38 protein-coding genes and 1 pseudogene are annotated in these 41,840 nt (G+C 72.2%); 23 read left to right on the forward strand and 16 right to left on the reverse strand.

Translation table 11 applies throughout. The annotated features are described in order from the left end of the window. Positions 1 to 27: 27 nt before the first annotated feature. On the forward strand, positions 28 to 663 hold the full coding sequence (locus G3I53_RS20635; RefSeq protein ID WP_164336387.1) for a TetR family transcriptional regulator: 636 nt from the start codon (positions 28 to 30) through the stop codon (positions 661 to 663). A gap of 80 nt (positions 664 to 743) precedes the next feature. Then, entirely contained in the window at positions 744 to 983 is a 240-nt protein-coding gene (locus tag G3I53_RS20640; protein ID WP_164336385.1) for a heavy-metal-associated domain-containing protein, read from the forward strand. Positions 984 to 1,718: 735 nt separating this feature from the next. Here G3I53_RS20640 and G3I53_RS20645 read toward each other — a convergent pair. Both G3I53_RS20645 and G3I53_RS20650 read right to left on the reverse strand, forming a co-directional pair. Continuing rightward, entirely contained in the window at positions 1,719 to 3,008 is a 1,290-nt protein-coding gene (locus G3I53_RS20645; protein ID WP_164336383.1) for a citrate synthase, read from the reverse strand. Between the two features lie 337 nt (positions 3,009 to 3,345). After that, complete coding sequence (locus G3I53_RS20650) at positions 3,346 to 5,616, reverse strand: ATP-dependent RecD-like DNA helicase (RefSeq protein WP_164336381.1); 2,271 nt, start codon at positions 5,614 to 5,616, stop codon at positions 3,346 to 3,348. 439 nt (positions 5,617 to 6,055) lie between these two features. On the opposite strand from G3I53_RS20650, the gene G3I53_RS20655 reads away from it, so the two are divergent. After that, the gene (locus G3I53_RS20655) at positions 6,056 to 6,637 is read left to right on the forward strand and encodes a lamin tail domain-containing protein (protein WP_164336379.1); all 582 of its coding nucleotides are present in this window, start codon (positions 6,056 to 6,058) and stop codon (positions 6,635 to 6,637) included. A 253-nt stretch (positions 6,638 to 6,890) separates the two neighbouring features. On the opposite strand, the gene G3I53_RS20660 is transcribed toward G3I53_RS20655, so the two are convergent. The 3 genes from G3I53_RS20660 to G3I53_RS20670 all read right to left on the reverse strand — a co-directional run bounded on the left by G3I53_RS20660 (position 6,891) and on the right by G3I53_RS20670 (position 8,581). Further along, on the reverse strand, positions 6,891 to 7,433 hold the full coding sequence (locus G3I53_RS20660; protein ID WP_164336377.1) for a DapH/DapD/GlmU-related protein: 543 nt from the start codon (positions 7,431 to 7,433) through the stop codon (positions 6,891 to 6,893). 92 nt (positions 7,434 to 7,525) lie between these two features. Continuing rightward, on the reverse strand, positions 7,526 to 7,723 hold the full coding sequence (locus tag G3I53_RS20665; RefSeq protein WP_164336375.1) for a DUF397 domain-containing protein: 198 nt from the start codon (positions 7,721 to 7,723) through the stop codon (positions 7,526 to 7,528). A 6-nt stretch (positions 7,724 to 7,729) separates the two neighbouring features. Continuing rightward, on the reverse strand, positions 7,730 to 8,581 hold the full coding sequence (locus G3I53_RS20670) for a helix-turn-helix transcriptional regulator (protein ID WP_164336373.1): 852 nt from the start codon (positions 8,579 to 8,581) through the stop codon (positions 7,730 to 7,732). Positions 8,582 to 8,802: 221 nt separating this feature from the next. Between G3I53_RS20670 and G3I53_RS20675 the strand changes: the two genes are divergently transcribed. From G3I53_RS20675 to G3I53_RS20715, 9 genes are all read left to right on the forward strand, one after another. Further along, positions 8,803 to 9,213, forward strand: a complete 411-nt coding sequence (locus G3I53_RS20675; protein WP_164336371.1) for an ATP-binding protein — start codon at positions 8,803 to 8,805, stop codon at positions 9,211 to 9,213. A gap of 111 nt (positions 9,214 to 9,324) precedes the next feature. Further along, the gene (locus G3I53_RS20680) at positions 9,325 to 10,011 is read left to right on the forward strand and encodes an N-acyl homoserine lactonase family protein (RefSeq protein WP_164336369.1); all 687 of its coding nucleotides are present in this window, start codon (positions 9,325 to 9,327) and stop codon (positions 10,009 to 10,011) included. 114 nt (positions 10,012 to 10,125) lie between these two features. Further along, a complete protein-coding gene (locus tag G3I53_RS20685) occupies positions 10,126 to 10,557 on the forward strand; it encodes an ankyrin repeat domain-containing protein (protein ID WP_164438635.1) in 432 nt (143 codons plus the stop codon). A 160-nt stretch (positions 10,558 to 10,717) separates the two neighbouring features. Next, entirely contained in the window at positions 10,718 to 11,833 is a 1,116-nt protein-coding gene (locus G3I53_RS20690) for a LacI family DNA-binding transcriptional regulator (RefSeq protein WP_164333424.1), read from the forward strand. Beyond that, positions 11,830 to 13,428 carry a sugar ABC transporter ATP-binding protein gene (locus G3I53_RS20695; RefSeq protein WP_164438636.1) on the forward strand — a complete coding sequence of 533 codons (1,599 nt, stop codon included), beginning with the start codon at positions 11,830 to 11,832 and terminating at the stop codon, positions 13,426 to 13,428. The genes G3I53_RS20690 and G3I53_RS20695 overlap by 4 nt, the downstream gene beginning before the upstream one ends. Beyond that, positions 13,418 to 15,376, forward strand: coding sequence for a substrate-binding domain-containing protein (locus G3I53_RS20700; protein WP_164334736.1), 1,959 nt, complete (start codon positions 13,418 to 13,420; stop codon positions 15,374 to 15,376). The genes G3I53_RS20695 and G3I53_RS20700 overlap by 11 nt, the downstream gene beginning before the upstream one ends. 74 nt (positions 15,377 to 15,450) lie before the next feature. Beyond that, positions 15,451 to 16,356: a ribokinase gene (locus G3I53_RS20705; protein WP_164334739.1), complete on the forward strand. Its 906-nt coding sequence runs from the start codon at positions 15,451 to 15,453 to the stop codon at positions 16,354 to 16,356. Further along, a complete protein-coding gene (gene rbsD, locus G3I53_RS20710) occupies positions 16,353 to 16,742 on the forward strand; it encodes a D-ribose pyranase (RefSeq protein ID WP_164334741.1) in 390 nt (129 codons plus the stop codon). The genes G3I53_RS20705 and rbsD overlap by 4 nt, the downstream gene beginning before the upstream one ends. A 477-nt stretch (positions 16,743 to 17,219) precedes the next feature. Further along, a complete protein-coding gene (locus G3I53_RS20715; protein WP_164334743.1) occupies positions 17,220 to 17,552 on the forward strand; it encodes a hypothetical protein in 333 nt (110 codons plus the stop codon). 174 nt (positions 17,553 to 17,726) lie between these two features. Here the strand turns inward: G3I53_RS20715 and G3I53_RS20720 are convergent. Beyond that, a pseudogene (locus G3I53_RS20720) lies at positions 17,727 to 18,185 on the reverse strand (Gfo/Idh/MocA family oxidoreductase); the annotation flags it as partial. 314 nt (positions 18,186 to 18,499) lie between these two features. On the opposite strand from G3I53_RS20720, the gene G3I53_RS20725 reads away from it, so the two are divergent. From G3I53_RS20725 to G3I53_RS20735, 3 genes are all read left to right on the forward strand, one after another. Further along, positions 18,500 to 19,603 (forward strand): LacI family DNA-binding transcriptional regulator, encoded by a 1,104-nt coding sequence (locus G3I53_RS20725; RefSeq protein ID WP_164334745.1) that lies wholly within the window; start codon positions 18,500 to 18,502, stop codon positions 19,601 to 19,603. Between the two features lie 348 nt (positions 19,604 to 19,951). Next, complete coding sequence (locus G3I53_RS20730; protein WP_164334747.1) at positions 19,952 to 20,557, forward strand: dihydrofolate reductase family protein; 606 nt, start codon at positions 19,952 to 19,954, stop codon at positions 20,555 to 20,557. Positions 20,558 to 20,642: 85 nt separating this feature from the next. Next, a complete protein-coding gene (locus G3I53_RS20735) occupies positions 20,643 to 21,443 on the forward strand; it encodes a sugar phosphate isomerase/epimerase family protein (RefSeq protein ID WP_164334749.1) in 801 nt (266 codons plus the stop codon). Positions 21,444 to 21,626: 183 nt separating this feature from the next. Here the strand turns inward: G3I53_RS20735 and G3I53_RS20740 are convergent, their stop codons facing one another. After that, entirely contained in the window at positions 21,627 to 22,556 is a 930-nt protein-coding gene (locus G3I53_RS20740; protein WP_164438637.1) for an EamA family transporter, read from the reverse strand. A 90-nt stretch (positions 22,557 to 22,646) separates the two neighbouring features. On the opposite strand from G3I53_RS20740, the gene G3I53_RS20745 reads away from it, so the two are divergent. From G3I53_RS20745 to G3I53_RS20755, 3 genes are all read left to right on the forward strand, one after another. Next, positions 22,647 to 23,564, forward strand: coding sequence for a LysR family transcriptional regulator (locus tag G3I53_RS20745; protein WP_164438638.1), 918 nt, complete (start codon positions 22,647 to 22,649; stop codon positions 23,562 to 23,564). Positions 23,565 to 23,896: 332 nt separating this feature from the next. After that, positions 23,897 to 25,759, forward strand: coding sequence for a glycoside hydrolase family 3 protein (locus G3I53_RS20750; protein ID WP_164438639.1), 1,863 nt, complete (start codon positions 23,897 to 23,899; stop codon positions 25,757 to 25,759). 188 nt (positions 25,760 to 25,947) lie between these two features. Next, complete coding sequence (locus G3I53_RS20755; RefSeq protein ID WP_164438641.1) at positions 25,948 to 26,592, forward strand: hypothetical protein; 645 nt, start codon at positions 25,948 to 25,950, stop codon at positions 26,590 to 26,592. Between the two features lie 76 nt (positions 26,593 to 26,668). Here the strand turns inward: G3I53_RS20755 and G3I53_RS20760 are convergent, their stop codons facing one another. The 3 genes from G3I53_RS20760 to G3I53_RS20770 form a co-directional block, all read right to left on the reverse strand. Beyond that, a complete protein-coding gene (locus G3I53_RS20760; protein ID WP_164336467.1) occupies positions 26,669 to 28,102 on the reverse strand; it encodes a S28 family serine protease in 1,434 nt (477 codons plus the stop codon). 121 nt (positions 28,103 to 28,223) lie between these two features. Continuing rightward, complete coding sequence (locus tag G3I53_RS20765; RefSeq protein WP_164336469.1) at positions 28,224 to 28,610, reverse strand: hypothetical protein; 387 nt, start codon at positions 28,608 to 28,610, stop codon at positions 28,224 to 28,226. Positions 28,611 to 28,765: 155 nt separating this feature from the next. After that, a complete protein-coding gene (locus G3I53_RS20770) occupies positions 28,766 to 32,473 on the reverse strand; it encodes an ABC transporter ATP-binding protein (protein WP_164336471.1) in 3,708 nt (1,235 codons plus the stop codon). Between the two features lie 235 nt (positions 32,474 to 32,708). Here G3I53_RS20770 and G3I53_RS20775 point away from each other — a divergent pair, with 235 nt between their 5' ends. Further along, on the forward strand, positions 32,709 to 33,533 hold the full coding sequence (locus G3I53_RS20775) for an endonuclease (RefSeq protein WP_164336472.1): 825 nt from the start codon (positions 32,709 to 32,711) through the stop codon (positions 33,531 to 33,533). On the opposite strand, the gene G3I53_RS20780 is transcribed toward G3I53_RS20775, so the two are convergent. Together G3I53_RS20780 and G3I53_RS20785 are read right to left on the reverse strand one after the other, a co-directional pair. Continuing rightward, positions 33,496 to 33,819, reverse strand: coding sequence for a hypothetical protein (locus G3I53_RS20780; RefSeq protein ID WP_164336473.1), 324 nt, complete (start codon positions 33,817 to 33,819; stop codon positions 33,496 to 33,498). The genes G3I53_RS20775 and G3I53_RS20780 overlap by 38 nt on opposite strands. Beyond that, positions 33,816 to 34,124 carry a hypothetical protein gene (locus G3I53_RS20785; protein WP_164438640.1) on the reverse strand — a complete coding sequence of 103 codons (309 nt, stop codon included), beginning with the start codon at positions 34,122 to 34,124 and terminating at the stop codon, positions 33,816 to 33,818. The genes G3I53_RS20780 and G3I53_RS20785 overlap by 4 nt, the downstream gene beginning before the upstream one ends. A 168-nt stretch (positions 34,125 to 34,292) precedes the next feature. On the opposite strand from G3I53_RS20785, the gene G3I53_RS20790 reads away from it, so the two are divergent. Next, on the forward strand, positions 34,293 to 35,087 hold the full coding sequence (locus tag G3I53_RS20790; protein ID WP_164334624.1) for a helix-turn-helix transcriptional regulator: 795 nt from the start codon (positions 34,293 to 34,295) through the stop codon (positions 35,085 to 35,087). Beyond that, entirely contained in the window at positions 35,080 to 35,286 is a 207-nt protein-coding gene (locus tag G3I53_RS20795) for a DUF397 domain-containing protein (protein ID WP_164334625.1), read from the forward strand. Before G3I53_RS20790 ends, G3I53_RS20795 begins: the two co-directional genes overlap by 8 nt. 54 nt (positions 35,287 to 35,340) lie before the next feature. On the opposite strand, the gene G3I53_RS20800 is transcribed toward G3I53_RS20795, so the two are convergent. Continuing rightward, the gene (locus G3I53_RS20800) at positions 35,341 to 35,940 is read right to left on the reverse strand and encodes an NAD(P)H-dependent oxidoreductase (RefSeq protein WP_164334626.1); all 600 of its coding nucleotides are present in this window, start codon (positions 35,938 to 35,940) and stop codon (positions 35,341 to 35,343) included. Positions 35,941 to 36,054: 114 nt separating this feature from the next. Between G3I53_RS20800 and G3I53_RS20805 the strand changes: the two genes are divergently transcribed. Further along, entirely contained in the window at positions 36,055 to 36,894 is an 840-nt protein-coding gene (locus G3I53_RS20805; RefSeq protein WP_164334627.1) for a helix-turn-helix transcriptional regulator, read from the forward strand. Between the two features lie 97 nt (positions 36,895 to 36,991). Here G3I53_RS20805 and G3I53_RS20810 read toward each other — a convergent pair whose 3' ends face one another. From G3I53_RS20810 to G3I53_RS20820, 3 genes are read right to left on the reverse strand one after another with little or no spacing between them, the layout of a single operon-like run. Beyond that, positions 36,992 to 38,677: a thiamine pyrophosphate-binding protein gene (locus G3I53_RS20810; protein WP_164334628.1), complete on the reverse strand. Its 1,686-nt coding sequence runs from the start codon at positions 38,675 to 38,677 to the stop codon at positions 36,992 to 36,994. Then, entirely contained in the window at positions 38,674 to 39,642 is a 969-nt protein-coding gene (speB, locus tag G3I53_RS20815; RefSeq protein WP_164334629.1) for an agmatinase, read from the reverse strand. Before speB ends, G3I53_RS20810 begins: the two co-directional genes overlap by 4 nt. 55 nt (positions 39,643 to 39,697) lie before the next feature. Then, on the reverse strand, positions 39,698 to 41,167 hold the full coding sequence (locus G3I53_RS20820; RefSeq protein WP_164334630.1) for a sodium:solute symporter: 1,470 nt from the start codon (positions 41,165 to 41,167) through the stop codon (positions 39,698 to 39,700). 189 nt (positions 41,168 to 41,356) lie between these two features. On the opposite strand from G3I53_RS20820, the gene G3I53_RS20825 reads away from it, so the two are divergent. Beyond that, a partial coding sequence (locus G3I53_RS20825) for a PucR family transcriptional regulator ligand-binding domain-containing protein (protein ID WP_203617280.1) occupies positions 41,357 to 41,840 on the forward strand: 484 nt, incomplete at its 3' end.

The following is a 41,840-nucleotide window of genomic DNA, read 5'->3' on the forward strand; positions in this document are numbered from 1 at the left end:
GGGGCCGAGGCGGCGTCGGCCGGGGCGGTGACGGCCGAGGGCGGGCAGGCGGCGCCCCAGGAGCGGCCCCGCCGCCGTCAGGCGCGCGGCGAGCGGCGGATCGCCCAGTTGCTCGAGGCCGCCGCGTCCGTCTTCACCACCACCGGCTACACCGCCGCCAGCACCAACGCCATCGCCCGCGAGGCCGGGGTCTCACCGGGGACGCTCTACCAGTTCTTCCCGAACAAGGAAGCGATCGCGATCGAGCTGGGCAGCCGCCTGATGCACGAGATGCGGGAGACCTACGGCGAGGTGCTGGCCCCCGTCGACCCGGCCACCCCGCTGGAGCAGGTGGTCGGCGCGGCCGTGGACCGGTTCATCGACTTCAACTGCCGCCACCCCGTCTTCTTCGCCCTCATGCACGGCCCGGACATCCCCGGCCGTATCGCCGAGGAGCACGACGCGCTGCACGCCACCCTGGTCACCCGCGTGGAGTCGATGCTCACGCCGCTGCTGCCGGACACGCCCGCCCCCGAGGTGAGCCGCACCGCCCAGATGTGCGTGGGCCTGTACAAGGCCGGCCTGGAACTCGTCCTGGCCCACGAGGGCGCCGAGCGCGAGGCGTATGTCCGGGAACTGAAGAACGTCCTGCACCGCTACCTCGACCCCCTGGTCGTGGATTAGTACCCCCGGGGGGTATAAGGTGGAGTGACGGGGTCCTCCCGTGGGCCCCGCCGACCCCGTACGCCCCGAGGAGTAACGACATGAGCACCCAGGCCGACACCCAGGGTTCCGTCACCGCCGTCTACAAGGTGAGCGGCATGAGCTGCGGACACTGCGAGGGCGCCGTCTCCGGCGAGATCTCGAAGATCGCCGGCGTCGGCTCGGTGCAGGCGAGCGCCGCCACCGGCGAGGTCACCGTCACCTCCGCCGCCCCGCTCGACGAGGAAGCGGTGCGCGCGGCCGTCGACGAGGCGGGCTTCGAGCTGGCCGGTTCCGCCTGATCCAGATTCCATTGAGATCTCAAGTGCGGATACTCGGCAGTACCCCTGGAGTCCGGTAGGACCTTTCACATAAGCTCTTCACAAGGCTCGCGCATCATCCTTACGCTCGAGCCGCGCCAGCACCAACCGGTCTCCTGCGCACCTAACGGACATATGCAAGAGACGCAGATCACAGTGATGTGAACGTAACCATCGAAGGGGTTCGAAGGTCTAAGTTGGCGATGTCAGGCAGCGTCTTGGGGGGCGCCTCCTGACATCTGGGGATGTCTTGGGGGACGTTCCCAGAAGTAGGGATACCTCCCTGCTCGCACCTAGTGGAGAGCTCGGAGAGCGTTGCCGGGGCACGTACACGGGGAGCTTTGAGCGGCCCTCCCGACCGTGCGTTGTCCCGGCAGACCGCACACCGCATGAGTGCGGCGGGTTCGCTCGCCGCACTCGCACAGCGATTCAGGCGCTGTCCTCACAGACGCCCGGCCGGATCCCGTGGGGGGAATCCGCACCGGGACATGGGAAGGCGCCCTGGTTCGTCGGCCCGTGGGGGGACTGGCGCCAGGGCGCCTTCTCCCATGCCCGCACAGTGCCGGAGGCAGCACGTGGCGGCGCACAGGTCCTAGCCGTGCCGCACGATTCCGGGGGCGCCGCACAGCCCTAGCCGCACAGCCCACATGGTCCGGGCCCCGTACACGGTCGACGTGTACGGGGCCCGGCGTCTGCGGTGCGGCGGGGAGGCGCGGGTCAGCGCTCCTCGACCGGCACGAAGTCCCGCTCCACCACGCCGGTGTAGATCTGGCGCGGACGGCCGATGCGGGAACCCGGCTCCTTGATCATCTCGTGCCACTGGGCGATCCAGCCCGGCAGGCGGCCGAGGGCGAAGAGCACCGTGAACATCTCGCTCGGGAAGCCCATGGCCCGGTAGATCAGGCCGGTGTAGAAGTCCACGTTCGGGTAGAGGCTGCGCGAGACGAAGTAGTCGTCGGAGAGCGCGTGCTCCTCCAGCTTCAGCGCGATGTCCAGCAGCTCGTCGGACTTGCCGAGAGCGGACAGGACGTCGTGCGCGGCAGCCTTGATGATCTTGGCGCGGGGGTCGAAGTTCTTGTAGACCCGGTGGCCGAAGCCCATCAGGCGGACGCCGTCCTCCTTGTTCTTCACCTTGCGGATGAAGGAGTCGACGTCGCCGCCCGCGTCGCGGATGCCCTCCAGCATCTCCAGCACCGACTGGTTGGCACCGCCGTGCAGCGGGCCCCAGAGGGCGGAGATGCCCGCGGAGATCGAGGCGAACATGTTCGCCTGCGAGGAGCCCACCAGGCGCACGGTGGAGGTGGAGCAGTTCTGCTCGTGGTCCGCGTGCAGGATGAGCAGCTTGTCGAGGGCGGACACCACGACCGGGTCGAGCTCGTAGTCCTGGGCGGGGACCGAGAAGGTCATGCGCAGGAAGTTCTCGACGTAGTTCAGGTCGTTGCGCGGGAAGACGAACGGGTGGCCGACCGACTTCTTGTAGGCGCAGGCGGCGATCGTCGGCAGCTTGGCGAGCAGGCGGATGGTGGAGAGGTTGCGCTGCTGCTCGTCGAAGGGGTTGTGGCTGTCCTGGTAGAACGTGGACAGCGCCGAGACGACCGACGACAGCATGGCCATCGGGTGGGCGTCGCGCGGGAAGCCCTTGTAGAAGTTCTTGACGTCCTCGTGCAGCAGGGTGTGCTGCGTGATGTTGTGCTGGAACGTGTGGAGCTCGTCGACGGTCGGCAGCTCGCCATTGATCAGCAGGTAGGCGACCTCCAGGAAGGTGGAGCGCTCCGCCAGCTGCTCGATGGGGTAGCCGCGGTACCGGAGGATGCCGGCCTCGCCGTCCAGATAGGTGATCCCGGATTTGTACGCGGCGGTGTTGCCGTAGCCGCTGTCCAGCGTCACCAGTCCGGTCTGGGCGCGGAGCTTTCCGATGTCGAAGCCCTTGTCACCGACAGTGCTGTCGATCACCGGGTAGGTGTACTCGCTGCCGTCGTACCGCAGTACTACAGAGTTGTCGCTCACGTCTTCCCTCACCGACGTTGTGCCTCATCTTCGAGGTGCCCTGACTGTCTCTACCATCCCCCACTTGGCCCAGGAGAGTGCACTCGGGGTCGACCATCGGGCCTATTGACGGCACTCAGTGCCGCCAACTTGCCCATCCTGCCTCCTGAGTACCCCTTCCGGAAGTGCTCTGTGACCTTCACGACTCATTTGATCGATCATTTTTCGCGGAGAGCCTCTCGCGGCCTCTCGCCGAGCCCGTTTCGTCGGCTTTGCCGACGTCCGGGAGGGACGCCGGTGGCACCCCGGCGGCGGGCACCTCGGCGGCGGGCCGTCGAGGTGCCCGCGGCCCGCGGCCTCAGAGGACGGCCGGGCCGCGGGAGCCCGAGAGGCGGAAGTCGAGCGCCGTGCAGCGCCGGCCGGCCGAGACCGTGCGCACCGCCTGTCCGATCGCCTTGCGTGAGCCGACGAGGACCACGAGCCGCTTGGCGCGGGTGACCGCTGTGTACAGCAGATTGCGCTGGAGCATCATCCACGCCCCGGTGGTCACCGGGATGACGACCGCCGGGTACTCGCTGCCCTGGGAGCGGTGGATGGTCACCGCGTAGGCGTGGGCCAGCTCGTCCAGCTCGTCGAAGTCGTACGGCACCTCCTCGTCCTCGTCGGTCAGCACCGTCAGGCGCTGCTCGACCGGGTCGAGCGAGGTGACCACGCCCACGGTGCCGTTGAACACACCGTTGCTTCCCTTGTCGTAATTGTTGCGGATCTGGGTCACCTTGTCGCCGACCCGGAAGACCCGGCCGCCGAACCGCTTCTCCGGGACGTCGGGCCGGCCGGGGGTGACGACCTGCTGGAGCAGGCCGTTCAGCGTGCCCGCGCCAGCCGGGCCGCGGTGCATCGGGGCCAGGACCTGGACGTCCCGGCGCGGGTCGAGGCCGAAGCGCGCCGGGATGCGGCGGGCGGCGACGTCCACGGTGAGGCGGCCGGCCTCCTCGGTGTCGTCCTCGACGAAGAGGAAGAAGTCCTTCAGGCCGTCGGTGAGGGGGTGCTGCCCGGCGTTGATCCGGTGCGCGTTGGTGACCACGCCGGACTGCTGCGCCTGGCGGAAGACCCGGGTCAGCCGGACGGCCGGGACGGGGCCGCCCTCCGCGAGCAGATCCCGCAGCACCTCCCCCGCGCCGACGCTGGGCAGCTGGTCGACGTCCCCGACGAGGAGGAGGTGCGCACCCGGCGGCACCGCCTTGACCAGCTTGTTCGCCAGCAGCAGGTCCAGCATGGACGCCTCGTCGACGACCACCAGGTCGGCGTCCAGCGGGCGGTCCCGGTCGTAGGCCGCGTCGCCGCCCGGCTTCAGCTCCAGCAGGCGGTGCACGGTGGACGCCTCGGCGCCGGTCAGCTCCGACAGACGCTTGGCGGCCCGGCCGGTGGGCGCGGCGAGCACCACCTTGGCCTTCTTGGCGCGGGCCAGCTCCACGATCGACCGGACCGTGAAGGACTTGCCGCAGCCCGGGCCGCCCGTCAGCACGGCGACCTTCCGCGTCAGCGCCAGCCTGACGGCGGCCTCCTGCTCGGGGGCGAGATCGGTGCCGGTGCGGCCCTTCAGCCAGCCGAGCGCCTTGTCCCAGTCCACGTCGCGGAAGCCCGGCATGCGGTCCTCGTCGGTGCGGAGCAGGCGCAGCAGCTGGGCGGAGAGGGAGAGTTCGGCGCGGTGGAAGGGCACCAGGTAGACCGCGGTCACCGGCTCGCCGCCGTCCGGCCCGGGCACCTTCTCCCGCACCACCCCGGGGTCCTCGCCGTCCTCCGGCCCGGCGGCCAGCTCGGCCAGGCACTCGATGACCAGGCCCGTGTCCACCTGGAGCAGCTTCACCGCGTCGGCGATGAGCCTCTCCTCCGGGAGGTAGCAGTGGCCCTGGTCGGCGGACTGGGACAGGGCGTACTGCAGGCCCGCCTTCACCCGCTCCGGGCTGTCGTGCGGGATGCCGACGGACTGGGCGATCTTGTCGGCGGTGAGGAAGCCGATGCCCCAGACGTCGGCGGCCAGGCGGTACGGCTGGTTCTTCACCACGGAGATGGAGGCGTCGCCGTACTTCTTGTAGATGCGCACGGCGATCGACGTCGACACCTCGACCGTCTGGAGGAAGAGCATGACCTCCTTGATCGCCTTCTGCTCCTCCCAGGCGTCGGCGATCTTCCTGGTCCGCTTCGGTCCGAGCCCCGGCACCTCGACGAGCCGCTTCGGCTCCTCCTCGATGATCCTCAGGGTGTCCAGCCCGAAGTGCTGCGTGATCCGGTCGGCGAACACCGGCCCGATGCCCTTGACCAGCCCCGAACCGAGATAGCGCCGGATGCCCTGCACGGTGGCCGGGAGCAGCGTCGTGTAGTTCTCCACGTGGAACTGCTTGCCGTACTGCGGGTGCGACCCCCAACGGCCCTCCATCCGCAGGGACTCCCCCACCTGGGCACCGAGCAGCGCCCCGACGACGGTGAGCAGATCCCCGGCACCCCGGCCGGTGTCGACGCGGGCGACGGTGTAGCCGTTCTCCTCGTTGGCGTAGGTGATGCGCTCCAGGACGCCTTCGAGAACGGCGAGGCGAGGCCCCCCGGAGGGCGCCGCGGACTGGTTGGACATGATCCGACGGTACCGGTGGGGTGTGACAGGGGGCAGGGCCCCGAGCTCACGGGAGGCGCTCGGGGCCCTGCCGCGCCGCGGGGTGCGGGCCGTCGGTGAATGACCGGGGGCGGGGCGCTGTTACCCACTTTCGGGTGACGTCGCCGCGAGGGCCGGGGTGGCGTGGCGTGGCGCGATCGGGTTCGGGGCCGGTGCCCACAGGGCCCCGATGTCCCATTAGTCGTCAACCTGATGCATTTGCGCGGTAAATGGTTATTACAGGCGACATTCACAGCGATGTGGCCAGATCGTAACGACCCTTCACGCCTCCTCCACCGACCGGACTCGGGTGGGCAGGGTGTGCGTGGGCAGCCGACCGGCCGCCCTTCGCACCAGGCACAGCCCCCATCGCCGGCACGCCGGACCGGGCGGCTGCGCCCGCACCGAGCAGGGGGATCCTATGTCCAAGTCCACGTCAGTCAACGCTCGCCGCCTCACCGCCGCCGCGCTGAGCGTCGGTGCCCTGACGGCAGTCCTGACGGCGCCGGCCTCGGCGGCCGAGCACCGGCCGCACCGGCCGGCCGTGCAGATCACCGACGTGCAGTACAACGCCCCGGGTCCCGACACCCGTGACAACCGCTCCGTGAACGGTGAGTGGGTGCGGATCACCAACACCACCCGCCACGCGGTCAACCTGAGGGGATGGACGCTGCGCAACGAGGCGGGCCAGCGCTACCGCTTCAACAACGTCCGCCTCGCCGGCCGCAGCTCCATCCACGTTCACACCGGCATCGGCCGCGACACCAGGACCCGGGTGTTCCAGGACCGCCGCAACCACATCTGGGACAACCGCTCCGACACGGCCACCCTGCGCAACGACCGCGGCCGCGTCGTCGACACCGAGTCGTGGGGGCGCGGCCGCTTCGACCGTGACGACCGCCGTGACGACCGCCGTGACGACCGCCGGGACGACCGCCGGGACGACCGCCGGGACGACCGCCGTGACCGTGACGACCGCCGCGACAACCGCGGCCGCCGCTGACCCGGGGTGCTGAGGCCGCCGGACGCCCACGTCATCGGCAGCCTCGGCACTCCTGGAGACGACCGCGTGTGCCGGGCAGCCCTGCGCTGCCCGGCACACGCGCGTGTACGCGGCCCGAAGCGGCCACCGGACCCGGCTGGCCCTCGCGACAGGGCTGTGCAGCATCGCCCCGGGGCTTTAACGCGTCCGCGCCGGCTCCTTCAGTTCAGTTCCCCACCGGGTCCTACGGCTCCTTCGTCAGGCTGCTGAGACGTCACCACGTCCGGTGCACGGTCGCCTTGCCCCCGGTCACCAGGCTTGCCGGCGGAACGTCGTCGGCGACGACCGCACCGGCGGCGATCACGGCGTCCCGGCCGATGCTGACGCCGGGCAGGATCGTGGCACCGGCGCCGATCCACACGTTCTCCGCCACGTCGATGGGTGCGCCGGTGAGGTACAGCCGCCGCTCCTCGGGATCGACCGGGTGGCCGCTGGTGATGAACGTGACCTTCGGGCCGATCATCACGCGCTCGCCGAGCCGGATACCGGCGTAGTCCAGGAACGTGCAGTTCTGGTTGATGAAGACACGCTCGGCGAGGTCGAGGTTCAGGCCGTGGTCCGTGTAGAAGGGCGGGTAGATGGTGACCCCCGGCGGCAGCGGCTTGCCGAGGATCCGCTCGAACAGTTCCGCCTTGCCCGCCTCGTCCTCGAAGGGCAGCACGTTCAGGCGGGAGGTCAGCTCGGTGACCCGCAGGACCCTCTCGGCCATGGCCTGGAACTCGGCACTGTGAATGCGCATGAGACGGTCACTGGACATGCCGCGATTCTTTCCGCGCACCGGTGGAGGGGCAAGACGCACCGGCCGGGAGGACGGCTCACGTCAGTGGTCAGGGGCGGGAGCGGTGTGCGTCACGATCCGCGCGTCGGCCTCTTCAGCTCCTCGACGAACACCGCGAAGGCGGAGACGGTAAGCGTGAGGGTGGCCCGGGTGGGGGCCTTGGAGTCGCGGACGGATATGCGGGTGGGTGCGTTTGCGATCTCGACGCAGTTGTTGCCGTCGCCGCCGCCGGAGTAGGACGACCTGCGCCAGTTGTCAGGGGTGGACACGGAGCCTCACAGTTCCTTGGCCAGTCTCTGGATGAAGTCACGCGACCGGCTGGGGTCGAGTGACACATCCTTCACTCTACGGAAGACCGTTCGGAAAACGCCGAGTTGGGCCTCGGAATCGATGAAACCGGTGCCATGCGGTGCATCGCGAACCGCCGTGTCCAACTTGGGCACCCTCCCGCCCGCCAGCATCATGGGGCTCCAGGTGCCACCGAAACCATCCAGGTCGAAGGGAATGACGCGTACCTCGACGTGATCGGCTTCGGACAGTTCAAGAAGGCGGGTGAGCTGCGCTCGTGCCGTGGCCCGGGTCCCCACTCTGATACGCAATGCCGCTTCATGGATGACAGCCTCATACGGTACGCGGACCGGGGTGCCGAGGATCACCTTGCGTTGCATCCGGTGGCGAACTCGCAGCTCCAGCTCTTCGTGGGGCAGCTCAGGGACCCTGGAGGAGAATGCCGCCCGGGCGTAATCCTCCGTCTGAAGCAGGCCGGGGATGAACAGGAACTCCACATCGCGCCGGTAGGTGGAGTGATGCTCCAACTCGGCCAGATCCAAGAAGGGCGTAGGCAGCAGGCCTCGGTACTCTTCCCACCAACCGCGTTCTCGATCAGTCGCCAGAGCAACGAGGGCCTCGATGAACTCCTCATCCGTGCTCGAGTAATGGGCAGCCAGACGGCGCAGACGCTCCTCGCTCACGCCCGCCAGCCCTGACTCGATGTGACTGATCTGAACTCGGTTCACCCCGAGCAACTCCGCCGCCTCGATGGCGGAAAGCCCTGCCGCGTCGCGCAACCTGCGCAGTTCGACCGCCAGGCGCTTCTGCCGTGCAGTGCATGCGCGCCTCAAGACCATGGACGGCTCCCTCGGTTCAACGGGCCTGCCGGTGCGACTCGTTCGGAGTCAGATTAGGCGATCGACTTGCTCCGTATGACATGTTAGCCCTACCGTCAGTGACGCGACGCACACCGTGCGACACCGGACACCGGAAGCGCACCGCTCCGTCCTGCCTTGGCGGCTGCGGCAATGACACCGGCCCCCTCTCCCCCCTCCTCCAGCACACGACGGAGTTCCGCATGCCCGAAAACGCACCCTGGGAGTACTCCCTCCACCTCCCCAACGACGTCCGCGCCGTCACCGTCAGCCGCCGCACCCTGCGCCTGATCCTGACGATGCACGGGCTCATCGGCCTGGTCGATGTCGCCGAACTGCTGGCCACGGAGCTAGTGTCCAACGCCGTACGCCACACCAAGGGCCCGGCCGCACTGCGCGTGCACTGGTCGCCGCCGGGCACGTTGCGCATCGGAGCCTGGGACGCGGACCCCCGGCCGCCGGAGCCTCCCCAGCCGTTCGCGCAGGCGGCCGGGCGGGAGGACGGGCGAGGGCTGGCGCTGGTGCGGGCCTGTGCCGACGTATGGGGGTGGCAGCCGCTGGCCAGGGACGGCAGCCGCGGCAAGTACGTGTGGTGTGAGCTGGCTGCTGCGTGAGTGCCGGGATCCGCTCACGGAGGGAGCCGGTGGCGTGGCGCGCCCCCGTCCGGCCCGGGGTCCGGCAGAGTGCGGCACGATCACCCCTGCCACCCCTCCGGGAGGAGCCCCGTGGCCGTCATCGAGCACGCACGGCACGGGCTGATCCTCTTCGACACCGGGATCAACCACCACGTGGCCGACCCGGAGGCCGCCGAGGCGTACTGGGGTCCGGGGCTGCGGGAGGCGTACGGCGCGCAGGGGTTCACCCGGGAGCACGCCGTCGACGCGCAGCTGCGGCGGCTCGGGCACCGCCCCGAGGACGTCCGGTACGTCATCTACTCCCACCTGCACCTCGACCACGCCGGCGGCATGAGCTACTTCCCCGGCGCCGTGCACGTCGTCCAGCACGACGAGTTGCGCCACGCCTGGTGGCCGGACCGCTGGACCGCCCGGGGCTACGCGTTCGACGACTACCGGGCGTGCCGGGACTACGAGTTCCTCGAACTCACCGGTGACACCGACCTGTTCCTGGACGGCAGCGTGACCGTGCTGCGGACCACCGGTCACACGCCCGGCCATCAGGGCATCGTCCTCGACCTGGACCACCACGGCCCGGTCGGGTTCCTGGGCGACGCCGCCCATCTGCGGGAGGGGCTGGCGAAGGACGTGCCGATGCTCAGCGACTGGAACGTCCAGCAGAAGCTGCTCACCTACGGGCGACTCCGCGCGCTGCAACGGGCCGGGGTGCCGGTCTTCCTGTCCCACGACCCCGACGACTTCGCCGCCCTGCCGAAGGACGGGGAGTTCTGGGACTGAGCGGACGGGGACCGGGGCGGGCGAGTGCACAGGCCAGGAGCCCAGGGGTCCGGCCGGGAGCGGCGGCGGAAGTGGCTCGCGGCACCGGCCCGGCGGTCCGTAGGCTCGGCGCCCATGAAGCAGCGGCAGCAGAAGAAGCAGTTCCGGCGTCTCTTCGTGGCGGCCCTCGTGGGGGACGTGCACGGAGCGCGGGCCGCTCTGCGGGCCGGTGCCGACCCGGAGGGCAGGGACCGCGACGGCACCACCCCGCTCTACGTGGCCGCCGTGCACGGGGACGCCGCGACGGTCCGCCTGCTCCTGGCGGCCGGGGCCCGCCCCGACACCGAGAGCCGCGGCGCCGGGTCCGAGGGCACACCGCTGTGCGCGGCCGCGTGCTGGGGGCACACCGAGGCGGTGCGCGAGCTGCTGGCGCACGGTGCCGACCCGAACCTGCGCGAGGACCACGGCACCGGACGCACTCCGCTGGAGTGGGCGGACACCGGTCCCCACCCGGAGACGGCCCGCGTGCTCGCCGCGGCGGGCGCGGTCCGGCGGACGGCCGAGTAGGGCACTGCCCGCAGCCTGCGCGTGGAGGCGAGTCCGGGGCAACCCGGGCCCCGCCCCGTCGGTCACGATTCAGTTTCGGCCACCCCCACCCCCTTGCCCGCCGCCGTGTAATCGATTCCAATCCCTCGTGTAATCGATTCCACGAGGAGGTGGAACGGCGATGGCGAGCATCAAGGACGTCGCTGCCGAGGCGGGGCTGTCCGTGGCCACGGTGTCGCGGGTGCTGAACGGGCACCCCTCGGTCAGCGAGGAGGCACGCCGGCGGGTCACGGCCGCCGTCGAGCGGCTCGGCTACCGTCCGAACGCCGTCGCCCGGTCGCTGCGCACCCACCAGACCCGCACCCTCGGGCTGGTCATCAGCGACGTGATGAACCCGTACTTCACCGAGCTGGCCCGCTCCGTCGAGGAGGAGGCCCGCGCCCTCGGCTACAGCGTGATCATCGGCAACGCCGACGAGCGGCCGGACCTCCAGGACCACCACGTCACGACGCTGCTGGACCGGCGGATCGACGGGCTGCTCGTCTCCCCCACCGACGGCGGGTCGCCCCGCATGCTGGACGCCGCCCGCACGGGCACCCCCATGGTGTTCGTCGACCGGTGGATCCCGGGCGTCGACGTGCCCGTCGTCCGGTCGGACGGGCGCGACGCCGTCCGGGACCTCGTCGCCCACCTGTACGGGCTCGGTCACCGCCGGCTCGCGATCATCGCCGGGCCCGCGGCCACCACCACCGGCCGGGAGCGCGTGGCCGCCTTCCGGGAGGCACTCGGCGCCTACGGGCTGGACCTCCCCGACGCCCACATCGGCCAGGGCGACTTCCAGGCCGAGAGCGGTCGGCGGGTCACCGAGGGCTTCCTCGCGCTGGCCGAACCGCCCGACGTGCTGTTCGCCGCCGACAACCTGATGGCGCTCGGCGCGCTGGACGCGATCCGGGAGCGCGGACTGCGCGTGCCCGACGACATCGCGCTGGCCGCGTTCGACGACATCCCCTGGTTCGTGCACACCGATCCGCCGGTCACCGCCATCGCCCAGCCGACCCGCGAGCTGGGCCGCGCGGCCGTGCGGGCGCTGGTCGACCGGATCGAGGGGCGGCCCGGCGAGTCCGTCACCCTCCCCGCCCGGCTGGTCGTGCGCCGCTCGTGCGGCGAGCCGGCACCCGCGACGGATCCGCGGTCCCCGTCCTTCTCACCGTCGCCGTCGCCGTCTCCGGCCCAGTCCCCCCAGTCCGCCCAGTCCCCTTCCCCGTCCCCCTCCCCCGTACGAAGGAGTACGCCGTGAGCAGCCGCAGTCCGGACGAGTTGCTGCGCATCGAGGGCATCCGCAAGACCTTCCCCGGCGTGGTCGCGCTCGACAACGTCGACTTCGACCTGCGCCGGGGCGAGGTGCATGTGCTCCTCGGCGAGAACGGCGCCGGCAAGAGCACGCTGATCAAGATGCTCTCCGGTGCCTACACGCCCGACGCCGGGCGGATCGTGGTCGACGGCGAGGAGGTGCGCATCCACGGTGCGCAGGACTCCGAGCGGCTCGGGATCGCCACCATCTACCAGGAGTTCAACCTGGTGCCCGACCTGACGGTGGCCGAGAACATCTTCCTCGGCAGGCAGCCGCGCCGCTTCGGGATGATCGACCGGAAGACGATGGAGGCCGACGCCGAGGTGCTGCTGAAGCGGGTCGGCGTCGACGTGCCGCCCCGCGCGCGGGTGCGTGAACTCGGCATCGCCCGGCTCCAGATGGTCGAGATCGCCAAGGCGCTCAGCCTGGACGCCCGGGTGCTGATCATGGACGAGCCGACCGCCGTGCTGACCTCGGAGGAGGTCGACAGGCTGTTCGCGATCGTGCGGCGGCTGCGCGAGGACGGCGTCGGCATCGTCTTCATCACCCACCACCTGGAGGAGATCGCCGCCCTCGGCGACCGCGTCACCGTCATCCGGGACGGCCGCAGCGTCGGGCAGGTGCCCGCGTCGACCCCCGAGGACGAGCTGGTGCAGCTCATGGTGGGGCGGTCCATCGACCAGCAGTACCCGCGCGAGCCCGCGGACGCCGGCGACGCCCTGCTGAAGGTCGAGGGACTCACCCGGGACGGTGTGTTCCACGACGTGAGCTTCGAGGTGCGGGCCGGTGAGGTCGTCGGCATCGCGGGGCTCGTCGGCGCCGGGCGCACCGAGGTGGCCCGGGCGGTGTTCGGCGCGGACCCGTACGACGCCGGGACCGTGCACGTCGGCGGCGCGCCACTGCGCGGGCACGACGTGAACGCCGCGATGGCGGCCGGGGTCGGGCTGGTGCCGGAGGACCGCAAGGGGCAGGGCCTGGTGCTCGACGCGTCCGTCGAGGAGAACCTCGGCCTGGTCACCCTGCGGTCCGCCTCCCGCGCGGGCCTCGTCGACCTCAGGGGACAGCACGAGGCGGCGGACCGCATCGCGCGGCAGCTCGGGGTGCGCATGGCGGGCCTCGGGCAGCACGTGCGGACGCTGTCCGGCGGCAACCAGCAGAAGGTCGTCATCGGCAAGTGGCTGCTGGCGAACACCAAGGTGCTGATCCTCGACGAGCCGACGCGCGGCATCGACGTCGGCGCGAAGGTCGAGATCTACCAGCTGATCAACGAACTGACGGCCGCGGGCGCCGCGGTGCTCATGATCTCCAGTGATCTGCCCGAGGTGCTCGGCATGAGCGACCGGGTCGTCGTCATGGCGCAGGGCCGGGTCGCCGGCGAACTGGCCGCCGAGGACGCCACCCAGGACGCCGTGATGGCCCTCGCCGTCAGCACCTCGCCCGGCACCGCAGGCACCGCCTTCGGCACCGCGGACACCGCCGGCACCGCCGGCCCGGACGACAGCCCCCACAGCAACGGAACGGAGGCCACCGGTGGCCACTGACACGCTCAAGAGCAAGCCGGGCGCGCAGGGTGGCGCCCCGGGCGGCCTGCGCCGCCTGCTCCTCGACAACGGCGCGCTCACCGCGCTCATCGTCCTGGTCATCGCCATGTCGGCGCTGTCCGGTGACTTCCTGACCGCCGACAACCTGCTCAACATCGGCGTCCAGGCGGCGGTCGTCGCGATCCTCGCCTTCGGTGTCACCTTCGTCATCGTCTCCGCGGGCATCGACCTGTCGGTCGGCTCGGTCGCCGCCCTGTCGGCCACCGTGCTCGCCTGGAGCGCCACCTCCGCGGGCGTCCCCGTGGTCCTGGCGGTGCTGCTGGCCATCGCCACCGGCATCGCCTGCGGCCTGGTCAACGGCATCCTCGTGTCGTACGGGAAACTCCCGTCGTTCATCGCCACGCTGGCCATGCTGTCGGTGGCCCGCGGCCTGTCCCTGGTGATCTCCCAGGGCTCCCCGATCGCCTTCCCCGACTCCGTGTCCCACCTCGGCGACACCCTCGGCGGCTGGCTGCCGGTGCCGGTGCTCGTGATGATCGGCATGGGCCTGATCACGGCGTTCATCCTCGGCCGCACCTACATCGGCCGCTCCATGTACGCGATCGGCGGCAACGAGGAGGCGGCCCGCCTGTCCGGGCTGCGGGTGAAGAAGCAGAAGCTGGCCATCTACGCGCTGTCCGGCCTGTTCGCCGCCGCCGCGGGCATCGTGCTCGCCTCCCGCCTGGCCTCCGCGCAGCCGCAGGCCGCGCAGGGCTACGAACTGGACGCGATCGCCGCGGTCGTCATCGGCGGCGCCTCGCTGGCCGGCGGCACCGGCAAGGCGTCCGGCACGCTGATCGGCGCGCTGATCCTGGCGGTGCTGCGCAACGGCCTCAACCTGCTGTCCGTGTCGGCGTTCTGGCAGCAGGTCGTGATCGGTGTCGTGATCGCGCTGGCCGTGCTCCTGGACACGCTGCGGCGCAAGGCGGGCGCCACCCCGGTGGCCGCCGGGACGTCCGGCGGCGGCAACCGGAAGAAGCAGGCCGCGACCTACGTCCTCGCCGCGGTGGTGGCGGCGGCGATCGTCGGCGCCATGTCCTTCCTGCACAACGGCTCCTCCACCGCGAAGACCGAGAAGGTCGGGCTGTCCCTGTCGACGCTCAACAACCCGTTCTTCGTGCAGATCCAGGCCGGTGCGAAGGAGGAGGCGAAGAAGCGGGGCGTGGACCTGACCGTCACCGACGCCCAGAACGACGCCTCCCAGCAGGCCAACCAGCTGCAGAACTTCACCAGCGGCAGCCTCGGCGCGATCATCGTCAACCCGGTGGACTCCGACGCGGCCGGTCCGGCCGTGCGCTCCGCCAACCAGGCCGACATCCCGGTGATCGCCGTGGACCGGGGCGTCAACAAGGCCGAGACGGACGCGCTGGTCGCCTCCGACAACGTGGCCGGCGGCCGCCAGGGCGCCAAGGCGCTCGCCGAGAAGCTGGGCGGCGAGGGCACCATCGTGATCCTCCAGGGCCAGGCCGGCACGTCCGCCAGCCGCGAGCGGGGCGCGGGCTTCGCCGAGGGCCTGAAGGACTACCCGGGCATCAAGGTCGTCGCCAAGCAGCCCGCGGACTTCGACCGCACCAAGGGCCTCGACGTGATGACCAACCTGCTCCAGGCGCACCCCGGCATCGACGGAGTGTTCGCCGAGAACGACGAGATGGCGCTCGGCGCGATCAAGGCACTCGGCGCGAAGGCCGGCACGTCCGTCCAGGTCGTCGGCTTCGACGGCACGCCCGACGGGCTCAAGGCGGTCGAGGCGGGCACTCTGTACGCGTCCGTCGCGCAGCAGCCGAAGGAACTGGGCAGGATCGCGGTGGACAATGCGCTGCGCGCGGTCGACGGCAAGAAGGTGAGCGGGACGGTCAAGGTGCCGGTGAAGGTGGTCACGAAGGACAACGTGGCCGGCTTCGGCGGCTGACCACCGCCGACAGGACCCTGGGGCGGGCGGCCACGACGGCCGCCCGCCCCGCACACGCACGTGGGGAGCACGTCATGAACGACTACGACCTCCTGGTCGTGGGGTCGGCCAACGCCGACCTGGTGATCGGTGTCGAACGCCGCCCGGCCGCCGGGGAGACGGTGCTCGGCTCCGACCTCGCCGTCCATCCGGGCGGCAAGGGAGCCAACCAGGCGGTCGCGGCCGCCCGGCTCGGGGCCCGCACGGCCCTGCTGGCCCGGGTCGGCGACGACGCGCACGGGCGGCTGCTGCTGGACTCGCAGCGGTCGGCCGGCGTCGACACGGTGGGCGTGCTGGTCGGCGGCGCCCCGACCGGGGTCGCGCTGATCACCGTGGACCCGTCCGGCGACAACAGCATCGTCGTCTCGCCGGGCGCCAACGGGCGGCTCGCGCCGCAGGACGTACGGGCCGCCGGCAGCCTCTTCCACGCCTCCCGGGTGGTGTCCGCCCAGTTGGAGATCCCGCTGGAGACGGTGGTGGAGGTGGTGCGCTGCCTCGCGCCCGGCAGCCGGTTCGTCCTCAACCCGTCGCCCCCGCAGCCCCTGCCCACCGAGGTGCTGGCCGCCTGTGATCCGCTGATCGTCAACGAGCACGAGGCGAAGGTCATCCTGGGCGACGCGGGCGGCCTCAGCGACGAGCCGGAGGACTGGGCCCGGCTGCTGCTGGCGAAGGGCCCGCGGTCGGTGGTGGTCACGCTGGGCGGCGAGGGCGCGCTGGTCGCCTCCGCGGAGGGCACCGTCCGGGTGCCGTCGGTCGCGGTGCGTGCCGTCGACACCACCGGCGCGGGCGACGCGTTCACCGCCGCGCTCGCCTGGCGCCTCGGCGCGGGCGAGTCCCTCGCCGAGGCGGCGGCGTACGCGGCCCGGGTGGGCGCGGCGACGGTGACGAAGCAGGGCGCGCAGGTGTCCTTCCCGACCGCGGCGGAGGTCGCGGCCCTGTGAAGAAGCACGGGATCCTCAACCGCCATCTCTCCGGTGCCCTGGCCGAACTCGGCCACGGCGACGGCGTGCTGGTGTGCGACGTCGGCATGCCCATCCCCGACGGGCCGCGCGTCGTCGACCTCGCCTTCCGGGCCGGGGTGCCGTCGTTCGCGGAGGTCCTGGACGGGCTGCTGGCGGAGCTGGTCGTGGAGAGCGCGACGGCCGCCGCCGAGATCCACGACGCCAACCCGCCCGCCGCCGGCCTGCTGACCGGCCACTTCCCCGGGCTTCACCTGGTCCCCCACGAGCGGCTCAAGGAACTGACGGCGGGCGCCCGTCTCGTCGTCCGCACGGGCGAGGCCCGGCCGTACGCGAACGTTCTGCTGCGGTGCGGGGTGTTCTTCTAGCCGGGGTTCCTCTCCGCGCACGCCCGCCCGGCGGGGCGCGTGCACGTACTTCGAAGGGGCCCGGTCCGTCGACCGGGCCCCTTCGCTTCCCTCCCCCGTCAGAACCTCTCGATCCCCCCCGGGTCCCCTCCCAGAAGTCCTGACAGCACGTATGACCCGCCGGGCGGAGGGAGGGTTGTACGGGCGACGGAAGATTTTCGGCGTGCCCTCGGCGGCCTCTCGGCGCATGCCGGCACGTCGCCCCCGGCCGGCCCGACCGGGACGGGCGGACGGCAGATCGCACAACCTCAAACGTTGCTCAATGTTCTTGTCGCTGTCCGTCCCCCACTGCCAGGATCTGACCGACCATTTGGCGCCGACAAAGGGGGAACTTTGCACGCCAGAATGAAGCGTTTCGCGACCGCCGGAGTGGTAGCGCTCGGAGTACTCGCACTGGCCACGCCGAATGCACAGGCGGCGTCCAAGAAGACCGGGCCCGTGAAGCTCGACATCAACAAGTACTGCAAGGCGACGATTTCCGTCGACGACCACACCAAAAAGGGGAAGATCCGCGGGCTGGCCCGCGTCAGCTGCACCAAGGGCGATGCCATCGTCACACCGACCATCAACTTCTACCGCGATGGCAAGCACGTCAGGGGCGGCAGCATCGGCCCGCGCATCATCAACAAGAAAAAGGGGTTCACTTTCTCCAAGTACACGTCGGACAAGGGCGGCAAGCAGTGCTACCGGGCCAGCCTTCTGATCGTGTATCCCGACCCTGCCGACGTCAATAAGGCACAGCTCATCAAGACTCCCTGCCTCAACACCTGATTCCGGCAGTAGCGTGTCGCGGTGGCCGGTGGCCGTCTCGCACGACGGCCACCGGCCACCGCGAACGCGTATGCACGCGCAGCTCATTCAGCACACGGACGCCGATACCAGCACCCGTCCGGCGTACTACCCGATGCCCAAGGTGGCGCAGGCGTCGACGAGTTGCGGGAGCTAGAGCTGCCTGACCATCAGGCCGGGCAGGAACAGCTTGTCGTGGACGACACCGTGCTTCACGTCGGCCGCGTGCGCCCGGCGGGCCAGGTCGAGGGCGCCGTCGAGGCCGGTGGCCGTCGGCTTCTCGGTGTAGACGTGCTCGCCCGCGGCGATCGCCTTCCTCAGGCCTCCTCGCGCGCGGGGGTCACCTGGGCGTCGAAGTAGACGTCCACGCTGTCGTCGGCGAGGACGGCGTCCAGGTCGGTGGAGACGTGGTCCGGGCCGTGGCGTTCGGCCAGCGCCCGCAGCGCGGGCTCGCGGCGGCCGACGAGGACCGGCTCCGGCCACAGCACGGTGCCCTCCCCGAGATCGGGCTCGCCCTGCTCGCGCAGGGCCGGGACGGAGCGGACGAGGTGCTGGCGGTGGCCCATAACGGCCGGTCACACCGTTCATGGCGATACGCACGGTCTTGCGGGTCAGGACGTTCCCTTCGTACGCGGTCCGCGCGCCGCGCACTCCCCACCCGTCCCGCGCCGACCAGCTGACCAGCTCACCCACTGCGGCGGACGTGGGCCGATCGACGTGGCAGCAAGCGCTTTCCGGGCGGGGAGCATCCTGCCGCCTCGCGGCACCGGGGACAAGAGCGCCGCGAGCCCGGCTTGTTCGAGGGGGCGAACAACGCGGCGTATGGCCCTATCGTCTGGTCGCAGCCGGGGCCCGGGGGGCCCGGAGACCCGGTGGGGACGACGGCGTACGGCGGCGTACGACGAGGCGCACGAGGCGGAGGACGAGACATGACGGTGACCCTGGCGGACGTGGCGGCCCGTGCGCAGGTCTCCCCCGCGACGGTGTCGCGCGTATTGAACGGCAACTATCCGGTGGCCGCGTCCACCCGGGAGCGCGTCCTCAAAGCGGTCGACGAACTCGACTACGTCCTCAACGGTCCCGCCAGCGCCCTGGCCGCCGCCACGTCCGACCTCGTCGGCATCCTCGTCCACGACATCGCCGACCCGTTCTTCGGGATCATGGCCGGCGCCGTCCAGGCGGAGATCGGCGGGCCGGGCGGGCGCGCGGGCGGGGAACGGCTCGCCGTCGTCTGCAACACCGGCGGCTCCCCCGAGCGGGAGCTGACCTACCTCACGCTGCTCCAGCGGCAGCGGGCCGCGGCGGTCGTCCTGACCGGCGGCGCGAGCGAGGACCCGGACCACGCGGTGGCGATGAACACGAAGCTGGGCAAGCTGGTGGCGGCGGGGACGCGGGTGGTGCTGTGCGGGCGTCCGCCCGCGCCGGGCACGGGGGCCGTCGCGCTGCCTTTCGACAACCGCGGGGGCGCGCGGGAACTCACCGCGCACCTGCTCGGTCTCGGCCACCGCCGCCTCGGTTACCTCGCCGGGCCGCCCGAGCGCACCACCACGCGGGAGCGGCTTCAGGGCCACCGGGACGCGCTGGCCGCGCACGGGGTGGCGGAGGATCCCCGCTGGACCGTGCACGGGCAGTACGACCGGCGGTCCGGGTACGAGGGGACGCTGGAACTGCTGCGGGCGGACCCGTCGCTGACCGCCGTCGTGGCCGCGAACGACTCCGTCGCGCTGGGGGCGTGCGCGGCGCTGCGGGACGCAGGGCGGCGCATCCCGGAGGACGTGTCGGTCGCCGGGTTCGACGATCTGCCGTTCAGCGTCGATGCGGTGCCGGGGCTGACGACGGTGCGGTTGCCGTTGGCGGAGGCGGGGGGTTGGGCGGGGCGGATCGCCATGGGGCGGGGGGAAGGAGGCGTGGACGGTGGGGTGGGGGTGGACGGTGGGGTGGGGGTGGACGGTGGGGTGGGGGTGGTGCGGGGGGAGTTGGTGGTGCGGGGGTCTGTGGGGCGGCCGGGGCGGGCGCGGCCTGCGGGGGTGTAGGGGGTTGCGGGGTTGCGCAGTTCCCCGCGCCCCTGGAGAGGTCGGGTGTTGTCTGCGGGTGGTGGGGGTTCTCGCGCAGTTCCCCGCGCCCCTGGTGGGAGCCCCGGCTTCGAGTGGGCATGTGCGGGTTCGTCGTGGGGATTTGCGCAGTTCCCCGCGCCCCTGAAGAGGTCGGGTGCTGTCTGCGGGTGGTGGGGGTTCTCGCGCAGTTCCCCGCGCCCCTGGTGGGAACCGTCGGCTTTCGGTGGGGGCCGTTGTGGTGGGCGGGTGGGTGTGGCGATGAGTTTTGGGGGTGGGGTTGGTCTGTAGGTTCGTCAGTCGTTGTTCTCGGTTGTGGGAGTGGGCGTCATGCGGATTGTCGTAACGGAGTTCATCAGCCTCGACGGTGTGTCCCAGGCTCCGGGTGGGCCTCAGGAGGACACCGACGGGGGGTTCGCGCACGGTGGGTGGTCGCACCCGTACTTCGACCCGGAGGTGCTCGGCGGGGCCTTCGACGCGGGGCTGCGGAAGGCGGACGCGCTGCTGTTCGGGCGACGCACGTGGCAGACGATGGCGGCGGCGTGGCCGGAGCGGGCCGGTGATCCGTTCGCCGACCGGATGAACAGCCTGACCAAGTACGTCGTCTCGGGCACCCTGGGCGAGGAGGACCTGACGTGGAACAACTCGCGGCTGATCCCGGCCGGTGAGGCGCTCGCCCGGATCCGTGAGCTGCGGGCCACCGAGGGCGGTGACCTGGCGATGATGGGGAGCCCCACGCTGGTGCGGACCCTGCTGGGCGAGGACCTGGTGGACGAGCTCCAGCTGATCGTCATGCCGGTGATGCTCGGCGGCGGCAAGTCGGTCTTCCCCACCGACGGCGCGAAGCGGCCCTTCGAGCTGGTGTCCACCACGGCCGCGAAGACCGGCGCCCAGGTGTGCGTGTACCGGCCGGCGCAGGCATCCGCCGGGGGCTGACGGTCCGGGCGCGGCGGCGCGCGCGGGCGACACCGGGGTGTCAGGGGGGAGTTGCCGGCGGGGTCCGCGGGTAGGGTCCGTTTCCATGAAGCTGGCGTTCTCCACCCTCGGCGTCCCCGGCCTGCCCGTCACCGACGTGCTGGAGCTGGCGACCGCGCACGGTTATCACGGCGTCGAGCTGCGCGCCCACCCGGAGGAACCGGTCCACCCGGGTCTCACCCCGGCCGAACGGGCCGGTGTCGCCGCCGCGTTCAAGGCGGCCGGTGTCGAGGTCCTGAGCGCCGCCGGGTACGTGCGGGTGGCGGCGCCCGGTGACGACGCGCCCGTGCTGGCCGAGATCCGCGCCCTGCTCGAACTGGCCCGTGACCTCGGCGCTCCCTACGTCCGTGTCTTCCCCGGCGGCACGCCCGGGCAGAGCGCGCGGGAGGCCGACGCGACGGCCGCCCGCCGGCTCGGCACGGCCGCCGAGTACGCCGGTGACCTGGGGGTGCGGATCCTGCTGGAGACGCACGACTCGCACCGTACGGCGGCCGACGCGATGCGGATCCTGGGCCTGGTCGGGCACGGCCGGGTCGGGGCGCTCTGGGACGTGATGCACACCTGGCTCGGCGGTGAGCAGCCCGCGGACAGCTTCGCCGCCCTGTCCCCGCACCTCGGCTACGTCCAGGTCAAGGACATCGCCTCGGCCGACGACACCACCCCGCTGGCGCTGGGCGAGGGCATCCTGCCGCTGGCGGACTGCGTGGAGGTCCTCTCCCGGCACGGGTGGGACGGCTGGCTGTGCTGGGAGTACGAGAAGCGGTGGTACCCGGACGTGCCGGAGCTGAGCGGTCTGCTCGCTCCCGGGCGGGAGCATCTGGCCCGGCTGCTGAACGAGTCGGCGTGACCGTCCCGGGGCCGGTGCCGGTCGGCGTCTGACGCCGCCGGGTGACGGTCGGCGTCTGACGCCGCCGGGTGACGGGGCGCCCGTCCCAGGGCATCCTCCGACGAGGCGGACACGACACGGTGCCGACGCCTCACCGCCCACCGGTCGCCTTCGCCGGGGCGGCCCGGCCCGCGCTGCCCGTCCTCAGCCGCCGACCCGGGAGCCCTCCGCACCGGTAGCCGCCGGCGGCGCGGGCCGGGTGGCCGGTGTCGCCGCCGGGCGGCGTCGGGTCAGCGTGGCCAGGGCCACGCCGCCCACCAGCAGCACGCCCGCGCACCACCGCAGCGGGGTCATCGACTCGCCGAGGAACAGGGCGGCCGACGACATCCCGAAGACCGGTACCAGCAGGGAGAACGGCGCGACCGTGGAGGCGGGGTGACGGCGCAGCAGCCAGCCCCAGGCGCCGAAGCCGAGGACGGTGGCGACCCAGGCGACGAACAACACGGTGCCCGCGCCCTGCCAGTCGAGGCCGGCGAGGGCGTCCCGGTCCCGCCGGGGGCCCTCCAGGAGGAGTGACAGGGCCAGCAGCGGCAGGACCGGCACGGTGCTCACCCACACCATGAAGTTGAGGGCGTCCGGAGGCGCCGCCCTGCGGGTGAGGATGTTCGAGGCGCCCCAGCAGGCGGCCGCCGCGACGACCAGGGCGAAGCCGGTGAGCGGCCCGGAGGTGCCCTCGTCGACCGCTGCGACGCCGATGCCCGCGAGGGCCACCGCCATGCCGGCCAGGCGTCTGGCGGAGGGGCGTTCGCCGAGCAGGGCGAAGGCGAACAGGGCGGTGAACACCGCCTGGATCTGGAGCACCAGGGAGGACAGCCCGCCCGGCATGCCCGCGTCCATGCCGACGAAGAGCAGCCCGAACTTGGCGACCCCGAGGGTCAGGCCCACGCCGACGATCCATTTCCAGGCCACCGTGGGGCGTCCCACCAGGAACACCGCGGGGAGCGCCGCCACGAGGAAGCGCAGGGCGGAGAACAGCAGGGGCGGGAAGTGGTCGAGGCCGACCTCGATGACGGTGAAGTTGACGCCCCAGACGGCGGCGACGCAGACGGCGAGCAGGACGTGGGAGGGTCGCATGGATCGAGGATCGCCGCACCGCACACTTCAGCACCAGCGAAGGTTTCTGCATGGTTGGATGAAGCATCGCTAACTGATCGGGGGGCTGTGATGCTCGACCTCCAGCGGCTGCGCGCCCTGCACGCGGTCTCCGTCCACGGCACCGTCGGGGCCGCCGCCGTGGCTCTCGGCTACACCTCCTCCGCCGTCTCGCAGCAGATCGCGAAGCTGGAGCGGGAGACCCGGACCGTGCTCCTGGAACGCCGGGGGCGCGGGGTGCGGCTCACCGACGAGGCCCGGCAACTCGTAGCGGCCGCGCAGGAGTTGATGGCGATCGTGGAGCGGGCGGAGACCGAGCTGGAGGAGCGGCGGGGGCGGCCGTCGGGGCGGCTGACCATCGCCGCGTTCGCGTCGGCGGCGCGCGGGCTGATGCCGTCGGTGCTGGCGGACCTGGCCCGGCGGCACCCCGCGCTCGACACCCGGCTCACGGAGATCGACCCGCACCTGTCCGTGGACCTGGTGGCCCGTGGCGCCGTCGATCTCGTGGTGGCGCACGACTGGGACATCGCGCCGCTGCCCGCCCCGGCGGGGGTGGAGCAGGCGGTGATCGGTGACGACCTGTGCGATCTGCTCGTGCCCCGCGACCACCCCTTCGCCGCCCGGAGCGCGGTGCGGCGGGAGGAGCTGGGCGGGGAGCGGTGGATCTGCCCGCCGCCGGGGCGGGTCTGCCACGAGTGGCTGGTGCGCACGCTGCGGGCCGACGGGCACGAGCCGGACATCGTGCACCAGGCCGACGAGAACCCGACCCTGGTGGCCCTGGTGGCGGCCGGGCTCGGCATCGCGCTGATCCCCCGGCTGGGCCGCGGCCCGCTGCCCGAGGAGGTGGTCGAGGTGCCGCTGGACCCGCTGCCCGCCCGCCGCCTGTACGCCCTGTGGCGCTCGGGTGCGGCGCGGCGGCCGGCGATCGCGGAGACGGTGCGGGCGCTGCGGGAGCACTGGCCGCGGGTGTCGGCGCACACGCCCCGCTGAACGCACGCGGCCCGCCCGTACCGGATTCGGGGCATTCCTCCCGGCTCGGGAACCTGCGGCCCGCGCCGTCCGTCCCATGGGCACGCTGCCGGGGAAGTCTGGCGTGGCACGGTGTCGGCCCTCGCTGCCGGCGGCGATCGCTGACCCACCCTCTCCGCCGTGCCGCGGCCGGCAGCACGCCGTCATCGGCGCGCCCCCTCCGACTGCGCCGATGGCGGCCCTTCGTTGGTTACTGTGCTCTCCCTTGACTGGCAGAAACTTCCCGGATATTGGTGACCTCCTGGAAGTTTCCTTCAGCGGATCCTCGCGGATCACCTCCGGAAGGAGCGCACGTGCCCGACAGCAGCACGGCAAGCACGGGAAGCACGGGAAGCACGGGAAGTACCGCACGGCCGTCCAGACGCACCGTCCTCGCCGCGACGGCGGGGGTCGGCACCGCCCTCGCCGCCGGAGGTGCCGCACACGCGGTCCCCGGCCGCTCCGCCGCCGAGGAGCGCAGGCTGCGTGCCCTCGTCTCGCGCATGACGCTGGAGGAAAAGGTCGGCCAGCTCTTCGTGATGCGGGTCTACGGCCACTCCGCGACCGAGCCCGACCAGGCCGACATCGACGCCAACCTCGAGGAGATCGGCGTCCGCACCGCCGCCGAACTGCTCGAGCGGTACCGGGTCGGCGGCATCATCTACTTCGCCTGGGCGCACAACACCCGCGACCCGCACCAGATCGCGGACCTGTCCAACGGCATCCAGAAGGCGTCCCTGGGCCTGCAGCGCGGGCTGCCGGTGCTGGTCTCCACCGACCAGGAGCACGGCATCGTCGCGCGGGTGGGCGAGCCGGCCACCCTCTTCCCGGGGGCGATGGCCGTCGGGGCGGGCGGCTCCCGCTCCGACGCCCGCACCCTCGGCCGGATCGCCGGACGCGAACTGCGCGCCCTGGGCATCCGCCAGGACTACGCCCCGGTGGCCGACGTGAACGTCAACCCGGCCAACCCGGTCATCGGCGTGCGGTCCTTCGGCTCCTCGCCCGACGCGGTGGCGCGGCTGGTGGCCGCCGAGGTGTCCGGGTTCCAGCACTCGGGGGTGGCGGCGACCGCCAAGCACTTCCCCGGGCACGGCGACACCGTCGACGACAGCCACGCCAAGCTGCCCTACATCCACCACACGCTGGAGGAGTGGGAGCGGCTCGACGCCCCGCCGTTCCGGGCCGCGATCGCCGCGGGCATCGACTCGATCATGACCGCGCACATCGTCGTCCCCGCGCTCGACCCCGCCGAGGACCCGGCCACCCTCTCCCGCCCGATCCTCACCGGCATCCTGCGCGAGGAACTGGGCTACGACGGGGTCGTGGTGACCGACTCCCTCGGCATGGAGGGCGTCCGCACGAAGTACGGCGACGACCGGGTGCCGGTGCTCGCCCTGAAGGCGGGTGTGGACCAGCTGCTCAACCCGCCGGACCTGGACCTCGCCTGGAACGCCGTGCTGCGGGCCGTGCGGGACGGCGAACTCACCGAGGAACGCCTCGACGAATCGATCCTGCGCATCCTGCGGCTGAAGACGAAGCTGGGCCTGTTCAAGGACCCCTTCGTCTCCCACAGCGGCGTGGACCGCACCGTCGGCACGCGGGCGCACCTCGCCGCCGCCGACCGGATCGCCGAGCGGACCACCACGCTGCTGGTCAACGAGGGCGGACTGCTGCCGCTGTCCCGGCGCAGGCATCCGAAGCTGCTGGTCGTCGGCGCCGACCCGGCCTCCCCGTCCGGCACGACGGGACCGCCGACCGGGGTGCTCGCGGACGCGCTGACCGAACTGGGCTTCACGGCCACCGCGCTGTCCACCGGGACGGCACCCTTGGCGGCCGCCATCGACCGGGCCGTCGCCGCGGCCGGGGACGCGGACGCGGTGGTCGTCGGCACGTACAACGTGTCGGCGGGCAGCAGCCAGCGGACGCTGGTGGAGCGGCTGCTGGCCACCGGGCGGCCGGTGGTCGCGGTCGCGATCCGCAACCCCTACGACGTGGCCCACCTGCCGGACGTGCCGGCGTATCTGGCGGCCTACTCCTGGACGGACGTCGAACTGCGGGCCGCGGCCCGGGTCGTCGCCGGCCGGGTGAAGCCCCGCGGGACGCTGCCCGTGCCGGTGCAGCGGGCCGACGACCCGGCGACGGTGCTGTACCCGGTCGGGCACGGGCTGAGGTACTGACGCGCGCTCCGGCCCGGCGCCCCGCGGAGGCGTGCCGGGCCGGGTGCGCAGCGGAGTAGCACATCGGGCGTAGGCCCCCTACGCCGACGATGCGGCGCACTTCCCCCCATATGCGCAAAGCACCCCAGTTGTCTGGCGTGGTCCGCCGCGGCGGGTCACGCTGGACCGGGGTGTTCGGGGGGATGACGATGCACGTGAGAAGTTCTCTGGCCGGGCTGTGCGCGCTGGCGGCGCTCGGCGCGGCGCTGCTGGCCGGCTGCCAGAACCCGCCGGGCGGCGGGGAGGCGGACCGTCCCGGCGAGCCGCGCACGGCGACGTCCTCGCCGGGGCCGGCCCGCACGTCCGGGTACGGGGCGGTGTTCCTCGCGGTCGACGAGTGCAGCTCCTTCGGGCGGACCAGCTTCACCGAGGTGTCCTGCACGGGTGAACGGGCCGCCGCCCGGGTGGTGGCCCGCCACGACGGCACCGTCCGCGACGGGCCGCGCTGCCCCGGCACGACCGACTTCGTGCTGCACATCAGCGAACAGCGGCCCGTCGCCGACGAGGACGGCGACGGGGCCGTGCCGCAGGGCTACGCCTGCATGCGCAACCTCCAGCCGCCGCACCCCGGCGACCCGGGCGGCGGGGGCGGGCCGCGCACCATCGTCGGCGACTGCGTCTACGACCTGGGCGACGGCAAGGTCCGCGAGACCCGCTGCGACGGCGAGGGCGAGCACGCCCCGCAGTACAGGGTGACGAAGGCCGTGGACACCCGGTCGAAGTGCCCGGCGTCCACGGCCCTCTACGTCCGGCTCGGCGGCACCTCACCGGTGGGCTGCGCCCGCCCGGTGTAGGGGGTGTTTCGAGAGTCCTGTGCGGTGGGTGCTGTGCGGGACTTTCGAAACACCCCCCAGGTCCGCGCCGGTCCGGCTACGGACGCAGGGTCCGCTCCTGCTCGATGTCCCGCCGGTCGAGGCCGGAGTGGAACGCGGCCAGCGGCTCGGCCGCCGCCGGGTCCTTGCGCACCGCGCTCGGCGTGACGTCGGCCCAGTCGAGGATGCGGGCCGTGGCGAGGGCCCGCTCCTTGTCCTTCAGCCCGGCCACGTTCGCGCCGTGGTTCATGCCGGGCGCCGTCATCACGTAGGAGTCCCGTGCGCCGCGTCCCAGCCGGAACGGCTCGGCGCCCCACGGGTCGTTCTCGCCGTAGACGAACAGCATGTTGCGGGCGTTGTGCCGCACCCAGGTGTCGATGTCGCGCATCGCCTGCGGCTGGAAGCGCATCGGGATGGAACGGGGCACGAAGTTGCGCGGCGGCTGGTAGCCGTAGCGGACGTACTTCTTCTCGATGTGCGGGAAGTGGATGGTGGGCGCGCCCAGCTGCGTGCCGGCCTGGTAGTAGTACGGCGTGTAGGGGCTGAGGCCCTGGTCGGTGTAGAACGAGAACCCGGAGATCGTGTCGACGGACGTCCAGATCTCGTCGTCGGTGGCGTTCTCGGCGTCCGCGGGGATCTGCTCGCAGTCCTTCACGGTGCTGTACTGCCAGAAGCCCCACACGTAGTCGAGGACGACGGCCTCGTAGGCCCGGTCCAGGCTGCCGATGGTGTCGAAGGTGTAGCCGTTCTCGGCGGCGAGGGCGCGGTACTTCTTCTGCAGCGGGGCCCGGCGGACCAGCGCCTCGCGCTGCACGCCGTTCAGCCGGTCGCGGCACTCCTTGGTGCCCACCGTGCGGAAGAACCGGTCGTAGGCCGAATCCTCCTTGTTCACCACGTCGTTGGGGGCGACGTAGGCGACCACGCCGTCCATGTCGCGCGGGTAGAAGCGCTCGTAGTAGGTGGCGGTCATGCCGCCCTTGGAGCCGCCGGTGGAGATCCAGTTCTTGCGGTAGATCTTCTTCAGCGCCTTGAAGATCCGGTGCTGGTCGCTGGCGGCCTGCCAGATGTCCAGCTTGGACCAGTCGGCCGGGTCGGGCCGGGACGGGCTGAAGAAGCGGTACTCCATGGAGACCTGGTTGCCGTCCACGATCTGGGCCGGCTCGCTGCGGCGGGGGGTGGTGGAGACGTTGTACCCGCCGGTGTGGAAGACGGTCGGCCGCGCGGTGTCCTTGTGCAGCACGGTGATGCGCTGCTGGAAGGTGCCCTTGCCGGGCCTGCGGTGGTCGACCGGCTGGGTGTAGTTCAGGACGAAGAAGCGGTACCCGGCGTACGGCTTCTCCTCGATCAGGCTCATGCCCGGGATGGACAGCAGCCGTTCCTCGATGTCGGTGACGCCGTCGGCCTCCGGCTCGGCGGCGGTGGCCGCGCTCGCCGCGCTCACCGTGCCTATGAGCATCGTGAGCGTCAGCAGCCATCTGAGCGCTTTGCGCATGCGCACTCCCCTGTGTGACAGATGTGCGCCGGAAGCTAGCGGACCAACTCCCCACAGCACCAGGGGACATAGGGAAAACCCTCCCTGCACGAGGGGGTACGCGTCCGCGTGGGCGGCGGGTTCAGCACAGGATCCAGCCGGAGTCGGCGGAGCCGCCGCCCACCCTGCCCTTCACCCACACGCAGCGCTGCCCCGCGTGCACGGTGACCGGGCCGGCGTGCCGGCGGAAGAGCCCCTTGTCGACGACCGGCCGGCCGCCGCGCGCCCGGATGCTGACCGACATCGTCCGCCGCTTGCCGGCCTTCTTGGCGACGGTGACGGCGCACCGGTAGCCGCCGCGCTTGTACACGACGACCGCGCCGGTGGAGAACGTCAGGGTGCGGGCCTTGCGCCCCGGGCAGGGCGCCGCCGCCAGGGCGTCACCGGGCGCGGCGACGACGAGCAGCCCCGCGGCAGTCAACAGGGCGAGGCAGAGCGCGAGTCGCCGGCGTATCGGTCCACTGTCCACAGTCGTTCCTCCCCGTGCCGCGCCTGCCGCGACCAACGGCGTACGGGTGTACGGACGCCTGACGTACGCGGGTTGGTTGCCAGGGCGCGCACGCGCGGGCGGGCGGGCGGGGTGCGCGCGGGCCGGAACGGGTGCGCACACGCGGGCCAGGCGGGTCAGGCGACGGCGGGGAGGTCCTCTCCTATGAAGGTGCGCCACAGGGCCGCGTACTTTCCGTCCAGGCGCAGGAGTTCGTCGTGGGTGCCGTCCTCGGCGACGCGCCCGTGGTCCATCACGATCACCCGGTCGGCGCGGGCGGCCGTGGTCAGCCGGTGGGCGACGACGAGGGTGGTGCGGCGGCCGGCGAGCCGGTCCGTGGCCTGGTTGACCTGGGCCTCGGTGGCCAGGTCGAGCGCGGCCGTCGCCTCGTCGAGCAGCAGGACGTCGGGGTCGACGAGTTCGGCGCGGGCCAGCGCGATCAGCTGGCGCTGCCCGGCGGAGAGGTTGCGGCCCCGTTCGGCGACCTCGTGGAGGTAGCCGCCCTCCAGGGTGGCGATCATCTCGTGCGCGCCGACCGCCCGGGCGGCGGCCTCGACCTCCGCGTCGGTGGCGTCCGGGCGGCCGTAGGCGATCGCGTCGCGGACGGTGCCCGGGAAGAGGTACGCCTCCTGCGGTACGACGCCGAGCCGGTGCCGGTAGGCGGTGAGGTCGAGGTCCCTCAGGTCGGTGCCGTCGGCGGTGACCCGCCCGCTCGTCGGGTCGTAGAAGCGGGCGACCAGCTTGACCAGGGTGGACTTGCCCGCGCCGGTCTCGCCGACGAAGGCGACGGTCTGGCCGGCGGGGATGGTGAGGTCGATGCCCTCCAGGGCCTCCTCGCCGTCGCCGTAGGCGAAGTGCACGTCCTCGAAGGCGATCTCGCCGCGCAGGGACGGCACGTCGAGCGGCTTGTCGGCCTGCCGCGTGGAGGCCGGCTCCCGCAGCAGTTCCTGGATGCGGCCCAGCGAGACGGTCGCCTGCTGGTAGCCGTCGAAGACCTGGGACAGCTGCTGCACCGGCGCGAAGAACAGGTCGATGTACAGCAGGTACGCCACCAGCGAGCCGATCGCGAGCGTCCCGGCGTCGACCCGGGCGCCGCCCACGACGAGGACGGCCGCGGCGGCGATCGAGGACAGGAACTGCACGAACGGGAAGTACACCGAGATCAGCCACTGGCCGCGGATGCGCGCGCTGCGGTAGGCGGCGCTGCGTTCGGTGAAGCGGCGCTCGCCCTCCCGCTCGCGGCGGAACGCCTGCACGATCCGCAGGCCGGACACCGACTCCTGGAGGTCGGCGTTGACCGCCGACACCCGCTCGCGGGCCAGTTCGTAGGCCTTGACGCTGGCCCGGCGGAAGAAGAACGTGGCGATGATCAGCGGGGGCAGCGTGGCGAAGACGACCAGGGCGAGCCCGACGTCGATCACCAGCAGGGCGACCATGATGCCGAAGAAGGTGACCACCGAGACGAACGCCGTGACCAGGCCGGTCTGGAGGAACGTGGACAGGGCGTCCACGTCGGTCGTCATCCGGGTCATGATCCGGCCGGTCAGCTCGCGCTCGTAGTAGTCCAGGCCGAGGCGCTGGAGCTGGGCGAAGATCTTCAGGCGCAGCGTGTACAGGACGCGTTCGCCGGTGCGGCCGGTCATCCGGATCTCGCCGGTCTGCGCCGCCCACTGGGCGAGCACGGTGATCAGGCCCAGCAGCGCCGCCGCCCACACCGCGCCGAGGGCGGCCTGGGTGACGCCCTGGTCGATGCCGTGCCGGATCAGCACGGGCAGCAGCAGGCCCGTCCCGGCGTCCACGGCGACCAGGCCGAGGCTGATGAGCAGGGGGGTGCGGAAGCCGCGCAGCAGCCGGCGCAGGCCGTAGGAGTCCTCGGGGCGGACGGCGCGTTCCTCGTCGATGTCGGGGACGTCGTCGGCCGGGGGCAGGGCCTCCACCTGGGCGAGGAGTTCGGGGGTGGCCGGGGCGTCGGCCAGGGCGGTGTCGCGGGGTTCGCGGTCGCCGGTCCACAGGCGGGGGGTGACCCCGCGTTCGGCGTCGAACTCGGCGTCCAGCTCGGCGCGGACGGAGGTGTCCTCCTCCGGGGTCAGCGCGGGCGGGGTGTGGCCCGGGGAGACGGCGCCCAGTTCGTCGGGGTCGGTGAGGAGCCTGCGGTAGAGGGCGGAGCGCCGCTGGAGTTCGTCGTGGGTGCCGATGTCGGCGAGCCGGCCGTCCTCCAGGACGGCGATGCGGTCGGCGAGGTTGAGGGTGGAGCGGCGGTGGGCGATGAGCAGGGTGGTGCGGCCCTCCATGACGCTGCTCAGCGCCTCGTGGATCTCGTGCTCGACGCGGGCGTCCACGGCGGAGGTCGCGTCGTCCAGGACCAGCAGGCGCGGGTCGGTGAGGATCGCGCGGGCCAGGGCGACGCGCTGGCGCTGGCCGCCGGAGAGGGTCAGTCCGTGCTCGCCGACGGTGGTGTCGTAGCCGTCGGGCAGTTCGCTGATGAAGCCGTGGGCCTGGGCGGCGCGGGCGGCGGCGGTGATCTGTTCGTCGGTGGCGTCGGGCCGGCCGTACGCGATGTTGTTGCGGACGGTGTCGGAGAAGAGGAAGGAGTCCTCGGGGACCAGCCCGATCGCGGCGCGCAGGGACGCGGTGGTCAGTTCCCGCACGTCGTGGCCGCCGACGAGGACGGCACCCCGGGTGACGTCGTAGAAGCGCGGCAGGAGCAGGGAGACGGTGGACTTGCCGGAGCCGGAGGCGCCGACGACGGCGAGGGTCTCGCCGGGGCGGATCTCGAAGGACAGGCCGTCCAGGACCGGCCGGTCGGGGTCGTAGCCGAAGGAGACGTCGTCGAACTCGACGGTGGCGGGCGCGTCGGCGGGCAGGTCCTTGGTGCCGTCGGTGAGCGACGGCTCGGTGTCGATCAGGTCCAGGACGCGTTCGGTGCCGGCCCGGGCCTGCTGGCCGACGGTGAGGACCACGGCGAGCATCCGGACCGGGCCGACGAGCTGGGCGAGGTAGGTGGAGAAGGCGACGAAGGTGCCGAGGGTGATGTCGCCGCGCACGGCCAGCCAGCCGCCGAGGGCCAGCATCGCCACCTGGCCGAGGGCGGGCACGGCCTGGAGAGCGGGGGTGTAGAGGGAGTTCAGCCGGACGGTGCGCATGCGTCCGGCGAACAGCCGCCGGCCGACCTGGCGCAGCTTGCCGGTCTCCTGCTCCTCCTGCCCGAAGCCCTTCACCACGCGGACGCCGCTGACGGCGCCGTCGACCACCCCGGCGACCGCGCCGGCCTGGGCCTGCGCGTACCAGGTGGAGGGGTGGAGCCGGGTGCGGCTGCGTTTGGCGATCCACCACAGGGCGGGGGCGACGGCGAGGGCGACGGCCGTCAGCGGCAGCGACAGCGCCGACATGATGACCAGGGAGATCGCGAACAGCAGGAGGTTGCCGATGGTCATCGGCAGCATGAAGAGCAGGCCCTGGATCAGCTGGAGGTCGCTGGTGGCGCGGCCGACGACCTGCCCGGTGGACAGCTCGTCCTGGCGTCTGCCATCGAGCCGGGTGATCGTCCCGTACATGTCGGTGCGCAGGTCGTGCTGGACGTCGAGGGCGAGCCGGCCGCCGTAGTAGCGGCGGATGTAGGTCAGGACGTAGACGACGGACGCGGCGCCGACGAGCAGTCCGGCCCAGGTGGCCATGTCCCTGGTCTTGTCGCCGATGACGTCGTCGATGATCACTTTGGTGATCAGCGGGACCAGCGCCATCACGGCCATGCCGCCGAGGGAGGCGCCGAGGGCGAGGACGACGTCCTTGCGGTGACGCCAGGCGTACCCGGTCAGTCGTCGTGCCCATCCCCGTTGCGGTGTCACGCGGGTGCCCTCCGATCGTCCCTGATCTTCCGCACAGCACCAACGCGGGCGCCGGCGGATTTCATCCCTCCGTGACAGCCGGGCGCGCCCGGGTCACCGTCCGGGGCCGGCGGGCGGGACGGAGCGTCGGCTTCCCGTCACGCAATCGCCACGTTCCCTCCACTCGCCGTCTCGCATGTGCATGTCACTCTCTCGGGTATCCCCACAGTGCAACCCGCGTAGATGGGACCCCCACATGCTCGCGATACGCAACCGCCGCCGGAAGGCGGTGGCCCTCGCCACGGCCGCCGTGCTGGCCGGCCTGACCGCCCCCGCCCTGACGGCCGGCACCGCCACGGCCACCACGACGACGGCCGCCCCCCACGCCGCCGCCTACGACGACGCGTACTACGACGACGCCGCCGGCAAGACCGGTGACGCCCTCAAGGACGCCCTGCACACGATCATCAGCGACCAGACCAAGCTGTCGTACTCGGCGGTCTGGGACGCCCTGAAGGTCACCGACCAGGACCCGGGCAACAGCAACAACGTGATCCTGCTGTACTCGGGCATCTCCCGCAGCAAGTCCCTCAACGGCGGGGACACCGGCGACTGGAACCGCGAGCACGTGTGGGCCAAGTCCCACGGCGGCTTCGGCACCTCCACCGGCCCCGGCACCGACATCCACCACCTGCGCCCCTCCGACGTCCGCGTCAACAGCGTGCGGGGCAACAAGGACTTCGACAACGGCGGCAGCGCCTTCACCGACAGCGGCGGCAGCCTCACCGACTCCGACTCCTTCGAGCCCCGCGACGCCGTCAAGGGCGACGTGGCCCGCATGATCTTCTACATGGCGGTCCGCTACGAGGGCACCGACGGCTGGCCCGACCTGGAGGTCAACGGCCAGGTGAACAACGGCAGCAACCCCTACATGGGCAAGCTCTCCGTGCTGAAGGCCTGGCACCAGGAGGACCCGCCGGACGCCTTCGAGAAGCGCCGCAACGACGTCATCCACGACTCCTTCCAGCACAACCGCAACCCGTTCATCGACCACCCGGAGTGGGTCGAGTCGATCTGGTAGCCGCCCGCCCGCCCCTGCTCTCCGCGACCCGGCACACGCCGGCCAGCGCCTCGCGCATCCGGGCGAGCAGGAACCGCAGCTGCTCCGGGGTCGTGCGGCGGTCCGCCAGCAGGTCCGCCGCATGGCCGAGCAGGTCCGCGGCCATCGCGAGCAGGGTCTCCTCGACCGTGTCGGCGTGACGGGACACCCTCCCCGTACCGTCGGTGATCAGATAGCACGGCTTGCCCTCCTCCCCGGTCCACGGCAGCAGCCGCACCTCGTCCGCGTCGCGCCCGTCGCTCCTCACGCCGTCACCTCCACGCCGTGGATGACGCGCGGCCCGACGTCGATCCCGTGCACGGCGAGCCACAGTGCGCGGCGCCGGGCACGCTGCCGCCGGGCCTCCTCCTTGCGCTCGTGCGCCAGGAGGTACGGGCGGACCAGCGCGTTGTCCTCGCCCCGCAACGGAGGCGGTGCCGGCCTGCGGGCGGCCTCCCGGCCCGGGGCGGGGACCGCGCGGTGACGCGGACCGGCCCCGCGCCGGTGCCGCCCCCGCGCCGGGAACAGCAGCCGCAGCAGCGGCGCGAGGAGGGAGGCGGTGGCTTCGGTCATGTCGTCGGTACCCCTGGATGCGTCGAGGACCACGCCCGGGCCGTCATGGAGACACCCCGGGCGGGAGATCGCCTTGTGTAGCGATCCGCTCACAGAGTGGAAGCGAGAGGGCTAGGCTCGCCAGAGGGTTGGTGGTGACAGAGCACCTGTCACATGGGGGTTGACGCGATGGGCAGCATGTACGGGGACTGGCTGAAGGACCGGCGCGAGACGGCCGGCCTCACCCAGCAGCAACTGGCCGACATGGCGATCATGACGCGTTCGCACATCGCGCACATCGAGGCGGGCCGCCGGGTGCCGTCGAAGGAGGACGCGCGACGGCTGGACACGGCGCTGAACACGGGGAACGTGCTCAGCAGCTTTCTGCCCCGGCAGGAAGCCGCGGCAGCCGGCTACTTCGAATCAGTGCGGGTGCTCGAACAACAGGCGGTGACCATCCGCGAGTTCGCGCTGTCCTACGTTCCCGGCATCCTCCAGACCGAGTCGTACGCGCGTGCGGTTCTCCGGTCGGCGTTCCCTCCTGTGAGTGACGAGCAATGTGACAGGCGCCTTGTCACACGCCTGGCTCGGGCGAAAGTCCTTGAGGATCCGGTGAATCCGGTGGTATGGGCGCTGCTCGACGAGGCGGTACTGCGGCGCCCTGTGGGCGGTCCCTCCGTCATGGCGGAGCAGCTGAGCCACCTGGTCGGCCTGGCCGAGTCCGGGCGCATCCGGGTCCACGTGATGCCCTTCGGCGTGGGCCTCCACCCCCTGCTGGACAGCATGCTGACGCTGATGTGGTTCGAGGACCAGCCGCCGGTCGCGTACAGCGAGGGTCTGCGGATGGGCCGCCTGCACGATTCGCCGTCCGTGGTACGCGAGTTGCAGCACCGCTACGATCTCGCGCTGAGCGACGCGCTGTCGCTGACGGACTCCATCGCCCTCCTCGGGGCCGTTGCGAAGGACCACGGAGACAATGGCTGATCACGTCATGACCCGGGCCGTCTCACCGAGCGGCTGGCGCAAGTCCTCCCACAGTGATCCGAACGGCGGCAGCTGCCTGGAGGTGCTGGACGGGGCCCCGGAGGGGATACCCGTGCGGGACTCGAAGGTCACGCACGGGCCGGTGCTGGTGTTCCCGGGCACGGCATGGGCGGCCTTCGTCACCCACCTCAAGAACTGAGACCCGGGCCCGCCGGGGCGAAGACGCACGCTTCACCCCGCCCTCACCCGCCCGTCACCCCGGGTACGGCGCCGCCTCCCGTGCCGAGCGCAGGGCTGACGTCCACCAGGACAGCTGCTCCAGCAGCTTCTTCGCGTAGCCCGGGATCTCCGGGTCGAGGGGGCGGCCGTCCTCCCAGGGCACCCGGTTCAGGGGGAAGGCGAGACCGTCGCGGATGGTCACCGCGTGCAGCTCGGTCATCACGTTCTCCAGGTGCAGCACGGCGTGCCGGCCGCCCGCCGCGCCGCCGTAGCTGACGAAGGCCACGGGCTTCGCCGCCCACTGGGTGTAGTGCCAGTCGATGGCGGCCTTGAGCGACGCCGGGTAGCTGTGGTTGTACTCCGGCGTGACCATGATGAAGGCGTCCGCGGCCTCCAGTGCCGCCGTGAGCGGGGCCATGGCGGCGGGGCGGGGGTAGGAGGCGCCGGCGACGCTCGGGTAGGCGTCCGGCAGGGCCAGCGGGAGGCCGACGTCGGCGAGGTCGACGACCTCGACGTCGAAGGCGCCGTGTTCGCGGGCCTGTCCGGCGATCCACGAGCCCACCACGGGACCGAAGCGTCCCTCCCGGACGCTGCCGACGAGGACCACGAGCCTGTGCTTGGTGTTGATGTCCATGCCCTCCACCCTGGAAGCGGCCCGGGGCGGCAGCCAGACCGCGCTGTGGCTGGCCCCGGCAGGGCCACCCTGAGCACTTCGGGTGGGGCGCTCAGGAGTTCTATGCTCGCGGTCATGGGGACACCCTTGGGCGATTTCATCCGGGTCAAGCGGGACAGCATCCAGCCGGAGCAGCTGGGCCTGCCGGACCACGGCCGCCGCCGCTCGCCGGGCCTGCGCCGGTCGGACGTCGCCGTGCGCGCCGGGATCAGCGTCGAGTACCTGACCCGGATCGAGCAGGGCCGGGACCGCAATCCCTCGGTGGCGGTGCTGCACGCCCTCGGCGACGCGCTCGCCCTGAACACGGCGGAACGCGAGCACCTGCGCTACCTGGCGAAGGTGACCGGCGATGAGTGCACCGGGCGCCTGGGGCCCGAGCCGGCCCGCCGTGAGGTGCGCCCGTCCGTGCTGGAGACCCTCCGGCTGCTCGAACCGGGCATCGCGGTGGTCACCAACCGGCTGGGCGACCTGCTCGCGTGGACGGCCGCCTACGAGGCGCTGGCCGACGGTACGGGACTGCTGGAGGGGGATGCCCCGAACCTCACCCGGTACGTGTTCACCGACGCCCGTGCCAGGACGTACTTCGCGGACTGGGAGACCGTCGCGGACGAGCAGGCGTTCGACCTGTGGCAGGGGCCGACGGCGGAGAAAGCGGAGCGGCTGGCGGCGGAGCTCGCGCCCGCCGCCGGACCGGAGTTCGCCGAGCGGATGAACCGCCACAAGGTCCCGGAGCGGGGTGTCCTGCGCCTGCGCCACCCCACCGCCGGCGACCTCCGCCTACGCCGCGAACTCCTCGAACTCGCGTCGGACGCCCAGCTGTTGCTGGTCCTGCTCCCCGACGACGAGGCGACGGCCGCGGCGGTGGCCCGCCTCCGCGAGCAGACGGGCCACGGACGCCTGCGGGCGATCTCGTAGGGGCCCTCGGCGCCCCGGTGCGCCCGTGACCATCACGGCGTCCAGAGGGGCACCGAGCAGTGGAGGTGTCCCGCCCCCCCGGCTCCGGAGACGCACCTCAGTCCAGATGCGTCGGCGCGAACATGCGCAGGACCGCGGGCAGGACGACCACGGACGGGCCGGGGGCGGCCAGGGCCTTCGCGAGGTCCCGCTCCAGGGTCTCGGGCGTCGTCCGGGTGCCCGGGACGCCGAAGGACTCCGCGAGGGTGACGAAGTCGGGGCGGGTCAGCTCCGTCGCCGTAGACGCGCCGAAGGTGTCGGTCATGTACTCGCGCAGGATGCCGTAGCCGCCGTCGTCGACGATCAGCCAGGTGACGTCCAGGTCGTACTGCCGTGCCGTGGCCAGCTCGGCGATGGAGTACAGGGCGCCGCCGTCGCCGGAGACCGCCAGCACCGGGCGGGTGGGGTCGGCGACGGCCGCGCCGAGGGCGGCGGGGAAGCCGTAGCCGAGGCCGCCGGCGCCCTGCGCGGAGTGCAGGTGGTTGGGGCCCATGGCGTCGAAGGCGGACCAGGCCCAGTAGGCCAGGATCGTCATGTCCCAGAAGGACGGCGACTTGGTGGGCAGGGCGCGGCGGACGGCCGTGAGGACCTGCTGCTCCAGGGTGAGGTCCTGGGCGGCGATGCGGGCGCGGACCCGTTCCAGCAGGTCGCGGACCCGCTCAGGCGCGGTCGCGTCCTCGCGGGGTTCCACGGTCTCCAGCAGCGCCTGGAGGGCGAGCCGGGCGTCGGCGTGGATGCCGATGCCGGGGTGGTTGGACTCCAGCTTGCCGAGGTCCGCCTCGATCTGGATCACTCGGCCGCGGGGCTTGAAGGTGTGGTAGTTCGAGGAGAGTTCGCCGAGCCCGGAGCCGACGACGAGGAGGACGTCGGCGTCCTCCAGGAGGTCGGTGGTGTGCCGGTCCTCGATCCAGGACTGGAGCGAGAGGGGGTGGGTCCACGGGAAGGCGCCCTTGCCGCCCGGGGTGGTGACGACGGGCGCCTGGAGGCGTTCGGCGAGCTGCCGCAGCTTGCCGGAGGCGTCGGAGCGGATCACCCCGCCGCCCGCGATGACCGCCGGGCGTTCCGCGGTGGCGAGCAGGTGCGCGGCGAGCGCGGTCAGCTCGGGGCGCGGGGGCAGCTCGTCGGGGGTGGCGTCCATCGCCGTCACCGGCGGGAGAAGGGTCTCGGCGAGCAGGACGTCCTGCGGGACCTCCACCCAGACGGGGCCGTGCGGGACGGTCAGCGCCGACTTCCACGCCTCGGTGAGCGCCGACGGGATCTGGGAGGCCGTGCGCACGGTGTGGACGGACTTCACCACGCCGCGGAACGAGGCCGACTGGTCGGGGAGTTCGTGCAGGTAGCCGTGGCGGCCGCCGCCGAGTCCGGCCGTGGGGACCTGGCTGCTGATGGCGAGGACGGGGGCGGAGGCGGCCGCCGCCTCCTGGAGCGCGGGCAGCGCGGTGAGCGCGCCGGGGCCGGTGGACAGCAGCAGCGGGGCCGCCTCGCCGGTGATGCGGCCGTACGCGTCGGCGGCGAAGCCGGCGTTGTTCTCCACCCGCAGGCCGATGTAGCGCAGGTCGGAGCGGCGCAGGGCGTCGAACATGCCGAGGGCGTGCTGGCCGGGCAGGCCGAAGACGGTGGTCGCGCCGAGCCCGGCCAGGGTCTCCACGACCAGGTCTCCGCCCGTGCGGCCGGGCGGGGGGTTCAGCGCCGCCTCCGTCTGCGCGGCGGTCGGGCGGAGCACCAGGTCGTGGTCGTGAGTCACTTCGCGCGGGCCTCTGCAATCTGGCGGGACATGATCGTGGTCAGCTCGTAGGCGGTGTGCGAGGCGGCGACCGAGGTGATCTCCGCGTGGTCGTAGGCGGGCGCCACCTCGACGACGTCCGCCGAGACCAGGTTGCAGGACGCCAGGCCGCGCAGGATCTCCAGCAGCTCGCGGGAGGTCATGCCGCCCGCCTCGGGCGTGCCGGTGCCGGGGGCGTGCGCCGGGTCGAGGCAGTCGATGTCGATGGAGATGTACAGCGGGCGGTCGCCGATGCGCTGACGGAGCTGGTCGGCGACCTCGTCGGCGCCGCGCCGGTAGACGTCGGCGGAGGTGACGATGCCGAAGCCCATCTTCTCGTCGTCGGTGAGGTCCTGCTTGCCGTACAGCGGGCCGCGGATGCCGACGTGGGACAGGGCGGAGGTGTCGAGGATGCCCTCCTCGACGGCCCGGCGGAACGGGGTGCCGTGGGTGTACTCGGCGCCGAAGTAGGTGTCCCAGGTGTCCAGGTGCGCGTCGAAGTGGAGCAGCGCGACCGGGCCGTGCTTCTTGGCGACCGCGCGCAGCAGCGGCAGCGCGACGGTGTGGTCGCCGCCCAGGGTCATCAGGCGGGCGCCGGTGCCGAGCAGGTCGTCGGCGGCGGCCTCCATGGTCTCGACGGCCTCGTTGATGTTGAACGGGTTCACGGCGATGTCGCCGCCGTCCGCGACCTGGGCGAGGGCGAAGGGGGAGGCGTCCTGGGCCGGGTTGTAGGGGCGCAGCAGCCGGGACGCCTCGCGGATGGCGTTGCCGCCGAAGCGGGCGCCCGGCCGGTAGGAGACACCCGAGTCGAACGGTATGCCGACCACGGCGACATCGGCGCGGCCGACCTCGTCGAGGCGGGGCAGCCGGGCGAAGGTCGCCGGCCCGGCGTACCGCGGGACGCGGGACGAGTCGACGGGCCCGCGGGGGGTCTCGTTGCTGCTCATGGAACTGCCTTCTTTCCTACGCTTCGTCGCGTATGTGATGTCTGCCCGCACGACTCTACTGGCCGGCGGGGACCCGTTCGGACACGGATTCGGTTTCGGGGGCGCGTCCGGCGACGCGTTCGCGCCAGGCGGCGAGCACGGCCGCGTCGGTGGGCGGGGTCGCCAGGGAGACGACGACGTAGACGGCGAGGGAGGACAGCAGGCCGTAGAGGATCGGCTCGTTGGCGAGGATGCCGAACGTCGCCATCAGGACGACGACGGTGAGCCCGCCGACGACGACGGCGGCGAGGGCGCCCTGGGCGGTGCCGCGCCGCCACAGCAGTCCGCCGAGGATCGGCACCAGCAGCCCGCCGACGAGCAGGTTGTAGGCGACGGTCAGGGCCTGCACGACGTCGTTCAGCGCGATCGCGGTGAGGATCACGGCGACGCCCATGAGCAGGATGAACAGGCGGTTGCCGCGGACCTCGTCGTGGTCGTCGCCCTGCGGTGCGCGGGCGAGGCCGCGCAGCCGGGCCCAGATGTCGTTGTTGGCGACGGTCGCGCAGGCGATGAGCGCGCCGGAGGACGTGGACATCACCGCGGCGAGGGCGGCGGCCAGCACCAGCCCGCGCACCCCGAGGGGGAGTTCGTCCTTGACGATGGTGGCGAAGGCGTCGTCGGCGCTGGCCAGGTCGGGGTAGAGCACCTTGGCCGCGGTGCCGATGACGGCACCGGCGAGGGCGTAGGCGAGGCAGTAGGTGCCCGCGACGGTGCCTCCCCAGCGGGCGGTGCGGTCGCTGCGGGCGGTGAACACGCGCTGCCAGATGTCCTGGCCGATGAGCATGCCGAAGGTGTAGATCAGCACGTAGGTGAAGATCGTCTCGCCGCCGATGCCCAGCGGGTCGAAGTACTCGGTGGGCAGCTGCGCCTTCATCTCGGCGAAGCCGCCGGCCTTGACGACGGCGATGGGCAGCAGCAGGAGCAGCACGCCGATGGTCTTGACGACGAACTGCACCATGTCGGTGAGGGTGATCGACCACATGCCGCCGAGGGTGGAGTAGGCGACGACGATGGAGCCGCCGAGGACGATGGCGAGGGTGCGGTTCAGGTCGAAGAGGACGTCGAAGATCGTGGCGTAGGCGATCGTCGAGGTCACCGCGAGCATGAGGGTGTACGCCCACATGACGAGCCCGGAGATGACGCCCGCCCGGCCGCCGTAGCGCAGGTCGAGCATCTCGGAGACGGTGTAGACCTTCAGCCGGGCGATGCGGGCGGAGAAGAAGACCGACAGGGCGAGCAGGCCGAGGCCGATGGTGAAGACCATCCAGGCGCCGGACAGGCCGTACTGGTAGCCGAGGCCCACGCCGCCGATGGTGGAGGCGCCGCCGAGGACGATGGCGGCCATGGTGCCGGAGTACATGGCGGGGCCGAGCCGGCGGCCCGCGACCAGGAACTCGCTCTTGGACCGGGCGCGGCGCATGCCCCACCAGCCCATGGCCAGCATGCCGACCAGATAGACGACGATGACCAGGTAGTCCACGGCCATGCGGGGGCCTCCTTCACGCGGGTGCTCGGTGGCGTGTCGTGCTGGGGGAAAGGGCCCGGCCGCTCGTCGCGGGGACATCCGCCCGTACCCACGGGCCGCCGGTCTGACCTGACCCTAGGTGGCCGGAAAGCGACTGCGAAGTGTACGTTTCATCCATTCGCAGCGAACGGGATGGAGGAAACGTCCACCATGCCGGACCCCACGGTTCCGCCCACACCGCCCGTCCCCCTGGACGCCCTCCTGGCCCGCGAGGACCTGGGGCTGCGCCGCATCGCCGGGCCGGACGGCCCCGGCCTGGTCGTGCACTGGGTGCACACCTCGGAGATGGCGGACCCGTACCCGTACCTGCTGGGCGGCGAGCTGCTGCTGTCGGCCGGCGTGCACATCCCGGACGGGGCGGGGCCCGGCTACTTCGACGCGTACGCCTCGCGGATCGTGGCGGCGGGCGGCGCCGCGCTCGGTTTCGGTGTCGCGCCGGTGCACGACACGGTGCCGGACGCGCTGGTGGAGGCGTGCGCGCTGCACGGCCTGCCCCTGCTGGAGGTGCCGCCCCGCACCACCTTCTCCGGGGTCGCCCGCGCGGTGTGGCGGCTGATGGCGCAGGCGCGGCTGGCGGAGCTGCGCCGGGTGACCGAGGCCCAGCAGGGCCTGGCGGCCGCGGCGGGCCGCCCGG

It is taken from the genome of Streptomyces sp. SID14436 (genome assembly GCF_010548465.1).
Classification (GTDB): Bacteria; Actinomycetota; Actinomycetes; order Streptomycetales; family Streptomycetaceae; genus Streptomyces.

Bases quoted from the DNA above. Each gene is read 5' to 3' on its own strand.
- G3I53_RS20640 (WP_164336385.1), top strand. From the start codon at position 744: ATGAGCACCCAGGCCGACACCCAGGGTTCCGTCACCGCCGTCTACAAG.
- G3I53_RS20650 (WP_164336381.1), bottom strand. From the start codon at position 5,616: ATGTCCAACCAGTCCGCGGCGCCCTCCGGGGGGCCTCGCCTCGCCGTT.
- G3I53_RS20655 (WP_164336379.1), top strand. From the start codon at position 6,056: ATGTCCAAGTCCACGTCAGTCAACGCTCGCCGCCTCACCGCCGCCGCG.
- G3I53_RS20660 (WP_164336377.1), bottom strand. From the start codon at position 7,433: ATGTCCAGTGACCGTCTCATGCGCATTCACAGTGCCGAGTTCCAGGCC.
- G3I53_RS20670 (WP_164336373.1), bottom strand. From the start codon at position 8,581: ATGGTCTTGAGGCGCGCATGCACTGCACGGCAGAAGCGCCTGGCGGTC.
- G3I53_RS20675 (WP_164336371.1), top strand. From the start codon at position 8,803: ATGCCCGAAAACGCACCCTGGGAGTACTCCCTCCACCTCCCCAACGAC.
- G3I53_RS20685 (WP_164438635.1), top strand. From the start codon at position 10,126: ATGAAGCAGCGGCAGCAGAAGAAGCAGTTCCGGCGTCTCTTCGTGGCG.
- G3I53_RS20690 (WP_164333424.1), top strand. From the start codon at position 10,718: ATGGCGAGCATCAAGGACGTCGCTGCCGAGGCGGGGCTGTCCGTGGCC.
- G3I53_RS20705 (WP_164334739.1), top strand. From the start codon at position 15,451: ATGAACGACTACGACCTCCTGGTCGTGGGGTCGGCCAACGCCGACCTG.
- G3I53_RS20725 (WP_164334745.1), top strand. From the start codon at position 18,500: ATGACGGTGACCCTGGCGGACGTGGCGGCCCGTGCGCAGGTCTCCCCC.
- G3I53_RS20730 (WP_164334747.1), top strand. From the start codon at position 19,952: ATGCGGATTGTCGTAACGGAGTTCATCAGCCTCGACGGTGTGTCCCAG.
- G3I53_RS20735 (WP_164334749.1), top strand. From the start codon at position 20,643: ATGAAGCTGGCGTTCTCCACCCTCGGCGTCCCCGGCCTGCCCGTCACC.
- G3I53_RS20740 (WP_164438637.1), bottom strand. From the start codon at position 22,556: ATGCGACCCTCCCACGTCCTGCTCGCCGTCTGCGTCGCCGCCGTCTGG.
- G3I53_RS20745 (WP_164438638.1), top strand. From the start codon at position 22,647: ATGCTCGACCTCCAGCGGCTGCGCGCCCTGCACGCGGTCTCCGTCCAC.
- G3I53_RS20755 (WP_164438641.1), top strand. From the start codon at position 25,948: ATGCACGTGAGAAGTTCTCTGGCCGGGCTGTGCGCGCTGGCGGCGCTC.
- G3I53_RS20760 (WP_164336467.1), bottom strand. From the start codon at position 28,102: ATGCGCAAAGCGCTCAGATGGCTGCTGACGCTCACGATGCTCATAGGC.
- G3I53_RS20775 (WP_164336472.1), top strand. From the start codon at position 32,709: ATGCTCGCGATACGCAACCGCCGCCGGAAGGCGGTGGCCCTCGCCACG.
- G3I53_RS20785 (WP_164438640.1), bottom strand. From the start codon at position 34,124: ATGACCGAAGCCACCGCCTCCCTCCTCGCGCCGCTGCTGCGGCTGCTG.
- G3I53_RS20790 (WP_164334624.1), top strand. From the start codon at position 34,293: ATGGGCAGCATGTACGGGGACTGGCTGAAGGACCGGCGCGAGACGGCC.
- G3I53_RS20795 (WP_164334625.1), top strand. From the start codon at position 35,080: ATGGCTGATCACGTCATGACCCGGGCCGTCTCACCGAGCGGCTGGCGC.
- G3I53_RS20800 (WP_164334626.1), bottom strand. From the start codon at position 35,940: ATGGACATCAACACCAAGCACAGGCTCGTGGTCCTCGTCGGCAGCGTC.
- G3I53_RS20805 (WP_164334627.1), top strand. From the start codon at position 36,055: ATGGGGACACCCTTGGGCGATTTCATCCGGGTCAAGCGGGACAGCATC.
- speB (WP_164334629.1), bottom strand. From the start codon at position 39,642: ATGAGCAGCAACGAGACCCCCCGCGGGCCCGTCGACTCGTCCCGCGTC.
- G3I53_RS20820 (WP_164334630.1), bottom strand. From the start codon at position 41,167: ATGGCCGTGGACTACCTGGTCATCGTCGTCTATCTGGTCGGCATGCTG.